51 protein-coding genes and 2 pseudogenes (1 of these 53 cut by a window edge) are annotated in these 56,407 nt (G+C 67.9%); 17 read left to right on the forward strand and 36 right to left on the reverse strand.

Annotation, left to right across the window (positions count from 1 at the left end; genetic code table 11):
* Positions 1-127: 127 nt before the first annotated feature.
* Positions 128-1,831 (forward strand): histidine kinase, encoded by a 1,704-nt coding sequence (locus SPK54_RS06905; protein WP_330947189.1) that lies wholly within the window; start codon positions 128-130, stop codon positions 1,829-1,831.
* A complete protein-coding gene (locus SPK54_RS06910; protein ID WP_330947190.1) occupies positions 1,819-2,520 on the forward strand; it encodes a LytTR family DNA-binding domain-containing protein in 702 nt (233 codons plus the stop codon). Before SPK54_RS06905 ends, SPK54_RS06910 begins: the two co-directional genes overlap by 13 nt.
* 496 nt (positions 2,521-3,016) lie before the next feature.
* Here SPK54_RS06910 and SPK54_RS06915 read toward each other — a convergent pair whose 3' ends face one another.
* A complete protein-coding gene (locus SPK54_RS06915; RefSeq protein WP_330947191.1) occupies positions 3,017-3,292 on the reverse strand; it encodes a helix-turn-helix transcriptional regulator in 276 nt (91 codons plus the stop codon).
* Between the two features lie 117 nt (positions 3,293-3,409).
* Between SPK54_RS06915 and SPK54_RS06920 the strand changes: the two genes are divergently transcribed.
* From SPK54_RS06920 to SPK54_RS06930, 3 genes and pseudogenes are all read left to right on the forward strand, one after another.
* Positions 3,410-3,838, forward strand: coding sequence for a hypothetical protein (locus SPK54_RS06920; protein WP_330947192.1), 429 nt, complete (start codon positions 3,410-3,412; stop codon positions 3,836-3,838).
* A 109-nt stretch (positions 3,839-3,947) separates the two neighbouring features.
* Positions 3,948-4,247, forward strand: a complete 300-nt coding sequence (locus SPK54_RS06925) for a BPSL0761 family protein (protein WP_330947193.1) — start codon at positions 3,948-3,950, stop codon at positions 4,245-4,247.
* 137 nt (positions 4,248-4,384) lie between these two features.
* Positions 4,385-4,507 (forward strand): annotated as a pseudogene (locus SPK54_RS06930) (leucine zipper domain-containing protein); the annotation flags it as partial.
* A gap of 119 nt (positions 4,508-4,626) precedes the next feature.
* Here the strand turns inward: SPK54_RS06930 and SPK54_RS06935 are convergent.
* From SPK54_RS06935 to SPK54_RS07005, 15 genes and pseudogenes are all read right to left on the reverse strand, one after another.
* Positions 4,627-5,082 (reverse strand): hypothetical protein, encoded by a 456-nt coding sequence (locus SPK54_RS06935; RefSeq protein ID WP_330947194.1) that lies wholly within the window; start codon positions 5,080-5,082, stop codon positions 4,627-4,629.
* Positions 5,063-7,069, reverse strand: a complete 2,007-nt coding sequence (locus SPK54_RS06940) for a hypothetical protein (protein ID WP_330947195.1) — start codon at positions 7,067-7,069, stop codon at positions 5,063-5,065. Before SPK54_RS06940 ends, SPK54_RS06935 begins: the two co-directional genes overlap by 20 nt.
* Positions 7,066-8,787: a hypothetical protein gene (locus SPK54_RS06945; RefSeq protein WP_330947196.1), complete on the reverse strand. Its 1,722-nt coding sequence runs from the start codon at positions 8,785-8,787 to the stop codon at positions 7,066-7,068. Before SPK54_RS06945 ends, SPK54_RS06940 begins: the two co-directional genes overlap by 4 nt.
* Positions 8,780-10,045 carry a site-specific integrase gene (locus SPK54_RS06950; RefSeq protein WP_330947197.1) on the reverse strand — a complete coding sequence of 422 codons (1,266 nt, stop codon included), beginning with the start codon at positions 10,043-10,045 and terminating at the stop codon, positions 8,780-8,782. Before SPK54_RS06950 ends, SPK54_RS06945 begins: the two co-directional genes overlap by 8 nt.
* 165 nt (positions 10,046-10,210) lie before the next feature.
* Positions 10,211-10,789 (reverse strand): annotated as a pseudogene (locus SPK54_RS06955) (DNA alkylation response protein); the annotation flags it as partial.
* A 32-nt stretch (positions 10,790-10,821) separates the two neighbouring features.
* A complete protein-coding gene (locus SPK54_RS06960; RefSeq protein WP_330947198.1) occupies positions 10,822-11,376 on the reverse strand; it encodes a YdeI/OmpD-associated family protein in 555 nt (184 codons plus the stop codon).
* Positions 11,377-11,380: 4 nt separating this feature from the next.
* Positions 11,381-11,641, reverse strand: a complete 261-nt coding sequence (locus tag SPK54_RS06965) for a DUF2789 domain-containing protein (protein WP_330947199.1) — start codon at positions 11,639-11,641, stop codon at positions 11,381-11,383.
* 85 nt (positions 11,642-11,726) lie between these two features.
* Positions 11,727-12,101, reverse strand: coding sequence for a Na+/H+ antiporter subunit G (locus SPK54_RS06970; protein ID WP_330947200.1), 375 nt, complete (start codon positions 12,099-12,101; stop codon positions 11,727-11,729).
* A complete protein-coding gene (locus SPK54_RS06975; protein ID WP_330947201.1) occupies positions 12,098-12,376 on the reverse strand; it encodes a K+/H+ antiporter subunit F in 279 nt (92 codons plus the stop codon). Before SPK54_RS06975 ends, SPK54_RS06970 begins: the two co-directional genes overlap by 4 nt.
* A complete protein-coding gene (locus SPK54_RS06980) occupies positions 12,373-12,870 on the reverse strand; it encodes a Na+/H+ antiporter subunit E (protein WP_330947202.1) in 498 nt (165 codons plus the stop codon). Before SPK54_RS06980 ends, SPK54_RS06975 begins: the two co-directional genes overlap by 4 nt.
* Entirely contained in the window at positions 12,867-14,504 is a 1,638-nt protein-coding gene (locus SPK54_RS06985; RefSeq protein ID WP_330947203.1) for a monovalent cation/H+ antiporter subunit D, read from the reverse strand. The genes SPK54_RS06980 and SPK54_RS06985 overlap by 4 nt, the downstream gene beginning before the upstream one ends.
* Positions 14,501-14,845 carry a Na+/H+ antiporter subunit C gene (locus tag SPK54_RS06990; RefSeq protein WP_330947204.1) on the reverse strand — a complete coding sequence of 115 codons (345 nt, stop codon included), beginning with the start codon at positions 14,843-14,845 and terminating at the stop codon, positions 14,501-14,503. The genes SPK54_RS06985 and SPK54_RS06990 overlap by 4 nt, the downstream gene beginning before the upstream one ends.
* Complete coding sequence (locus SPK54_RS06995) at positions 14,845-17,754, reverse strand: monovalent cation/H+ antiporter subunit A (protein ID WP_330947205.1); 2,910 nt, start codon at positions 17,752-17,754, stop codon at positions 14,845-14,847. Before SPK54_RS06995 ends, SPK54_RS06990 begins: the two co-directional genes overlap by 1 nt.
* Before the next feature lie 70 nt (positions 17,755-17,824).
* Complete coding sequence (locus SPK54_RS07000) at positions 17,825-18,712, reverse strand: universal stress protein (protein ID WP_330947206.1); 888 nt, start codon at positions 18,710-18,712, stop codon at positions 17,825-17,827.
* A gap of 244 nt (positions 18,713-18,956) precedes the next feature.
* Complete coding sequence (locus SPK54_RS07005) at positions 18,957-20,384, reverse strand: MATE family efflux transporter (RefSeq protein ID WP_330947207.1); 1,428 nt, start codon at positions 20,382-20,384, stop codon at positions 18,957-18,959.
* 166 nt (positions 20,385-20,550) lie between these two features.
* Between SPK54_RS07005 and SPK54_RS07010 the strand changes: the two genes are divergently transcribed.
* Positions 20,551-21,105, forward strand: coding sequence for a DUF2058 domain-containing protein (locus tag SPK54_RS07010; protein WP_330947288.1), 555 nt, complete (start codon positions 20,551-20,553; stop codon positions 21,103-21,105).
* Between the two features lie 22 nt (positions 21,106-21,127).
* Here the strand turns inward: SPK54_RS07010 and SPK54_RS07015 are convergent, their stop codons facing one another.
* On the reverse strand, positions 21,128-22,393 hold the full coding sequence (locus SPK54_RS07015) for a phospholipase D-like domain-containing protein (RefSeq protein WP_330947208.1): 1,266 nt from the start codon (positions 22,391-22,393) through the stop codon (positions 21,128-21,130).
* 328 nt (positions 22,394-22,721) lie between these two features.
* Here SPK54_RS07015 and SPK54_RS07020 point away from each other — a divergent pair, with 328 nt between their 5' ends.
* From SPK54_RS07020 to SPK54_RS07045, 6 genes are all read left to right on the forward strand, one after another.
* Positions 22,722-23,510, forward strand: a complete 789-nt coding sequence (locus SPK54_RS07020; RefSeq protein WP_330947209.1) for an ATP-binding cassette domain-containing protein — start codon at positions 22,722-22,724, stop codon at positions 23,508-23,510.
* Positions 23,510-24,259 carry an MlaE family lipid ABC transporter permease subunit gene (locus SPK54_RS07025; protein WP_028838603.1) on the forward strand — a complete coding sequence of 250 codons (750 nt, stop codon included), beginning with the start codon at positions 23,510-23,512 and terminating at the stop codon, positions 24,257-24,259. Before SPK54_RS07020 ends, SPK54_RS07025 begins: the two co-directional genes overlap by 1 nt.
* Before the next feature lie 90 nt (positions 24,260-24,349).
* Entirely contained in the window at positions 24,350-24,868 is a 519-nt protein-coding gene (gene mlaD / locus SPK54_RS07030; protein ID WP_330947210.1) for an outer membrane lipid asymmetry maintenance protein MlaD, read from the forward strand.
* Entirely contained in the window at positions 24,865-25,509 is a 645-nt protein-coding gene (locus SPK54_RS07035; RefSeq protein ID WP_330947211.1) for an ABC transporter substrate-binding protein, read from the forward strand. The genes mlaD and SPK54_RS07035 overlap by 4 nt, the downstream gene beginning before the upstream one ends.
* Entirely contained in the window at positions 25,496-25,798 is a 303-nt protein-coding gene (locus SPK54_RS07040; RefSeq protein ID WP_330947212.1) for an STAS domain-containing protein, read from the forward strand. Before SPK54_RS07035 ends, SPK54_RS07040 begins: the two co-directional genes overlap by 14 nt.
* Complete coding sequence (locus tag SPK54_RS07045) at positions 25,795-26,829, forward strand: MlaA family lipoprotein (protein WP_330947213.1); 1,035 nt, start codon at positions 25,795-25,797, stop codon at positions 26,827-26,829. Before SPK54_RS07040 ends, SPK54_RS07045 begins: the two co-directional genes overlap by 4 nt.
* Before the next feature lie 13 nt (positions 26,830-26,842).
* On the opposite strand, the gene SPK54_RS07050 is transcribed toward SPK54_RS07045, so the two are convergent.
* From SPK54_RS07050 to SPK54_RS07060, 3 genes are all read right to left on the reverse strand, one after another.
* Positions 26,843-27,589: a LytTR family DNA-binding domain-containing protein gene (locus SPK54_RS07050; RefSeq protein WP_330947214.1), complete on the reverse strand. Its 747-nt coding sequence runs from the start codon at positions 27,587-27,589 to the stop codon at positions 26,843-26,845.
* Between the two features lie 69 nt (positions 27,590-27,658).
* Complete coding sequence (locus SPK54_RS07055; RefSeq protein ID WP_330947215.1) at positions 27,659-28,330, reverse strand: alpha/beta hydrolase; 672 nt, start codon at positions 28,328-28,330, stop codon at positions 27,659-27,661.
* A gap of 79 nt (positions 28,331-28,409) precedes the next feature.
* The gene (locus tag SPK54_RS07060) at positions 28,410-30,377 is read right to left on the reverse strand and encodes an LTA synthase family protein (RefSeq protein WP_330947216.1); all 1,968 of its coding nucleotides are present in this window, start codon (positions 30,375-30,377) and stop codon (positions 28,410-28,412) included.
* A 93-nt stretch (positions 30,378-30,470) separates the two neighbouring features.
* Here SPK54_RS07060 and SPK54_RS07065 point away from each other — a divergent pair, with 93 nt between their 5' ends.
* Positions 30,471-31,178 (forward strand): response regulator transcription factor, encoded by a 708-nt coding sequence (locus SPK54_RS07065; RefSeq protein WP_330947217.1) that lies wholly within the window; start codon positions 30,471-30,473, stop codon positions 31,176-31,178.
* The gene (locus tag SPK54_RS07070) at positions 31,175-32,401 is read left to right on the forward strand and encodes a HAMP domain-containing sensor histidine kinase (RefSeq protein ID WP_330947218.1); all 1,227 of its coding nucleotides are present in this window, start codon (positions 31,175-31,177) and stop codon (positions 32,399-32,401) included. The genes SPK54_RS07065 and SPK54_RS07070 overlap by 4 nt, the downstream gene beginning before the upstream one ends.
* Before the next feature lie 335 nt (positions 32,402-32,736).
* On the opposite strand, the gene SPK54_RS07075 is transcribed toward SPK54_RS07070, so the two are convergent.
* From SPK54_RS07075 to SPK54_RS07110, 8 genes are all read right to left on the reverse strand, one after another.
* Positions 32,737-33,834 carry a toxic anion resistance protein gene (locus SPK54_RS07075; RefSeq protein ID WP_330947219.1) on the reverse strand — a complete coding sequence of 366 codons (1,098 nt, stop codon included), beginning with the start codon at positions 33,832-33,834 and terminating at the stop codon, positions 32,737-32,739.
* A 19-nt stretch (positions 33,835-33,853) separates the two neighbouring features.
* Positions 33,854-34,537, reverse strand: coding sequence for a hypothetical protein (locus SPK54_RS07080; protein WP_330947220.1), 684 nt, complete (start codon positions 34,535-34,537; stop codon positions 33,854-33,856).
* Positions 34,534-39,846, reverse strand: a complete 5,313-nt coding sequence (locus tag SPK54_RS07085) for a DNA repair ATPase (RefSeq protein ID WP_330947221.1) — start codon at positions 39,844-39,846, stop codon at positions 34,534-34,536. Before SPK54_RS07085 ends, SPK54_RS07080 begins: the two co-directional genes overlap by 4 nt.
* 65 nt (positions 39,847-39,911) lie before the next feature.
* A complete protein-coding gene (locus SPK54_RS07090; RefSeq protein WP_330947222.1) occupies positions 39,912-41,849 on the reverse strand; it encodes a hypothetical protein in 1,938 nt (645 codons plus the stop codon).
* Positions 41,850-41,878: 29 nt separating this feature from the next.
* A complete protein-coding gene (locus SPK54_RS07095) occupies positions 41,879-42,526 on the reverse strand; it encodes an NfeD family protein (RefSeq protein WP_330947223.1) in 648 nt (215 codons plus the stop codon).
* Positions 42,523-43,212: a PspA/IM30 family protein gene (locus SPK54_RS07100; protein ID WP_330947224.1), complete on the reverse strand. Its 690-nt coding sequence runs from the start codon at positions 43,210-43,212 to the stop codon at positions 42,523-42,525. The genes SPK54_RS07095 and SPK54_RS07100 overlap by 4 nt, the downstream gene beginning before the upstream one ends.
* A complete protein-coding gene (locus tag SPK54_RS07105; RefSeq protein ID WP_298853498.1) occupies positions 43,209-43,841 on the reverse strand; it encodes a YjfI family protein in 633 nt (210 codons plus the stop codon). The genes SPK54_RS07100 and SPK54_RS07105 overlap by 4 nt, the downstream gene beginning before the upstream one ends.
* 156 nt (positions 43,842-43,997) lie before the next feature.
* Positions 43,998-44,120, reverse strand: a complete 123-nt coding sequence (locus tag SPK54_RS07110; protein ID WP_330947225.1) for a hypothetical protein — start codon at positions 44,118-44,120, stop codon at positions 43,998-44,000.
* A gap of 1,161 nt (positions 44,121-45,281) precedes the next feature.
* Here SPK54_RS07110 and SPK54_RS07115 point away from each other — a divergent pair.
* Positions 45,282-45,569 (forward strand): hypothetical protein, encoded by a 288-nt coding sequence (locus SPK54_RS07115; protein WP_330947226.1) that lies wholly within the window; start codon positions 45,282-45,284, stop codon positions 45,567-45,569.
* Between the two features lie 51 nt (positions 45,570-45,620).
* On the opposite strand, the gene rpoD is transcribed toward SPK54_RS07115, so the two are convergent.
* Together rpoD and dtd are read right to left on the reverse strand one after the other, a co-directional pair.
* A complete protein-coding gene (gene rpoD / locus SPK54_RS07120) occupies positions 45,621-47,483 on the reverse strand; it encodes an RNA polymerase sigma factor RpoD (RefSeq protein WP_330947227.1) in 1,863 nt (620 codons plus the stop codon).
* A gap of 104 nt (positions 47,484-47,587) precedes the next feature.
* Positions 47,588-48,028: a D-aminoacyl-tRNA deacylase gene (gene dtd, locus SPK54_RS07125; protein WP_330947228.1), complete on the reverse strand. Its 441-nt coding sequence runs from the start codon at positions 48,026-48,028 to the stop codon at positions 47,588-47,590.
* 64 nt (positions 48,029-48,092) lie between these two features.
* Here dtd and SPK54_RS07130 point away from each other — a divergent pair, with 64 nt between their 5' ends.
* Together SPK54_RS07130 and galE are read left to right on the forward strand one after the other, a co-directional pair.
* Positions 48,093-49,013 (forward strand): lauroyl acyltransferase, encoded by a 921-nt coding sequence (locus SPK54_RS07130; RefSeq protein WP_330947229.1) that lies wholly within the window; start codon positions 48,093-48,095, stop codon positions 49,011-49,013.
* Positions 49,014-49,066: 53 nt separating this feature from the next.
* Entirely contained in the window at positions 49,067-50,053 is a 987-nt protein-coding gene (gene galE, locus SPK54_RS07135; protein ID WP_330947230.1) for a UDP-glucose 4-epimerase GalE, read from the forward strand.
* Positions 50,054-50,163: 110 nt separating this feature from the next.
* Here the strand turns inward: galE and SPK54_RS07140 are convergent, their stop codons facing one another.
* The 6 genes in view from SPK54_RS07140 to def are tightly spaced (at most 23 nt apart) and all read right to left on the reverse strand, a layout consistent with a single transcriptional unit that may run on beyond the window.
* A complete protein-coding gene (locus tag SPK54_RS07140; protein WP_330947231.1) occupies positions 50,164-51,279 on the reverse strand; it encodes a glycosyltransferase in 1,116 nt (371 codons plus the stop codon).
* Between the two features lie 4 nt (positions 51,280-51,283).
* On the reverse strand, positions 51,284-52,291 hold the full coding sequence (locus tag SPK54_RS07145; RefSeq protein WP_330947232.1) for a glycosyltransferase family A protein: 1,008 nt from the start codon (positions 52,289-52,291) through the stop codon (positions 51,284-51,286).
* Complete coding sequence (locus tag SPK54_RS07150) at positions 52,278-53,930, reverse strand: glycosyltransferase family 39 protein (RefSeq protein WP_330947233.1); 1,653 nt, start codon at positions 53,928-53,930, stop codon at positions 52,278-52,280. Before SPK54_RS07150 ends, SPK54_RS07145 begins: the two co-directional genes overlap by 14 nt.
* Before the next feature lie 23 nt (positions 53,931-53,953).
* Positions 53,954-55,240 (reverse strand): 16S rRNA (cytosine(967)-C(5))-methyltransferase RsmB, encoded by a 1,287-nt coding sequence (gene rsmB / locus SPK54_RS07155; protein ID WP_330947234.1) that lies wholly within the window; start codon positions 55,238-55,240, stop codon positions 53,954-53,956.
* Positions 55,237-56,154, reverse strand: coding sequence for a methionyl-tRNA formyltransferase (gene fmt / locus SPK54_RS07160; protein ID WP_330947235.1), 918 nt, complete (start codon positions 56,152-56,154; stop codon positions 55,237-55,239). The genes rsmB and fmt overlap by 4 nt, the downstream gene beginning before the upstream one ends.
* A 4-nt stretch (positions 56,155-56,158) precedes the next feature.
* On the reverse strand, positions 56,159-56,407 hold the end of the coding sequence (def, locus tag SPK54_RS07165; RefSeq protein WP_330947236.1) for a peptide deformylase. The gene runs 261 nt beyond the window's last position; 249 of the gene's 510 nt are visible here — the last part of the coding sequence; its start codon lies beyond the right edge, outside the window; it ends in the stop codon at positions 56,159-56,161.

Consider the following 56,407-nt stretch of genomic DNA (forward strand, 5'->3'; position numbering starts at 1 on the left):
TCGGATGGGGATTGGACTCCAGATCGCGGTGCTACTCAAAGGTGGGGGGACGTCGAGGGCGTCCCCGTCCGCCGAACGGCTCCAGGCGGGGGACGAATGTCTCCATGCGGCCAGTACGATATGGCCCATGACGATCACAAGAGTCCTGGCCGCCCCTGCCGTGCTAGCACTGGCGGTCGCCGCCTGGCTGCTGGCGGCGTCGCCCGTTCCAGTGGCCGTGCAGGTGCTGTCCGCCGAGATGGCGCCCGCCCCGGTACCGATGTCGGGTCCCATGCCGGAACGCCCGCCGGACGATCTGGACTGGCAGCCGCTAGATCCCGGCGTGCTGGCCGGGTGGCAGGATCCCCATTGGCTGCGCTGGCGCTTGGCCGCCCCGGCGGACGATGCAGGCCGCCTGCTGCACCTCTCACTGCGTGCCGCCAGTCAACCCTATTGGAACGGGCAACCGCTGGCCCCCAACGGCATTGTCGGGCGCAGCAAGGACGAGGAACAAGCGGGACTGATCGATATCGTCCGCGTGCTGCCCCCATCCGGGCACCCCGGAGCCGATGAGCTGATCGTTCTCGCGTCGAGCCACCATCAGTGGCTGCGCATGGACACGACCGATGCTGGGCTCCGGATCGTGCCGGTCGGGGAGGCTCCTCTCCAACGTGCAGGGCCATGGCTGATCGTGGCCTTTGCTGCAGGTGCGCTCGGAGCCGCATGCCTGTACTTGCTCGCGGTTCAACGCGGGCAGCCACGTGCGCACGGCGCTCCGTTACTGCTCGCACTGGGCGCCGTCGGCTTGGCACTTCCGGTGCTGGAAGCCTGGCGGCCGCTGTTTGGATATCCCTATCCGTGGCACGGCCTGCGCATGTTCGCGCTGCTGGCGCTGCATGCAGCGGCGGCCGTGCTGTTGCCGGCCTATCTTGCGCGGCGCTTCGATGTAGGCGTGCCGGTGGCTGCACGCATTGCCTATCTGGCGACGCTGGCGGGGGTCGTGGCCTTCCTGCCCAGCTTCGATGGCCGCGGAGCGACTGTCCTGCTGCTGAGCCTGCTGGCCTCCGGATGGTTGCTGCTGCGTGCACAAGGCGAACACGAGGAACGCCGGCCGATCCTGGTCCTGATGGTGTTCGGAGCGCTGACGATGCCGATCGCCGGGGGCGCATTCCTCGACGGGCCGTACTTCCTGCTCCTGGCGGTCCTGATGGGGTTCCTGCTGTTGCGCCACGCGGAGCGACTGCGCACGCTGGACCGGCACAACGCGCGCCTGCGCGAGGAGCGTGCCCGGCTCTCGCTGCAGCTGTTGCAGCGTGGCATCCAGCCGCACTGGCTCATGAATACGCTGACCTGCCTGCAGGAACTGATCGAGCAGGCACCTCCGCGTGCCAGCCGTCTCGTCGAGTCGCTGGCAGAACAGTTCGACTGCCTGCGCGAGAGCAGTCGCCACGCGCTGGTTCCGCTGGAGGACGAGCTGGCGCTGTGCCGCAATCATCTGGACATCGTCAGCCTGGCACTGGGCCAGCCGATCGCCTTCGAGGTCGACGCCGACGACATCGATCTCCTGCTGCCGCCCGGGGTGCTCCAAGCCCAGGTCGAGAACGCACTCACCCACGCCGGCGCCCGCGCCTGCACGCAGCAGCGCTTCCGGCTGCGCGTGCAACGCGAAAGCGGGCGCGAGGTGCTTGAACTGCGCAGCCCCCTTGGGTCCGCGGCGCATCGCGGACAAGGCACCGGCACGCGCTACATCGAGGCCAGCCTGGACGCCGCCTTCCCCGGCGGGTGGCGCTTCGCCCAAGGCCCCGACGGCGCGGACTGGTGCGGTCGGATCGAGTTGGCATGCACATCCTGATCGTCGAGGACGAACCGCTCATCCGTGAGCGCCTGCTGCGCATGTGCGGTGAACTGGCGGGCGGACGGGCGCGTTTCGATGCCGTCGCAGACCTGGACCTGGCCGGCGACCGGCTGCAGCGCACCCTGTACGACGGCCTGCTGCTTGACCTGAACCTCGGCGGCGAGGACGGCTTCGAACTGCTGCGACAGGCGGTGGCCGGACGCTACCAGTGCGTGGTGGTATCGGCCCATCGCGAGCGCGCCTTGCAGGCATTCGAGTACGGGGTGCTGGATTTCGTCCCCAAGCCGTTCACGCGTGAGCGCCTCGGCCTGGCTCTCGATCGCCTGCTCGACGCCGCCCGCTATCGCCCGGGGCTCTCGCGATACCTTGGGATCTGGCGGGCAAATGGCACGGCTCTGATCGAGCTGGCCGACGTGCTCTGGATCCGTGCAGACGGCGACTACAGCGAGGTGCGTCTGATTGATGGCCGTAGCGAACTGCATGACAAGTCCTTGGCCGCGCTGACTGCCGTGCTACCGCCTGATTTCGTGCGCTGCCACCGCTCCTGCCTGGTCAATCTGCGCCATGTCCGCTCGCTGCATGCCGGCTCAGGCAGCCGCTACTGGCTGGTCATGGCGAATGGGAAGGAACTGCCGGTGGGCCGCGCTCATGTTTCCGGCCTGCGGCGGGAGCTTGGCATCGAATGATGCTTCCGGTGCCCTACCCGCGATAACGCGCCCTAATCGCTGCACGCTACTCGACAACTTCCCGTTTGGGAGCAATATCGACGGATCATTGCTGGGCTGCCCGCCGCGACCAGGATTTACCACTGGGGAGATATCGACGAAGGCGGCTTTCGCATTGCCGCCACGTTGGCGGCGGACGTGCTCGAGCAAGGGCGGAGTCTGCAACCTTGGCAGATGTCGCCCTCAAGTGTTCCGAAGCAGGCGCAAAAGACGGCGGCGCCAACCGCCGCACTCGCGCGGATGTCGTATTGGGCCGGCATGGCGGGCTGGAATGCGATCGCAGCGGACCCTAAAGATCACCCGTACCGGTTGGAACAGGAGGCGCTCGATCCTGTCCTACCCGGGTAGCCCCTCGGCACCTGTCCATGTCTGCAGCCGTCGATCAGTTCGCAGCAGCGGCCAACAGCGGGGCCGTATCGATCCAGCAGGCGCGTCCACCCAGCGCCAGCATTGGAGACTATCGCCCTACCGAGTCGCTGGTGTTCGAGGGCGCGCTCGCGTTGACCGCCATTCCGATCGCCTCTGCCGGGGTTAGGCCCAAGCGCGCTGTAAGGTGAAGGAATTCCATGACGTCGAGCCGGCGCGCCCCCGCTTCGATGGCTGACAAACGCTGTTGGGGCCACCCGAGCTCCAGAGACAGCGCAGTTTGAGTGAGCCCAAGCTCCTCCCGTCGAGCTCGGAGCTGCTGAACCAGCCGTCTGTATTTGGCTGAATAGATCGTCTTGGTAGCCATTGCCGCGCCAAAAAAGGGCGACTGGAGAAGCTATGGCACAGGTACCGATTACATGAAATTCATGTAAGATCGGCCCATCTGCCAGCCCCTTTACACCTCCGCCGCCAGCGATGCGACATGACCCTGTATCTGGTGAATACCGCTGTTGAGATGACGCTCGAGCTGTATGTCTCTCAGAACCTGGAGGAATCCCTGACCATCCAGTACGAGCGCATCAAAGATCGAAAGGTGCGGGACACTTTCGTGAGGCGCTTGGAAAAGCAGGTCGAGACCCTCCTGAAAGACAGTCTCGATTGGGACTTGAAGGAGCCGACCGAAGCCCAGCTCAACTACGCCACCCTGGTGGCCAAGCAACTCGGAATTTCCCTGCCGAGCGAGGCACGAAAGTTTCGCTTCCACACGGCGATGTTCCTGGAGACGTACGCGCCCCAGCTCCGGAAGGAATTCGAAGATGCCCGCGAACCGCCGGCCCCGTCATCAGCGCAAGCTGCGGAGCAGTTGGTCGCAGATAAGCTTCGGAAGGATGCGAGCGACCAGAGGTCGTGAGGCAGCGGTTCGCCTATCAGGCAGTAGCCGCTGAACCCTTCCACTTTCGATCTCAATGAGTGAGAGAGCCTGACTGGATACTAGTTATGACGACCTCAGGAGCGGCACCATGACAACGCCACACGAGCGCAGTCGCGCATTGGTTTGGGCAGGCGGATTCCTAATTGAGCTGGCTCGGGATGAGCGTCTGCCGGTGGACGTTCGGCGGAAGGCAGTCAGGACTGCTCGTCACTTTCCAACGATCGAACAAGTCGGCCACTTGGCCGCGACCGTGGCGTCATCCCATTCGCCGTTCGGGCTTGATCTCGAAGATCCTAGAACCACCCCCGAATGGGCCCGAGAATGCGAGCACGGGCCGCTCACCAATGACACGCGACTAGGCTGGCCAGCCGCTTCTGGAGGTGAGTGATCGTCTTGCCAAGACCGTTCTGGATCGCCCCCTACCCTCGATAATGGTCCCTAGCTGTGATCTCTCAGTAGGTTGTTCATCCGGGGTGATCCCGGAACACTGGAGGTGCGACCCATCAAGCACCCCAGGAGCCCCGGATGAACCTGCATAAACATGCCCGTCTTACGCCTCGCGGTTGAGCCCTTCTTGTTGAACGGGTGATCGACCACGGCCTGCGGGTCGAGGAAGCCGCCCACGCCGCGGGAGTGAGCGTCAGAACGGGGTGAACCCCTTCTGTCCATGCACCCAACTCCGCGGACAATCCACTCTCCAATTGCGGCCCACCTTCCGAACAAGTTCGTAGCCAACGCCGCATGACAATTTCCCTCCCTTCGCTCTACTACTGTTCGACCAGACGGGACCCAAGACTGACGACATTCTGATTGACCATCTGGCGCAACGAAACGACCTCCCTCCAGAGTTCAAGCAGCTCCCTTTCGGCTGACATCAGTTTGCTTTGGGCAAGATCCCTATCGCGCTTGAGCTCCTCTATCCGATCCCTCATGCTCTGATTTCTACGACGGGCAGCCCTTAGCTCCTCACGCGGAGTTCGTGAGCTCTTCAGTGGCGCCCCACTCGTCGCGATCCATCCCTGAATTTCCCTGACCAACGCAGGGAACCGTTCCTTCTTCAATGCACTTGGATCCTTACCGGCTTCGCGAGCGACATTATTCTGCGTGACCGGCGTCCCCTTAGGCAGAGTTTCCGGTTTGCCCAGCTTGAGCCGGAGAAACGCAGCACGAAAGGCTGCCTCGGCCTTACCCATAACAGGGGGATCAATCCGCATCGATAACATTCAATGCCTCCTTCACCGCCACTTCCTGCGCATCGAAGCACTCACGCAACAACGAATCTACGCTATCCACGTCGACGATGGCTTGGGCAATCAATCGACCTACTCTCTCGATCTGGCCTCGCTTGGCCTTGCTGATCAGAGCCTTGTCGCAACGCGTGCACTCCGAAAGATGATCGATGCCGCCATAGGGGCAATAGTCCCGGTTCAAGCAGACGCCCAATACGGTTTCACGAATAGAAATTTGTCCTTTCTTGGCCATGGACAAGAGCTGATTCGCGGTGCGCTGGCTGATGAACTCAACCATACGGGATTTGTGCTTCTCGCCGAGAGGCGAGGCGAACTCATCCCCGAGCAACGACGAGGCCCGTGTCGCCAATGCCTGAAACATCGTCTCGATGAACTCGGTGGTCATGGCCCGGTTCAGCCGGAGCCGCGAGAACCCCTGTCCGTAGTACAAGGACATCGTCGGGGTCTGGTGCTTCATCTCATACTGCAGGCTCGGCAGCGACACAATCCCGCTATGCGTGGCGTTCACGTTCAAGGTACGCCGCAACTGGTGGAATGTGAAATTCCACGGCTTCCCGACCGCGTACCGATCCATATCCAGCGAAGGCGTAACCAGCCTCGCCGCCTGTAGATCCTCTTCCGTGATCAGAATTTCCTTTGGGTCGAACAAGCGGGGACAACGCATACGCCATTCACGGAACGACAACGCCTTTCGCACCTCCTCGCCCAACCCGATATCGTTTACCCTCAAGACGCCCCACGGCTCGTACGTACGGGTGATAAGGTACGGGTTCTCGACCAACGCCTGAGCCACCTCGAAGCGAGGATCTTCGAGGGCAGTGGTCATCCGCATCCTGGCAACCGACGACATCGCCTCCACCGCAATTTTCGCGGTAGGGCTCGTGATCCAGATCGCATTGTCGTCGTCGACTGTCTTGCGTGTATCGCCCTGCAGTAGATAGACATCGCCCACCCGCTCATCGTGGTCGACGACCAGACAGTCCGATCGGAGACGTGCAACCTCAGACGCACGCATGCCACTGAAACTGGCTAGGTAAACGCTACCCACGAACTGCACTGCACCGAAGTACTTCGACAGCAACCTGACTCCCGATCCTTCATCGAGAGTCGACCCTACATCAACGACCCACTTCTCGATAACCTCCGCCACACCGAATGCCCTCGCGGTGTCGGCAAAAGAGCCGAGCCCAGCGGCGGCGTTGGTTTGGAACGCACTCATGCGCGGTCCAGGCGGCAACTCGTAGAACGCCGCGAGCGACCCGTGTTTCCGTTGATACACATCGAGGCAGTGATGGTAGATCGCCTCGAAATCGTCACACCGTCGATTGAACTCCTCCAGCATCTCACGGCACCTCTTCATCTGGTACAGCCACAGCCGCGGCGGAATGTAGGGATGCTGCCGCTTGGTGGTCTCCGGTGCAGACTTGATGATCATCTGGAGACGTTCCGGCGGCAAAATCTCGAACTGCAGGAACTCCCGCGCGTTGTACAACTCAAACAGCATAGACATCACGACGCCCAGCTTGGACTTGTGCACAACGCCACTGACCTTCGCAACCACCTTTGGGTATCGAGCCAGATCGGACACGAGGATACCGTTGTCGTTACAGAGCTTGAACAAGGGGCGCAACGAGGCGATATAGAAGCTCAGCGTGTCAGCCGTGACCAGGTTCCGTTCGCCGTACATGTAGTAGATCATCACCTGCTTCAACAACTCGCTGTTTCCTGAACTCAGGCGCAAACTATCGCGGCGCCTGGGAGCCACGCCAAAATCCAGTCGCACGGGCTTGCCAGCTAGCCAAGACAGATTCCAACTAGGGTCGGCGTAACGGCAGACCACTGCTCCCGCCATATCCACCGCTATCGGAAAATCCGGCGGGGGCGGAAACGAAGGCAACAGGTAGTTGGCGATGCCAGGGACAGCATAGGGACTGTCCAGCTTTAACACGAATTCATTCACGCCATGACCTCCGACAGCAGAATGAAACCCGCCCACCGCGGGTGATAATCTTCTTCCAGGCAACGTGTTTCCGCTTCCCGGACCCAATCAGCATGCACGCCGCTACGCGATCCGAAGTCAGTCAGGATGTCGTTGATCCTCTCGACCACCATCAGCGGCGCATTCGTTTTCAGGTCGGCGTCGACGCGCTTGTATTTGGCCAGTTCCAGCCGCTTTAGCATCCTGAAACTGGCCATCGACCACGCGTAATCAAGACTTTCGATCCCGCGGTACAGGTCACAGAAGAAGCAACCGGCAGGGTTCCGACAATCAGGCTCTGGTGCACGTTCGCTCACGCCCGCCGCCCGCGCGGGCGTCTGCGATGCGCATCCGCCTGGAGCAGGTGCTGCTTGCAGCGAATCTTCGACCCCTTGGAAGTACTTGGTCCACTCGATCGCGGCCACCTGATGATTTGGTTTGAGGTAGATCCGCTCGAGGGTCGCCACGTCGTGCTGCGCCATCTCTGCCACCACGGCGTTGTCACCCGCGGCCCGGGCGAGCCAGTTGATCCGCGTACCGCGCAGCATCTGCGGCGCGATGAACGGCCTGCCCAGCTTCGCCAGAAATCGCCGTACGTTCTCGATATTGAAGACGGCCCCAGGAGGCGCACCCTTCCGCGAAAAAACCGGAAACAAGAGTTCCGAGTATCCCCCGGGAATCGCCCGGAGGCGGAAATCGAGATACCGTTCGAAGTAAGGGCGATACTCGCTGTAGATCTCGAACTCTACATCTCCCTTCTTCCGGCCCTTGTACTTGCGCACTGCATATCCGTCCATGAAGCTCTCATACCGATAATCGCCCAGCGTCAGTGCCATTGCCTGCGCTTTGTTCATGCCCGTCTGCGCCACGAAGATCAAGAACTCGGCGCAGATCCGCAGGTTGATGACCATGAGCCGCTCCTCCAGCTTTGGCTCGGTCGATCGCCTGTTGCGACGGGCACGTATGACCTTTGGCGAACCAAACGGTCGGTTCTCGGCGTCAGTCTCTGCCAGAACCCGGCTTGTGGGCTGCAGACCGCACCACAATTCATGGGATTTCCCGGTGGATCGCAACTTGACATGCACGGGCAACGGCCCCAGACAATCGTCGAAACTCAAGCTCTCGACGATGTCCAGCAAGTCGATGCCGAAGGACTGCGTTCCGGCGAGGTTTTGCTTGTCCGCCTCAGTACCGAGAGCCTGATTCGACTTGCGAGGCTTCTTGAGCCTCGTTCCTTTCGACATCGATACGTAAGGAACATCCATGGCTCGCGAGAACAATCTAGCAACCGTTTTCCCCTGGTGATACACCACTCTCTCTTTCAGTTCACGCAAGCGAACGCGTTGGTACAGATACTCCACCCACGCTTTGAACCACTCCCTGACGTTCGACAGATTGACGTCACCGGACTGCTTATCCACGAACGCGTAGAAGGAACGGAGATGGCTGTAGAAATTTCGGACGGTTTGATCCCTGTCACCCTGCGCGGCCTCAGCTTCCAGGAATTCGAAGACAAGCTCGATTGTGTCTAGGCGCTTCTCAATTGGACGCCCGAACTCACCACAGGCAATCCTCTCGACAACATTTGATGCATTGGCTCCGCCAGCGCCACGCCACAACAGCGTATCTACATACAATCGCACTTGGCGCTCGGTATAACTCACGGGCAGCAACATCCTTGGCGGCGCGAACTCACGCATCGACCGGCTCTTCCTGCCCAGCAAGCCTGCTTCCGAAAAGGAACTTCGTGAACTCATTGGCCCAGTACGCCTTGACCTTTTGTTGCTTGACGAAGGTGATGTAACGCGCCGCCGTTGCTTCGTCCTTATGCAGAAGCAGATCACGAATCAAGGAAATGATGTCGCCCCACCCAACGGATGCACCAGGCATCCGAGTAGCCGCTTCCGCCAGAGAAGTGGCAAACGTTGCGCGCGATCGGTGGAACTTGAACCCCTTGAGATTGAGACCTTCGATGGCTGCCGCCTTGCGCAGGCGCAACATATCGACATTCACCGAGGGGCTCTTGCCATTATCCCGTGTCGCGTACGGCTTGCCATACCGATTAAGGAAGACCAGATTCTTGTGCTCCGGCGCTGCCAGCGCCTCCCGCCGAAGTCGCCGTTCGGAATTTACGTATGCACGCATTTCCAATAGGAGTTCCGTTGGAATGATCACCCGCCCGGTCACACCGAACTTTGTCCTGACTGGCGCGCCGCGCACACTTGGCCCGATGTTCAGGTAGTGAAGCAATGGAGTTTCCGCGAGACGCACCGCATTCGTCAACGTAGCCAGCTTGAGATCGCATATCGATCCCAATCGCATTCCTGTGAGGAATCCGAGACGCAGCATCAAGTTGAATTCCAAGCTGCTATGCCTGGCCGACAACTCGAGGATGCTGTCGCGCTCTTCCAGGCTAACGGGAAGCAGCCCATCCTCGAGTTTGACAGCATTGCGATTCTTGTTCGGAATGCTGAGTTCAGAACTCGCAACTGCGATTGTCCGATTGAATCCGTGTTCGTCGCTAACCGTGATCGGAACAATCCGATCCTTCCAGAGCGGCCAGTCTGCCGAAATCAACCTCTCACTCCTAACCCACCGATACCACTTGATCACTCCCGCCATGTGCGCTGTTGCGACCGAGGCAGCGATACGATCCTTCTTTCGCAACATGACGAGGTGGCCGCGGAAACGGGTCGTCGGCCGATCTGCTTTCTTTTTGGGGAACTGGCTCCAATGTAGCTCCGGCTGGGACTCAAGAAACTTCATGTAAGCCAAGAGCGCTTGCCCCGTCGCCTCCAGCGTCGCGACAGACAACTGCTCACTGAGCACCAAGTCCGCGCGTGCGGCGAAATACAGGTTCGCTTCTGTCCACGGCTCCCCTGACCCCCAGTAGAGAACAGGCACTCCATTGACTGCCTGCAATTCGGATCGGCCATCCACATCGTGAGCCTTCGCCACCCACCGAATCCCGGCTCCTTCCGCCAGAAGAAACTCGTGAGGCGTGAAACAAATCCTGTCTAGGCGCGCCATCCCCTTCCTCGGACGCCGTCATTCGATGCAGGGAAGGGTATCGACAATCACTCATGATGTCCATGGTCTTCTATGTCATATATGTGCGTCCATAGCTTTCATGACACCCTTACCCTGCTTCTCGGTCATGCCCATGCCGAGGGTGACGCCGCGCTTGCGCACCATCGGCACATCGCGGCCGTCGTACTCGAACGCGCAGGCCTTGTCGGCCCATTCGCGCAGGGCCGGCGCCTGCCGCAGCACCGGAATCGCCGCGTGGGTCATGGTCAGCGGGCAACTGCTGCCGGGCTCGGCCTGGTAGTGCAGGTAACTCAGCGCCGCGCGCGCGACGTGCGCGCCGGGCTGCGGCTGCGCCCACGACAGCCCGGCCACGCCATGCGCGATCGCGGTGCCCATGACCTCGTGGTACGCGGCATTGAAGGCCACGCGGTCGATGCGGCGGCCATGGGCGTCGAAGGTCTGCAGGCGCGGCCGGTCGCGGTGGGCCTCGTCGGCCAGCCGCAGCAGGGTGTCGCCGGCCAATGCACCGTAGTCGGCAAGGCGGGCCACGAAACTGGCGCCGCTCTCGCGCAGCACCGCTTCGCGCAGGCCGGGATCGTCGGCCCACAGGTCGAACGGCCCGGGCGGGGGCGGCTGGTTGAGCGGGTCCGGGGTGGCAAGCATGGTCTGCATGCGGCAGCTCCAAGGCATGTGTCCGGCCGAGGCTACGCCTTCGCCGCGGGCTCGGGCGCGGCCATGCCCTTGCCATAGATCCCGGAGCGGTCGAAGCAGCAGATCCGCCGCTTGCCCGCGGCCAGCATGTCGCAGGCATTGCGGATCCGTCGCTCGCGCGTCTCGGCCTGCTTGGCGGTGCCCAGCCACCGGATGAAATCGCGGCGCGCCGCCGGGGTGATGCTTTTCCACTGCGCCAGCGCTTCCGGTGCGCCGGCCAATGCCTTGCGCAGGTCGGGCGGCAGCCGCGGCTCGGGTTCTTTTTTCGCCGGTGCCAGCGTCAGCTGCACTTCGGCACCGTCCGCCACGCCGGCCGCTTCATGCAGCGCGCGCGGCAGCTTCAGCCAGTGCCCGCCTTCGCCATCCGGTTGCAGGGTCGCGGTGAAGGCGTGGCCGGCCAGGGTGCTGTCCACCGCCACCATCCCGCGTGACGGCAACTTCGCGCTGGCCGCCGGGGGCAACCGCAGGAACCGCCAGCTCGCATTCTTCGGGCTGGCCGGGCGCAGCAGCGTGGCCTTGCAGCGGATGGCGAAGCCGGGCGCAGCCATCACCTCAGTCTGCCGCCGTGCGCGCGGCCACCGCGTCGGCGTGCAGGGCCTCGTTCAACTCATCCACCACGATCGCCCAGTCGGCGTCCTCCCGCCATTCCTCGCGGATGAACTGGCGCTGGCCGTCGTTCCAGAACGGTGCCTCGGAGATCAGCAGGTCTTCCGGCAGCTGGTGTTCGCGGATGAAACGGGCGATGTCGTCCTTGCCCGCCGGCAGCCCCAGCTGCAGGAACAGGTTGGTCATGCAGGATTCGGTGGTGTCCATGGGCAGTTCCTTGGCGTGGATGACCGCAGTGTGGACGGGGCGATGTCAACGCGGCATCGCGGAGCAATTGCCGCTGGTGATGGCTTCACGCCGAAGGCGGCGCGCCTTCGGGCGGATCGGCGCAGGTGGTCAGCGACGGCGGCGTGCCCGCGGCCCCGCCGAGGCGATCGCGGAACAGCGACACCCGCGCCAGCAGGACGGTGGTGACGGGTACCGTGACCGCCAGCACCGCCGGGATCAGCAGCGGATGCAGCACCAGCCTGCCCTGCAGCTGCGAGAAATACAGCACCCCGGCCAGTGCCACGCACCAGCTGCCCAGGGTGTAGGCCAACGCCGGTGGATGCATGCGCAGGAAGAAGCTGCGCAGCCGCAGGAAGCCGAACGCCGACAGCAGCACGAACAGGCCGCTGAGCGCCAGCAACGCGGCCACCACGGCCTCGGGCCAGGACGTCATGGTCATTCGATCACCTCGCCGCGCAGGATGAACTTCGCCATCGCCGCCGAGCTGACGAAGCCGAACAGCGCGATCAGCAACGCGATTTCGAAGTAGCGGTCGCTGCCGTGCAGGATGCCAGTGACCAGCACCACCAGCATTGCGTGCAGGTACAGCAGGTCGAGCGCGAACACGCGGTCCTGCGCGCGCGGGCCGCGCACCAGCCGCACCAGCACCATCAGCGAGGCCACCGCGTAGCAGCCGAGGGTGAACGCGATCGCGTGCTGCAGCAGTGGGCTCATTCGAAGATCTCGCACAGGGGCTGTTCGTAGCGGGCCTTGTAGCGCGCCACGAACGCGGTTTCGTCGGGCACGTCCCAGACATGCAACAGCAGCGTGCTACGGTCCAGCGCGAGTTCCGACCACACCGTGCCGGGCACGATGGTGGTGACCATAGCCAACACCGCCAGCCCGACCGGGTCGCGCAGGTCCAGCGGGATCACCACGAACGACGGCTTCGGCGCGCGCGCCCCGCCGCGGAACAGGCCGATGCCGACCTTGATGTTGGAGGCCACCACGTCGCCGGCCACCACCCGCATGTAGCCCAGCACGCGACGCGGGTTGCGCAGCCGCACCGGCGGCATGCGCAGCAGCGGCAACAGCCTCGGCACCACCAGTGCCAGCGCCAGCCCGAGCAGCAGCTGCGCCGCGCTGGGCGGACGCGCCAGCAGCAGCCACAAGGCCAGCACCAGCGCCGACAGGCCGGGCGCGGGCAACAGCGCGCGCAGCGCCCTCATGGCGCGTCCCCGCCGGCTGCAGGCGTTGCCGGGCCCGGGCGCGGGCGGGCGCCGAGCACCGCCTCGATGTAGGCGCGCGGCGCATGCAGGTCGCGGGCGGTCGCCCGCGCATAGCGCAGTGCCGGCTCGGCGGACACCGTCAGCCACACGCAGGCCAGCAGCAGCACCAGCAGCGCACCGCCTTCGCCCGGCTTCAGCCGCAGCGGCAGGCGTCCGCCCTTCGACCAGAAATGGCGGATGCCGGCGCGCGCCAGCGACACCGTGGCGAACAGGCCGGAGACCACGATCAGGCCGACCAGCCCGGCCGACCACGCGAAACCGCTTGCACCCGGCGCCGCCATGTCGTGCAGCAGCGCGACCAGCAGCGCCGCCTTCGCCACGAACCCCGCCAGCGGCGGGAGGCCCGCCACCACCAGTGCACAGGCGAAGTAGGCGAACGCCAGCGCCGCGACCGACACCGGGTAGGCGCGGCCGACCAGCGGCAGCGCATCGTCGTCGAGGTTGTCGTCCTCGTCGGGAATGTCCTCGATCTCGGGGGCCTGGCCCTGCGCGCTGGTGCGCTTGGCCAGCTCGCCCAGCATGAACAGCGCGCTGGCCGCCAGGGTGGCGCCCACCAGGTAGTACAGCGCGGCCGCGGCAACGCCGGGCGATCCGGTGGCGAACGCCGCCAGCAGGGTGCCGGAGGAGACGATGACCGAGAACGCGGCGACGCGGTCGAGCCGGATCGATGCCAGCACGCCCATGGTGCCGAAGGCAATGGTGGCGAAGCCGCCAACCAGCAACGCGCCGCCGCCGAACTGCGCGCTGGCCGCGGCGTCGGCCGGGAACAGCAGGGTCCACAGGCGCAGGATCGCGTACAGCCCGACCTTGGTCATCACCACGAACAGCGCCGCCACCGGGATGCTGGTCGCGGTATAGGCAGGCACCAGCCAGGCGTTGAGCGGCCATACCGCGGCCTTGACCAGGAACGCCATCGCCAGCATCACCACGCCCACGTGCAGCAGGCCGCGGTCGGCGTCCGCCACCAGCGGCGCCTTGGCGGCGACGTCCGCCATCGACAGGCTGCCGAGCACGCCGTACAGCGCCGCCAGTCCGATCAGGAACAACGACGAGGCCAGCAGGTTGACCGCGATGTAGTGCATCCCCGCGCGCACCCGCACCCGGCCGGAGCCATGCAGCTGCAGGCCGTAGGAGGCGGCCAGCATCACCTCGAAGAACACGAACAGATTGAACAGGTCGCCGGTGAGGAAGGCGCCGTTGACGCCCATCAGCAGGATCTGGAACAGCGGGTAGAAATACGTCCCCACCCGGTACCAGCCGGCCGAGGCATACAGCGCCGCACCCAGCGCGACCACGCCCACCACCACGAGCATCAGCGCGGACAGGCGGTCGGCGACCAGGGGGATGCCGTAGGGCGCGGCCCAGTTGGAAGTGAGATGGACCGCGATGGTCCCCGACCCGCCATCGTCCACCCGCAGCAGCAGTGCAACCGCCACCAGCAGCCCGGCCAGCGTCGCCAGGATGTTCAGCAGCGAGCCGAGCCGCCGCTGCGCGTCGGTGGCCAGCAGCAGCGCGGCCGCCGACAGCAGCGGCAGCACCACCGGCACCACGGCGAGGGGCAGGACTGCGCTCACGGGTCGCCACGCTCCCCGTCGACATGGTCGGTGCCGCTGAAGCCGCGTGAGGCCAGCAGCACCACCAGGAACAGCGCGGTGGTGGCGAAGCCGATCACGATGGCGGTCAGCACCAGCGCCTGCGGCATCGGGTCGCTGTAATGGGCCAGCGTGGCCTCGCGCCCGGCGGCGACGATCGGCGGCTGGTCCACCGTCAGGCTGCCCATGCTGAAGATGAACAGGTTGACCGCATACGACAGCAGGGTCAGGCCCATCACCACCTGGAAAGTGCGCGGGCGCAGCAGCAGCCACACCCCGGCCCCGCCGAGCACGCCGATCACCAGCGCCAGCACCACTTCCATCAGCTGTTCTCCCGGGTAGGCGCCGCCGGCGGCGTCGAAGGCCGGTGTGCGCGTATCGACTGGTGCGCCAGCGCGGTCAGGATCAGCAACGTCGCGCCCAGCACCACCGCCGCCACCGCGAGGTCGAAGAAGGTCGCGCTGGGCAGGTGCAGTTCGCCCAGCAGCGGCACGCTGACGTGTGCGGTATGGCTGGTCAGGAACGGATAACCGAACACCAGCGCGCCGAGCCCGGTGGTCGCGGCCAGCAGCAGGCCGAGCGCGATCCAGCGCGCCGGCCGCACGCTGGCATGCGCTTCGACCCAGCGCGTGCCGGAGGCCAGGTATTGCATCAGCAGTGCGATCGCCACCACCAGGCCGGCGACGAAGCCGCCGCCCGGTTCGTTGTGCCCGCGCAGGAAGAAATGCATGGCCACCACCAGCGCCACCGGCAGCAGCAGCCGGGCGATGACGGCGGGCACCAGCAGGTAGCCGCGCGCGACCGGGTCCGCGCGCCCGGTCTTCACCAGGTCGGTGCCGTGCTCGATCGAGGTTGCCCGCTGCTGGCGCGGCTCGGCCACGCTCTCGGCCGGCGGGCGGAAGCGGCGCAGCAGCGCGAACACGCACAGCGCGACCGCCGCGAGCACGGTGATTTCGCCGAGGGTGTCGAAGGCGCGGAAATCCACCAGCATCACGTTCACCACGTTGGCGCCACCGCCGCCGGGCAGCGCGTTCTGCAGGAAGAACGGCGAGATGCTGTTGGGCGCCGGCCGGGTGAGGAAGGCGAACGACAGCACCGCCAGGCCGCCGCCCGCGGCCACCGCCAGCAGCAGGTCGCGCCCGCGCCGCGCGCGGTCGCGCCAGTCCTGCCGCTCGGCCAGGTCCTCGCGCCGCATCGGCAGCCAGCGCAGGCCGAGCAGGAACAGGGTGGTGGTCACCACCTCCACCACCATCTGGGTCAGCGCCAGGTCCGGCGCCGAGAACCAGGCGAAGGTCAGGCAGGTCACCAGCCCGGCGCCGCCCATCAGGCTGACCGCGACCAGCCGGTGGTACTTCGCCAGCGCGGCCGCGCCCAGCGCGCAGACGATGCCGACCGCCCACAGCAGCACGAACACCTGGGTCGCCGGCAGCCGCGGGCGATCGCCCCAGGCCAGCGGGAAGCCGCGCGCGCCCAGCGACGCCAGCACGATGGCGATCGCGATCACCATGAACAGCTGCGGCTGCAGCCGACGCGTGCCCGCCAGCGCCAGCACCCGCCGCGCGCCGCGGGTGACGCCCAGCAGCACCGATTCGAACACCTGGCGGCCGCTCCAGCGCGCCAGCAGCGGCGGGTTCTGCAATCCCCCCGCTGCCCGCCGCGTCCGCAGCCAGCGGTACAGCGCGATGCCGCCGCCGACCGCCACGACACTCATCAGCAGCGGCTGGTTGAACCCGTGCCAGACCGCCAGGCTGTAGTCCGGCAGCACCCCGCCCACCACCGGCCGCGCCGCCGCCGCCAGCACCGGTCCCACCACCAGCGCCGGCGCGATGCCGACCGCCAGGCAGACCAGCACCAGGAACAGGATCGGCGTGCGCATCCAGCGTGGCGCTTCCTCCGGCACCCGCGGCAGTCCGGTCGCCACCGGGCCGAAGAAGATGCCGTAGCCGAAGCGCAGCGAGTACACCACCGCGAACGCCGAGGCCACCATCGCCAGCACCGGCAATCCCCATTCCACCAGCGGATGCGCGGACAGGAACACGGTTTCGGCGAAGAACATCTCCTTCGACAGGAAGCCGTTCAGCAGCGGCACACCGGCCATCGCCGCGCTCGCCACCAGCGCCAGGATCCCGGTGCGCGGCATGCGGTGGATCAACCCGCTGAGGCGGCGGGTGTCGCGGGTCCCGGTTTCGTGGTCGACGATGCCGGCGGCCATGAACAGCGAGGCCTTGAAGGTCGCGTGGTTCATGATGTGGAACACGCCCGCCACCGCCGCCAGCGGGCTGTTCAGGCCCAGCAGCAGGGTGATCAGGCCGAGGTGGCTGATGGTCGAATAGGCCAGCACCCGCTTGAGGTCGTGCTGGAACATCGCCACGTAGGCGCCCAGCAGCAGGGTGATGGCGCCGGCGCCGCCGACCAGCCAGAACCACCATTCGGTGCCCGACAGCACCGGCCAGAAGCGCGCCAGCAGGAACACGCCGGCCTTCACCATCGTCGCCGAATGCAGGTAGGCGGACACCGGCGTCGGCGCCACCATCGCCCGCGGCAGCCAGAAGTGGAACGGGAACTGCGCGCTCTTGGTCAGCGCGCCGACCAGCACCAGGCACAGCATCGCCGGATACCAGGGATGGGCGCGGATGCGGTCGCCGGCGGCGAGCACCGCGTCGATGTCGTGGCTGCCGACGATCTGTCCCAGCAGCAGCGCGCCGACGAACAGGCCCAGCCCGCCGGCGCCGGTCACCACCAGCGCCATGCGCGCGCCGCGCTGGGCGTCGGTGCGGTGGTGCCAGTAGCCGATGAGCAGGAACGAGACCAGGCTGGTCAGCTCCCAGAACACCACCAGCTGCAGCAGGTTGCCGGACACCACCACCCCGAGCATCGCGCCCATGAACGCCAGGAACAGGCCGTAGAAGCGCGCCGCGGGATCGTCCGGCGACATGTAGTAGCGCGCGTACAGCGAGACCAGCGCGCCGATCACGGTGACGGTGACCGCGAACATCCACGCGAAGCCGTCGATGCGGATCGCGAGGTCCAGCCCGAGCGACGGCACCCACGGGATGGTTTCGCGGATCACGCCGCCGTCGCGGATCTCCGGGAACAGGCCCAGCAGCCAGACCGCGGCGATGGTCGACACCGCCCCGGCCACGCCCGCCTGCGCGTTGCGCGCACCGGTCGGCAGCAGCAGGGTCAGCAGGCTGCCGAGGAAGGGCAGGCACAGCAGCAGGCTCAACGACACGGCGTCGGCCTTCCCGCCGTCGCGCGCGGCAGCCCACGCACGCCTCGCTGCTTTCGGACCGCCGCCGCCATCAGCCTGCGCTGCGGCGCACGCCGCGCACGACCAGGATGTCGCCCGGGATCCCACCCAGGATCGGCCGGGAGACGCCGACCACCGCATCGAACAGCAGCCCGCGCGGATGCGCGCCGATCACGGTCAGGTCGATGTCGTGTTCCTCGACGTGGCGGCGCATCGCCACCGCCGCCACCCCGGATGCCACCAGCAACCGGACCGCCTGCCGGCGCGGCTCCGGCAGGTCGGCCGCGTCCAGTTCCGCGCGCAGCCGCGCCATGTGCTCCGCGGCCCAGGCCTCGCTCGCGCCGGAGTCCTCCAGCAGGCCGGCATACGGCATCACCCACGCATGCATCAGTGCGATCGTCGCCTGCGGGAACAGGTGGGCGCCCACCACCAGCGCCTGCCGCGCCTCCTCGGTGAAATCGGTGCCAACCAGCAGCGAGCAGTAGGGACCAAGCGGGCGCTCGCGCACCACCAGCACCGAGGCCGGCGATTTGCGCACCACGCGCTCCAGCGTGCTCTCCACCAGGCTGAATGCGCTGCGGCCCTCGCCCAGGACCACCAGGTCGCAGTCCTCGCGCTCCGCCACCGCCAGGATCGCGGCCGCCGCGGTACCTGCCTCGACGTGGGCCCGGGCAGGCAGGTCGATATGTTCCGCAAGCGCGCGCAATCGCCGCGCCGCAGTCGCCTCGAGATCGGGGTACTGGCTGAGGTAGCGCCGCTCGTCGACACCTGCCGGCACCACCGGCGGCGGGGTCTCCACCGCGTGCACCAGATGCAGTTCTGCGTCCCACGTGCGCGCCAGCTGCGCGGCGCGATCCAGCGCGCGGTCGCCGCGACTGCTGAGATCCGTTGCCAGCAACAGACGCCGCGGTGGCGCACCGGACAGCAAGCGTTCGGTCATGCGTCCTCCGGAACGACGGGGTCATGCCCGCCATCGCCATCATCGGCGCAAACGCCGGCGATGGCCATATCCACCGGCGTCGCAGGAGCGTTCCATCGGTGGGTCCGGCTGCAAAAACCGGCCAGTCAAGCAGGCGTCCGGCGATGCGATGTCACCATCGCATCGCCGGACGCCGCCGGCCAGACAATGCCATGCCGGCGCCCCGCCATTGCGGCAATGCGAAGGCGACCGGGGCGTCAGCGCGCTACACCTGCACCGTCTTCCAGCGCCCGCGGCTGAACAGCCACAGGGTGAACAGGCCCACCGAGGTCTCGGACACGAACACCGCCCAGAACACGCCGGTGGAGCCGTGCTGCAGGTGCAGCGCCAGCAGCCAGGCCAGCGGGATCTGGACCAGCCAGAAGAACACCACGTTGATCCAGGTGGGCGTGGCGGTGTCGCCGGCGCCGTTGAAGGCCTGCACGCTGACCATCCACCAGCCGTACACGAACAGCGAATACGACAGGATGCGCAGCCACTCGCCGCCGATCGCCACCACCTGCGCATCGCCGCTGAAGAAGCCGACCAGCTCGCGCGGCAGCAGGAAGAACAGCAGCGCGATGCACAGCAGGTAGCCCATGTTGTAGCGGCCGATCTGCCACACCGCGGCTTCGGCGCGCTCCGGCCGGGTGGCGCCCAGGTTCTGCCCCACCAGCGTGGCGGCGGCGTTGGACATGCCCCAGGCCGGCATCATGGTGAACATCATCACCCGGATGGCAATCGTGGCGCCGGCCACCGCCTCGCTGCCGATGCTCGCGAGGATGCGCATCAGGAAGATCCACGAGGTCATCGACACGAGCATCTGGCCCACGCCGCCCAGCGAGGTGCGCACGATCTGCCAGACCACGCCGGCGCGCCAGGCCAGCTGCGCCGCCTGCAGGCGGATGTGCTTGCCGCCGTGGAACAGGATCCACAGCTGCAGCAGCACGCCCGTGCCGCGTCCGATGGTGGTGGCGATGGCCGCGCCCTCCACGCCGAACGCAGGCACCGGGCCCCAGCCGAAGATCAGCAGCGGGTCCAGCAGGATGTTCAACCCGTTGGCCACCCACAGCACGCGCATGGCGATGGCGGCGTCGCCGGCGCCGCGGAAGATCGCGTTGATCACGAACAGCAGCAGGATCACCACGTTGCCGCCCAGCATCCACTGCATGTAGCCAACGCCGTGCTGCAGCGTCCACGCGTCCGCGCCCATCAGCGCCAGCAGCTCCCGCGCCCACACGACGCCGGCGATGGCGAAGGGCACCGAAGCCAGTACCGCGATCCACAGCGCCTGGGCCGCGGTGACCGAGGCCTCCTCCGACGCGCCTTCGCCCACCCGCCGCGCCACCAGCGCGGTGATGCCCATCGCCAGGCCCATCGCGATGGAATAGAGCAGGAACAGGTAGCTCTCGGTCAGCCCTACCGTGGCCACCGCCGAAGGCCCCAGCTTGGCCACGAAGAAGATGTCCACCACCGCGAAGGTGGACTCCAGCACCAGCTCCAGCACCATCGGCACCGCCAGCAGGAACACCGCACGCCGCAGCGGGATGCGCGTGTAGTCGGCGCTGGTGCCGCGGATGGCATCGCGCAGGCCGGCCCACAGCGATTCGGGCGGGGCGGCGGCGAGGCTGTCGGGCGTCGGCGTCGGCTGCATAGGGGGCTCCCGTGGTGTGGCGATCCTACCTGCGACGGATGACGGCGCGGCGAATCGACACGGGCTAGATCCGTGCCCTGTGGGTAGGGCGCTGCAGCCTCCGCACGGAATGGTGGTTGGCGGGCGCCGTATCATGGACGGGCAACCCCCGGACAAGACATGCGCGATGGCCAAGGCGAATCCCCTGCAGGAACAGCTGCTCAAGGCAGGACTGGTGAAGAAGTCGAAGGTGGCCGCGGTGGCGCGCGAGCAGCACGTGGCCCGGCACGCCAAGGCGCAGGCCGCGCCCAGCGCAGCCACGCTGGAAGCCGAACGCGCGCGTGCCGAAAAGGCGGAGCGCGACCGCGCGCTGGAGCGCGAGCGCAAGACGCAGGCGCAGGCGGCGGAGCTGCGCGCGCAGGCGCGACAGATCATCCACGACCGCAAGCTGGCCGCGGCCGGCGAGATCGAATACCGCTTCACCGTCGATGCCGCCATCCGCACCGTGCTGGTCAACGACGACCAGCGCAAAAAACTGGCGGCCGGGGCGCTGGTCATCGTCCGAGTGGGCGAGGGTTTCGCCCTGCTGCCGCGCGCCGCCGCCGACAAGGTGCGCGAACGCGACGCCGGCATGATCGTGCTGGACCACGGCCTGTCCGCGGACGCCGAACCCGCCACCGCCAGTTCCGAGGACGACGCCTACTACGCGCAGTTCCAGGTGCCCGACGACCTGGTCTGGTAGCGCCGGGCGCCGCTCGCGCCGATCAGAGCTGCGAGCGCAGCGGCCGGATGAACTTCTCCACCAGCTTTTCCTTCAGCGGCCGGCGCTCCCACATCTCGTGGGTGTAGAGCACGGTGTGCTTCAGGTCGTCCTCGAACACTTTCGTCATGCGCGCGGCGAAACCGGCGTCGTAGACGTTGAGGCTGGCTTCGTCGTTGAGACGGAAGCTGCGCACGTCGAAGTTGGTGGAACCCACCGACACCATCAGCCCGTCCACGATCAGCAGCTTGTTGTGCATCATCGTCGGCTGGTACTCGTGGATCTCCACGCCCGCCAGCAGCAAGTCGCCCCATTGCGCGCGTGACGCCAGCCGCACGGTGTCGGAATCGATGAACTTGCCTGGCACCACCACCCGCACGCGCACGCCGCGCTGCCGCGCCGCCAGCAGCGCCTTCATGATCAGCGGGTCGGGCACGAAGTAGGCGGCCTGCAGGTCGATGCTGCGCTCCGACGCGGCAATCGCCATCAGGTACATCAGGTGCATGGATTCGCTGCCGCCGGCGGGCGAGGCCACGAACACGTGCGCATCGGTGTCGCCCACCCGCTGCTGCGGCGGGAAGTAGCCCTCGCCGTTCAGCACCACCCCGGTGGTCTTGATCCAGTTGTCGTTGAACGCCGCCTGCATCTGCGCCACCACCGGGCCTTCGATGCGGAAGTGCAGGTCGCGCCAGTGCTTCGGGTCCTGCGCGTGGCCGGACCACAGGTCGGCGATGCCCACGCCGCCGGTAAACCCGATCTTGCCGTCCACCACCAGCAGCTTGCGGTGGGTGCGGTTGTTGAGGCGGGTGATGTTGTACCAGTGCAGCGGCCGGTACTGGTGCAGCTCCACGCCGGCATCGCGCATCCGCTGGATCAGCGCATCCTCCATCTTGATGCTGCCGGCCCAGTCCACCATCACCTTCACCGCCACCCCGCTGCGGGCGCGCTCCGACAGCGCCTCGGCGAACTGGCGGCCAACCTCGCCCGACCAGTAGATGTAGGTTTCCAGGGTGATGGTGCGCTGCGCCGCGCGGATGGCGGCCAGCATCGCGGGGAAGATCTCGTCGCCGTTCTGCAGGTCGTCGATGTGGTTGCCCGGCACGATGCCCGGCCCCAGCATCACCCCCATCTCGCGGCGGAACTGCGGGTCGGCCACCGCATAGCGGTGCTCCAGCTTGCGCTCCAACGCCTTCTCAGGGGTCTTGAAGTTGGCGGCCAGCACGATCGCCAGCACGGTCAGCAGCACGGTGGTGATGACGGCCCAGATCATGGACTTGCGGCTCCAGCGTCGCGGCATTGGCTCGATTCGCTATGCACGAATGCGGCGCACAGCATCGCGGGGGCCGGTTCAGGATCGTGTGAACGCCCCTTCGCCCGACCCCGGCGTGAGGAAGAACGGCAGCGGAACCAGCTCCACCGCCCAGCCGCCGGCCTCGCCGATCTGCGCGGCCGCCTGCACGCGCGGCGCCGGATCGGCGATAATTCCTGTACCCGCGGGTTCAATCGCTTCGCTCCCCGTTCAGCCTGCGCCCCGCAACCTGTGCCGCCCCGCGCCTGCGCGGATCGCATTGCCGTCCGCCCCGAATCCGGTTTCCCCCATGACCGAACCGTCCGCCACCGCCGTGCGCCTGTCGTCCGTTCGCCTTGATCGCGGCGGGCGGACCATCCTGCACGGGCTGGACTTGGCCATCCCGCAGGGCAGCATGACCGCGGTGCTGGGCCCGTCCGGCACCGGCAAGTCCACCCTGCTGGCGGCGATCACCGGCGAACTGGTGCCCACCGCCGGCCGCGTGGAGGTGTTCGGCGCGGAGGTGCCGCGCGCGCCGCGCGCGCTGCTGGACATGCGCAAGGGCCTGGGCGTGCTGCTGCAGGGCAATGGCCTGCTCACCGACTTGAGCGTGGCCGAGAACGTGGCGCTGCCGCTGCGCGCGCATGCGCGCCTGCCGGAACCGGTGTTGCAGCGGCTGGTGGAGATGAAGCTGGACGCGGTGGGCCTGCGCGCCGCCGCCAATCTGTTCCCGCGCGAGCTGTCCGGCGGCATGGCCCGCCGCGCCGCGCTGGCGCGCGCGCTGGCGCTGGACCCGCCGCTGCTGCTCTGCGACGAGCCGCTGACCGGGCTGGACCCGATCGCCAGCGGCGTGATCATGAGCCTGCTGCGGCGCCTCAACCAGACCTTGGGGCTGACCTGCATCGTGGTCAGCCACCACGTGCGCGAAACCCTGCCGGTCTGCGACCAGGCGGTGGTCATCGCCAACGGCACCATCATGTTCGACGGCGCCCCGGATGCACTGCAGGCCAGCACAGATCCGCTGCTGCGGCAGTTCCTGGACGGCGCGCCCGACGGCCCGATCGCGTTCGAAAGCGCGCCGCGGCAGGAGGCTGCCTGATGCCCGTGGTCGCCTCGATGCGTTCGCTCGGCCGTGCCGGGCTGTTCTCGCTGTCGGTGCTGCGCGCCTCGCGCCCCAGCGCCGACTTCCTGGCCGAGCTGGTCAAGGAGATCTACAAGGTCGGCGCGCGCTCGCTGCCGATCATCGCCGTGGGCGGCGCCTTCGTCGGCCTGGTGCTGACCCTGCAGGGCTACCGCACGCTGCAGACCTTCGGCGCTTCGGACGCGCTGTCCACCCTGTTGGGGCTGTCGCTGTACCGCGAGCTGGGCCCGGTGCTGACCGCGCTGCTGTTCATCGGCCGCGCCGGCAGTTCGATCTCGGCCGAGCTGGGGCTGATGCGCGCCACCGACCAGATCAAGGCGCTGGAGCTGATGGCGATCGATCCGCTGGCCAAGGCGGTGGCGCCGCGCTTCTGGGCGGCGGTGCTGTGCGTGCCGCTGCTGACCGGCTTCTTCTGCTCGCTGGCGATCGCCGCCAGCTGGTTCGAGGCGGTGCGCATCCTCGGCCTGGACAACGGCACCTTCTGGTCGGCCCTGCAGAACAGCGTGGATGCGTGGGACGACTTCGGCGTGGCCCTGCTGAAATCGGCCGTGTTCGGCGGCACCGCGGCGCTGGTGGCCTCGCACTCGGGCTTCCACGCCGAACCCACCATCGAGGGCACCTCGGTGGCCACCACCCGCGCGGTGGTGAACGCCTCGCTGCTGGTGCTGATGCTGAATTTCGTGATGTCCGCGCTGCTGTTCCAGTAATCCATTCCCATGCCCCCCGCACATCGCGCGGGGTTCAACGCAACACCGGGGCGCTGCCGAGGCCCCGCACGTTTGGACAGAGGTAGATCAATGGCAATCCGTGGCCCCAGGCTCGAATTCGCGGTCGGTGCGTTCCTGCTGCTGGCGCTGGCATCGCTGCTGGTACTGGCCTTCGCCTCGACCAACCGCCAGTTCGGCGGCGGTGGCGACACCTACCCGCTGACCGCGCGCTTCTCCACCCTCGGCCAGCTGCGCCTGCAGGCGCCGGTGCGGATCGGCGGCGTGGCGGTGGGGCGGGTGGCGAAGATCGACCTCGACCCCAAGCGTTTCGACGCGGTGGTGACGCTGGACATCGACCGCCGCTACCAGCTGCCCGCCGACACCTCCGCCGGCATCTTCACCAGCGGCCTGCTGGGCGAAAGCTACGTCGGCCTGCAGCCGGGCGGCGACCCGGAGAACCTCAAGTCCGGCGAGGAAATCGCCTACACCCAGCCGGCGGTGGATCTGATCCAGCTTGCCGGCAAGTACATGTTCGGCGGCGGCAGCGCGTCCGCGCCCGCCGACGCCAACAGCACCACCACCCCGTCCCCCACGGAAGCCACTCCATGAAGTCCCTGATCCTGTCCCTGTCGATCGCCCTGGCCGCCCCGCTGCTGGTCACCGCGCCGCTGCCCGCCCAGGCGCAGCAGGCCGCCGCCACCCCGGGCCAGCAGGTGGTCGCCAACGGCGCCCGCATCCTCACCACCCTGCAGCAGCGCCGCGCCGAGTTCCGCAAGAACCCGGCCGCCCTGCGCAGCTTCATCGATGCCGAACTGCGCGGCAGCTTCGACAGCCTGTACGCCGCCCGGCTGGTGCTGGGCGCGCACGGCCGCGGCGCCAGCGAGGCCGACATCAAGCTGTTCGCCGACGCCATGGTGGACAACCTGATGCAGCGCTACGGCACCGCCCTGCTCGACTTCGAAGGCAAGCCGCGGCTGCGCCTGAAGGGCGAGACCGCGCTGCCGGGCGGGCGCGGCGTGAAGGTCTCCACCGAGCTGCTGCGCGACAACGGCGCGCCGGTGCCGGTGGACTACCTGGTCCGCAACAACGGCGGCTGGAAGATCTTCGACGTGATGATCGAGGGCGTGTCCTACGTGCAGACCTTCCGCGGCCAGTTCGACAGCCCGCTGCGGCAGAAGGGCATCGCCCAGGTCGCCGCCGACCTGCGCAGCGGCAGCCTCAAGGCCAGCAGCGGCAATGGCAGCCGCTGAGCCCGCCGCGGAGCGTGCGGGCCCGTTGCTGCGCCTGCGCGGCCGGCTGGACCGCGCCAGCGTGGCCGGCCTGTGGCCGCAGGCGCTGCGCATGCTCGATGGCGCGCAGGGCCTCGACCTTCATGCGGTCGAGGCGCTCGACAGCGCCGGCCTGGCCCTGCTGGCGGAGTTGGTGGACCGCCTGCCGCGCGAAACGCGGCGCATCGAAGGCCAACCGCCCGGGCTGGCCGGCCTGTGCGCCGCCTACCGTATGAACGCGGAGCTGATCCGCTCGGAAGGAACCGTATGAAACCCCTGCTTGCCGGCGCCACCGTTGGCCTGCTGCTTGCCACCGCCGGCTGCGCCACCCACTCCCCGCCCGCAGCCGACGCCATGCCGGCGGAGGCCATCGTCGGCGGAGAGGTTGCGCCGCTGCCGGCTGGCGAGGTCGCGCCGCCACAGGCGGCGACTGAACCCGCGACCACCGAACCCGCGACCACCGAACCCGCGCCCGAAGCAAGCGACGCCGCCGCCGCGCCAGTGGCGTCGACCGATGCGGCTGCGGCCTCCACCGACACCGGCGGGACCACCGCGAGTGACGAAGATTTCGCCGCGATCTACGGCGAGGACGCCAGCACCGGCACCGAGGGCGGCGACCGGTTCGCCGCACTCGACCCGTGGGAACCGATGAACCGCCGCGTGCACGCGTTCAACAGCGCCATCGACCAGGGCTTCATGCGCCCGCTGGCGCGCGGCTACGTGAGGGTCGTGCCTGCGCCGGTGCGCACCGGGGTCAGCAACTTCTTCGACAACCTCAGTGCCCCGCTGGCATTCGGCAACCTGCTGCTGCAGGGCCGCCCGCGCGAGTCGGTGGAAACGCTGGGGCGGTTCCTGGTGAATACCGTCGCTGGCCTCGGCGGGTTGTTCGACCCGGCCACCAAGGCGCTGAAAATGCACCGCCACGGCGCCGACTTCGGCCGCACGCTGGCGCGCTGGGGCTGGCGCGAGTCGCGCTACCTGGAGCTGCCCTTCCTCGGCCCGCGCACGTTGCGCGATGCGGTGGGTGCGTTCGGCGATACCTCGATGGCGCCGATGACCTATGTCGAGCACGACCGCACCCGGGTGTCGCTGGAGGCGCTGTGGCTGGTGGACGTGCGCTCCGCCCTGCTGTCGCTGGACGAACTGCGTGATGCCGCGCCGGATGAGTACGTGCTGACCCGCGATGCCTGGCTGGCGCGCCGCCGCTATCTGGTGGAGGCCGATCGCAGCGAGCGCGACGAAGGCAACGAATCGCTGCCCGCCTACCTGATGGAAGCCGAGCCCGCGCCGTCGCGTCCCTGAGCGGTGTGCGCCGTTACAGGTGGCGCAGCGTGTCGCGCAGCTGCGACAGGCAGCGCCGGCTGACCTCCAGCGGTGTCGCCACGTTGCGCAGCACGGCATGCACCTGGCCGTCTGGCGCGCGCTGCAACTCGACGATCTCGTCGCGGGCCACCAGGCAGTTGCGGTGGATGCGGATGAAGCGGGTGGGGAACTCCGCCTCCAGCGACTTCAGCGATTCCTCGATCAGGTCCTCGCCGCGGGCGTGGTGCACCACCACGTACTTCTCATCGGCCTGCAGGTAGCGGATGTCCTCGATCGCGATCAGCCGCAGGCTGCCGCGCAGGCGCGCGCACAGGTGACTGCGCGGCGGGCCCGCCGGTGCCCCGTCCTGCTGGCGCGCGCGCCCGGCGAGGAAGGTGCGCACCTTGTCCAGCGCCGCGGCCAGGCGTTCGCCGCGCACCGGCTTGACCAGGTAGTCCAGCGCCTGCGCTTCGAACGCCGACAGTGCATGCGCGTCGAACGCGGTACAGAACACGATGGCCGGCCGCGACTGCAGCGCACCCAGCCGGCGCGCGGTCTCCAATCCGTCGATACCGGGCATGGTGATGTCCAGCAACACCAGCTCCGGGGCCTCGGCGTCACAGGCCGCCAGCGCCGTCTCGCCGTCGCCGGCCTCGCCGATCACCTGCACGCCCGGTTGCGCCTCCAGCAGCGCGCGCAGCCGCGCCCGTGCCAGCGGCTCGTCATCGACGATCAGCACGCGCAACGTGGTTGCGGTCATGGCGTGTCTCTCCCCGGCAGCGCCCGGCCCTGCCGGCGATGGTAGCCGCGCCGCGCGGGGCGCGTCACCTCAGCCGGCGGCCAGGCGCGCCCCCATCCAGTCGGCCAGGTCGGCGATCTCTTCGGCGCAGACCTGGTGCTGCATCGGGTAACGCCGCCAGTGCGCGTCGAAGCCGAAGCCGCGCAGCGCCTGCATCCCGGCTTCGCCGGCCGCCACCGCCACCACCGGGTCGAAGCTGCCGTGCGCCATGAACAGCGGCTGCGTGGCGGCCCGTGGCTGCAGCCGCTGCTGCGCCAGCGCCAGCGGCATCGGCAGGTAGGTGGACAGCGCGATCAGCCCGGCCAGCGGCTGCGTGCGCGCCAGACCGGCCGCCAGCGTGATCGCGCCACCCTGCGAGAAGCCGGCCAGCAGCAACCGCTGCGGCGGGATGCCGCGCTCGGCTTCGCGCGCGATCAGCGCGTCCACCTGCGCCACCGATTCGTCCACGCCCTGCAGGTCGGCGCGGTTGGCCAGGTCGAAGTCGCGGATGTCGTACCAGGCCCGCATCCGCGCGCCGCCGTTGATGGTGACCGCGCGCACCGGCGCATGCGGGAACACGAAGCGCAGCGCCGGCCAGTCGCGGCGCACCAGTTCGGGCACGATCGGTGAGAAGTCGTGGCCGTCGGCGCCGAGGCCGTGCAGCCACAGCACGCTCCACTGCGGGTTCGGGCCGGTTTCGTGTTCGACGGTGTCCAGCAGCATGCGCGGCTCCAGCGAAGGGTGGCCGCGCATTATGCCGGCCGCGCCCGCCGGGCCCACGGTCGCGCCCGCCGGTGCGGCGTTAGCGGGAGCCGGCGCCCGCCACCGTGGCCGCGCGCGCTTCGCGCTCCAGCGCCGCCTGCGTCATCGAGCCGTCGGCGAACGCGGCGGCGGCGGTCTGGTAGTCGCTGATCGCCTGCAGGGTCAGGGCGGGGTCTTCCGGCAGCGCCGGCTGCGCGACGTCGCGGGCATAGGCGGGGCGCAGCGTGTCCACCCTGCGATGCGGCGAGAGCTGCACCAGCCTGTCGCCGCGCAGGTAGCCCAGCAGCTGGTAGGTGCCGATGAAGGCGCGCTCGCGACCGGAGGGTTGCTGCAAGACATCCACGCCGTAGAAGCGGCTGTCGTAGTCCATGCCCAGCAGGCCCAGGAGGGTCGGCGCGATGTCGATCTGGCTGACCCTGCGATCCACCCGGCCCGGGGCCACCCGCCCGCCGGGCGCGTAGAACCATAGCGGGATCCGGTACCGGAAGGCCGGCAGCGCGGCGATGCCAGCACTGGAGGCGCAGTGGTCGGCGGTGATCACGAACAGCGTGTTGCGGAACCACGGCTTGCGGCTGGCGCGCCGCAGGAAATCACCGATTGCCCAGTCGGTGTAGGCCACCGCGCTGTCGCGCTTGCCCTGCGGCCACGGCCCGCGACCGGCCGGGAAGGTATACGGGCGGTGGTTGGAGGTGGTCATCAGGTGGGCGAAGAACGGCTTGCCGGCCTTGAAGTCGGCATCGAAATGCTGCATCGCCATGCTGTAGAGGTCTTCGTCGGCCACGCCCCAGACGTTCTCGTGGTGGATGTCCTGGTCGGGAATCTCGGTCCGGTCGTGGACGTCGTAGCCGTTGTGGCCGAAGAAGCGGTTCATGTCGTCGAACGCGCCGTAGCCGCCGTACAGGAACATCGCGTGGTAGCCCTTGCCGCGGAACACCTCCCCCAGCGTGGCCAGGCCCTCGTTGTGCTCGCGGCGGACGATGGATTCGCCCGGGGTGGGCGGGACCGACAGCGACAGCGCCTCCAGCCCGCGCACGGTGCGGGTGCCGGTGGCCCACAGGTCGGCGAGCAGCAGGCTGCGCGGGGTGAGCGCGTCCAGGTTCGGGGTCAATGAATCCTTGCGGCCATAGCTGCCGGAGTACTCCGCGGACAGGCTCTCCACGCTGATCAGCACCACGTTCATGCGCTGCTCGGGTGCGGCGTTGTGGATGCGGCGGGCAATGCCGGTGGGTCCGAAGAAGGTGGCATCGGGCGTGGCGACCTGCGCGCGCACCTGCGTCCAGGCTTCGTCGATCGGCACGGTGCGGTAGTAGCGCGGGTAGTCCAGCGAGGCGCTGCGGTACGCGGCGAAGAACTGGTAGATCCCGTTGCCCGCCAGCTCGTTGACGTAGGCGTTATCGCTGCGATCCTTCATTTCGCCGCTGACCAGCCCGGTGGCCAGCAGGCTGGCCGCCAGCCAGGCCGCCGCCACCACGCTGCGGGCCGCGAACCCGGCGCTGTCGTGGATCACCCGCCGCCAGCGGCTGGTGGCGGCGAAGGCGCCAAGGGCCAGCGCCGCCACCGCGGTCAGGATCCAGCCCACCGGGTAGGACTGGCGGATGTTGCCGATCACCTCGGTCGTGTACACGAGGTAGTCCACCGCAATGAAGTTGAAGCGGGCCTGGAACTCGTCCCAGAACGTCCATTCGGCCACCGCCACGAACAGCAGCACGAACAGCAGCAGCAAGCACAGCGCCCCTACCGCCAGCCGGCCGTGCCGGCGCAGCAGCCAGCCTGCGGGCAGCAGCCATAGCAGCAGCACCAGCGGCCAGGCGAAATACACGAAGGCCAGCAGGTCGTAGCCCAGCCCGACGCCAAATGCGTACAGCCAGGCGCCGGGTGCCGCCGGCACCCCGCTGCCGGTGGCCACCAGCAGGGCCAGCCGGGTCAAAGCGGAAATCGACAGGAAGCAGGCGGCCAGCCAGGCCAGCGGGCGGAAGCGCCCGGGGCGCGCGTCGGGGAGCGAGGTCATGCGGCCAGCCTGCGGGGGTGCCGGTAAGCGCGCCTCAGGCGAATCTCAGCCAGCCGTTAACACCCGCGGCGCCGGTGGTGGCAGGCTAATGCGATGTCCACCCCACGCCCGCCCGGCCCGCCTGCTGGCGGCTTGCGCGTCCTGCTGATCGAAGACCAGCACGATATCGCCGCCAACATCTGGGATTTCCTCGAACGCCGGGGCCACGAAGTGGACCATTGCGCCGACGGGGTTGCCGGCCTGGCGCGCGCGCTGCGCGGCGGCTTCGACGTGATCGTGCTCGACCTGGGCCTGCCGCGGCTGGACGGGCTGGCGCTGTGCCGGCGCCTGCGCGAAGCCGGCCACGGCGTGCCGGTGCTGATGCTGACGGCGCGCGACACCCTCGACGACCGCCTGCGTGGTTTCGCCGAGGGCGCGGACGATTACCTGGTCAAGCCGTTCGCGCTGCCGGAACTGGAGGCACGCATCCGCGCGGTGCAGCGGCGCGGCCGTCCGGCCGCCGGCGAAGTGGCGTATGCCGCGCTGGCCTACGATCCGCGCACGCTGACCGCGCGACGCGAGGGCCGCGCCATCCCGCTGACCCGCCTGCAGGGCGCGCTGCTGGACATGCTGCTGCGGGAAGCACCGCGAATCGTCCCGCATGCGCGCCTGATCGAAGGTGCCTGGGGCGCGGATGGCGCCGACACGGCGGCGCTGCAGACCCAGGTGTACGAACTGCGCGCGCTGGTCGACCGGCCGTTCGCGCAGCCGCTGCTGCAGTCGGTGCGTGGCGTGGGCTACCGCATCGTGGCGCCGCCGTGAGCGCGCCGCGCCCGCGCCGGCCGCTGTCGCTGCGGCAGCGGTTCGCCCTGCTGGCGACCCTGCTGGGGCTGCTGCTCGGCGGGTTGGCGTCGGTCGCCCTGCTGGCGGTCGCCGAGGACTACGAATACGTACTGGCCAACGAGATCCTGCACGGTCAGGCCGAAGACTATGGCCTGAGGCTGGCCAATCGCCTGCCGGCGCAGCTGCCGCGCACCCAGCGGCTGCGCGGCTATCGCATCGGCGATCCCGCGCTGCCGCCTGGCTACGCCGGCTTCCCGCCCGGCGTGCACGAGGATCCGCACAACGAAGAGGCGCACGTCGGCGTGTTCGATACCGCGGCAGGACGGCTGGTCTTCGTCATCGACCTCGGCGACATCGAGGCGATGGAGCGCCGCCTGCACCTGCTGGTGGCGGCCATGCTGCTGTCCTGCACCGCGCTGGCCGGCTGGCTGGGCTGGTGGCTGGCGGGGATCGCGCTGAAGCCGGTGCGCTCATTGGCCGAAGGCGTGGAGTCGCTGCCGGTGCAACCGCAGCCCACCCGGCTTGCCGCCGCGGTCAGCGATGACGACCTCGGCCGGCTGGCGCGCGCCATCGATGGCTACCAGGCGCGCCTGGTCGATGCCGACGCCCGTGAGCAGGCATTCCTGGCCGATGCCAGCCACGAACTGCGCACCCCGCTGGCGGTGATCCAGGGCGTGGCCGAGGTGCTGCTGGACGACGATGGCGCATCGCCGGCCCAGCGCGCCCGCCATGCGCGCCTGGCGCGCGGCGTAGGCGATATGCACCGTCTGCTGGAAGCCATGCTAGCCGCGGCGCGGCGGCGGCCGCTGCAGCTCGAAACCATCGCGGCCGCACCGTTGTTGCGGGAGGCGGCTGCCATCGCGCTGGCCGGCAAACCCGGCATCACCGCAAGCATCGACGCCGATGGCGATCTGCACACCGCGCCGCGTGAAGCCGTGCTGCTCGTTGCCGGGCTTGCGCGCAAACTCGCGCAGCCGCGCACCGAAGCCAGCCTGGAGCTGGTGCTGGAATCTGGCCAAATCGTCCTGCGCATGACGCCGGAAGACGCCGACGCCAATGCTGCGACGGCGCTGCGTGCGGACACCGGCACCGGCTCAGCCCTGCTCGACCGGCTGGCGCAGCGGCTGGGCTGGCAGGTGGCGTTCGACGGAAGTGCGCGAGTGTGCGTGGAACTAAACTCTGACCCTGCGGTTAAAGCATAGCTTGGCCGCAATTCAGCCAGTCACATCTCGGTGCGCTGCAAGAGACGACATGTTTTCCGCAACGGGGAGTGACATGCCTGGCGTCCCTATCCGTATGCCTTCCGTGCTGGCCAAGGCCAGAGACGATCATGCCGCCACGCTTGCATTTGACAACGTCCCTGAAGACTTTGACGTCGACACGCGGCTTCAAGGGTGGCTGCGCCTTCCACCCCCGCCCTTGGCGGCGTCCGTCCGATGGATTTGCTCGGGCCACGGAGTGGAATTGAACTTATTCCAAGACTCTTGGGGAGCTTTATGAGCAGTTCGTATCAGTGACTGCAGGGTGTCCTTTGGAATCAAACGGCCGACGATTCGCTGGTGGGCGCTGCGATGCGCGATGCGAGGTCATCCCGCATGAGCACCAGTTCCTTGTCGAGTTCGGCGCGGCGCGTAATGCCGTCGCGGTGGATCTGTCGGACTTCCTCGATGGTCTTGACCAGTTCGTCGTTGACGTGGCGGAGGGTTTCAATGTCGATCACGGAGCGCTGGTTGGCCTTGGCAGTCTCCACGGACGTGGCATGCACGAGTTCCGCATTGCGCCGCATGATCTCGTTGGTCGCATCGTCGATCGAAGTGGCCAGCTCGGCGGCGCGCTTCTGATCCGCCAGCGACAGCTGGATCGCGAACTGGTTGCGCCACATCGGGATGGTGACGTCACGCACCGCGCTGAACTTCTCGATCAGCTGGATGGCATTGGCCTGGATGAGCCGGATCATCGGCAACGTCTGGACCGCGGCATGCTGCAGGACGTGCAGGTCGGACACCCGCTTGTCGATCAGCCGGATCGCGGTGTCCAAGGTGGCGCGCTGCTCGCGTCCCTCCGGGTCCTCGCGCCCGGCGAGGGCGGCAAGCTGCTCCTGAAGCTCGGCCAGCCGGATGCGGCCGGCGGCGATGTGCACGCCGAGATCGTGGCGCTCTTGGAGCACGAGGTCGTACATGCGGTCGTATTCGCCGACACGCTGCTGCTGCATGGCCTGGGTCTTGCCGACCTCCGCGAGCAACTGGTCGATCTGGGCGTTGCTGCTGCTGTAGCGCTGGACGAGCTCACCCTTGGCGCGCTTCATGCGGTCGATCAGGGGCCCAAGGACAGGGACCTTCGACTTTTCCTTGAACCCGTCCAGGTTGAGGCTGCGGGCGATGCGAACGATCTCGCCCAGCTTGGCACCACTGGCTTCGAGATCGGTGTTGCGCACCTTGTCGAGCAGCTGGGTCGAATACTGGCTGGTCCTGGACGCAGCCGACTTGCCGTACTGGTGGAGATTGCCCGGCTTGAGATCCTGCAGTGCCTTGGCTGCCTCGAGGATGCCGTCGGTGTCCTCCGGCTTGAGGCCCAGGTCGACCAGCATCTGGTCGGTCAAGGTCGCCGGGACGAGGTTGGATTCGGTCGAGGTCATGGCGCTGCTCCTGTTGGCGTTACGGTGCCGGCTTTGCGGCGTGGCCAGGGGGGTCGATTGCGGCAATGGCGGCTTGCGCCATCGTTCTAGCGTTTGCGAGCGTCTTCTCCAGCGCGGCGGCGTTGCGCACGCCGGCTTGCTGGTCGATCACGAGTTTGCAGTGCGTCGCCAGATCATTGATGAGGCCGGCGGCGACCTGTTGGCCCTGCCGGGTCGACTCCATCTGCTGACGCCCGAGTTGACCGATCATCGCAATTTTCACCAGGTGCGCCTTGCGGGCGTCAATGGCGGCGGCAAGCGGCGGCGCGATGCCTGTCTGTTTGCCGAGGCCATCGAGCTGCTGCACCGCAGCTTCCAGCTGGTGGTGGGCGGCAATGAGGCGCGGCAAGGCACCTTCCAGTGCCTTGGCGAAGGCCAATCCGGACTGGACGGCCCTGTGCGCCTGGTGCACCAACGGGATCATCTGTTCGCGCAGGGCGGCGGCGTGGGCGGAGAACGTGATGTCCCTGCCCAGCAGGCGCCCGATGAAGCCCGTCCGGCGGGCGATTGCCTTCTGGTCGTGGGCGATCATGGCCGTCTGCAGGGCCTCCAGCGCCGCGACCTGCTCCTCGGACGGGTTGGCTTGCAGCGCGGACAGGGCGTCGTGGACGCTGGCCACGGCGCCTTCCCCGATTGCCTGGACGTGTTCGATGGTGAGGATCATTCCGGCGAGGTGCCCGGCGGGGTCTCATGCCGGAACCGCAGGTTCGCGAGCATCCGGTCGAACTCGCGCTCGCGCTTGGTCCGGACCCGGAGAGGACGACGAGGTTCACCCGTATCGTCCTCGACCGGAGCGCCTTCCTCCGGATGACCAGCAGGCGCGGCAATCTGGCCCGGGGTCGCGTCCAGCAGGTCCAGCACGGCGGCGTGGAGCATGTCCTGTCTCACCAGGGTGGCCCGCAGCACGTCGAACAGATCACTGACGAGCGCAGGGTGCGGTTCGTCGTTGCCTTCCGCGGAGGCGGTGGCTGGCGCCGGCGGTGGGGTGGCGTTGGAGATCCGGGAAAGCTCGGCCAGCAATTCCTTCCACGGCGGCGCTTGTTCCTGACCCGGTGCCGGTGCGGCGTCCGGGGTGGACAGGCCCTGCACGCCCGAGGCGATGTCTGCCAGCTGGGCGACCATGCGCTGCCCGACATCAGCATCGTCGCCACCCATCGCCTTGTTGCGGACGAAATCCGCCTTGATCTGCGCCCAGCGGGCAGCCTCGTCGGCAGTCAGGGTTCCACGCAGCTCGCCGAGCTTGAGCAGGTTTTCCTCCGCGCCGGTGGTCAGCAGCTGCGATTCGCCGCGGTAGTGGTCGGTGATCAGCTGCTGCAGCTCCGCATCATTCATCACCGGCGAGATCTTCTCCGCCAGCTTGTTCATGTTGCGGTAGCTGCCCTGGAGCTTGAAGGGGGGTTCGGTGCGGTATTTGTCCGCCTGCGCCGCGCTCAGGATGTACTGCTGGTTGACCCTGTAGACCACATCCCTTACCTGCACGAGCCGCTGCAGGACGGCAGTGATCTCGTTGATCTCTGCGGCGCTGTATGCGTGGGACAGGTTGTTCGTGGAGACGTCCTTGCCGAGCGACTTGTCGGCCAGCAGGTACAGGTCGGCCATGTCCCGGGTGGCCAGCGGGGCGAGCACGGGGTTGGAGGTCAGGCAGTTCTCGATGTAGCTGAGGAGGAACGTGGCTTCCATCCCGCCCAGCACGTCGCCCAGGTTGTAGATATCGGCACGGTTGGCCAGCATGTCCGGGATCTTGAAGACCTCGCCCGACTCCGTGTACGGATTGCCGGCCATGATCACGGCGAACTTCTTGCCGCGCATGTCGTAGGTCTTGGTCTGTCCGCGCCAGACGCCCTCGATGCGGCGTGTACCGTCGCACAGGGAGATGAATTTCTGCAGGAACTCGGGATGGGTGTGCTGGATGTCATCCACGTACAGCATCACGTTGCTGCCCATCTCCAGCGCCAGGTTGAGCTTCTCCAGCTCGCGCCGCGATGTGGCGTCCGGGGCCTGCGCGGGATCCAGCGAGCGAACACCGTGCCCGAGCGCCGGCCCATTGACCTTCATGAAGATCAGGCCCAGCCGGTTCGCCACGTACTCCATCAGGGTCGTCTTGCCGTAGCCTGGCGGGCTGATGAGCATCAACAGGCCCATGAGGTCGCTGCGCTTGCCCTCACCCACCGTGCCGATCTGCTTGGCGAGGTTGTCGCCGATCAGCGCAAGGTAGACATCGTTGATGAGCCGGTTGCGGACGAAGCTGGTCAGCGGCTTGGGCTTGAACTCCTCAAGGCGCATGGCCTCGCGCTCGCGTGCGATCACCTTGGACCGAAGCGCCTGGTAATCGCGGAATCCGGGCACGAACGTCTCGGCGTGGTGCCGGTAGCGGACATTGAAATCGTCCACGGCGACCCGCAGGCGCCCCTGCTCGATGCTCGGGTGTTGCCCCAAGAGGCCCTCGACCACGGTCGAGACCGGGGCGCTGGAGGACTCGAACTTCAGCACGTCGCGGCCGAGGAACATGGCGACTGCTTCCGGCACGAACCGGCCATCAGCATCGCCGGCCGGCAGCAGCGAGGTGATCGCCTGCGTCGCCAGCGACCACGCAGCCGCAGGGTGCTGTTCGAGGTGCTTCAGTGCACCGGTGAAGGACGTCCAGAAGGCCTTGTCAGCGCGTTTGCCCTCCAGCCTGTCGACCAGTCCGGCCGCCACGCTGCTGACGGGGAGGGCAGCGTCAGTCGCCGTGACGGACATGAGCAGGTAGTCGGCCGCTTCGTTCAGGTGCGCGCCGCCGAGGTCGTGGCTGCCGAGGGATTCATTGAGCCTGGCGATCAGGTCTGGCCGCAGGGCGGCCCGTGCCGTCGCGCCGCCGCCAAGGGCATCGATGGCGTTGGCTGCATTGATGCGGGCGGCCCAAGTCTCGCGCTCTGCTGCCGCCCAGAACGCCACGGCGAGGGCGCGGGCCTGCGGGAGGTAAACAAGGGCGCCGGCGCCCTGCTGCAGGCGAACCAGGGCCTTCAGGATCTGCGTGGCATCGGCGTCGTGGATGCCCTTTTCGTAGCCATCGCGGTAGCGGGGGGCCGCGTAGTCACGCACCAGCTTGGCCAACGCCGCCTCATCGGTCAGCGACCGCTGCAGCACCTGGGTGGTGAGACCTTCCTCGCCGCGGCGGGCGGCATCGAGCACCTGGCCGGCCAGGTACTCGCCGCGATAGAGCTGGGGCGACTCCGATTCCAGCGCGACCGGCCAGTAGTGCCGGTAGCCGTCCAGGCCTTCGTCCTGCAGCGGTTCCATGAAATCCGTGCCGGTCAGGTGCACCGTCATCGCGTCGCCGCGCTGCAGCAGGGTCAGGTCCAGGGCCTGCGTGTTGACACTGAACCGATGCCGCGGTCCCAGCTTGATGACGTTGCCGCCTTCATCGAAGAGTTCCGTGCGATCACGCATGCCCCGCACGGCCTGGTCGCGGGCGGCCTTGATCCGTGCCTCGATGTCGTCGGCCTTCACCGTGTCCCTGAGATCGCGCAACCGGGCGCAGAGGTCGCGCAGCTTCTGGATCAGCGGGTCGCCGGCGAAGAAGGCATTGAGGTCGTCGGCATTGTCGAAACGCTCCGTCCGCCGGCCCAGGCCATCCAGAATCCGGTTGGCGGCATCCAGCAACGACGCGGCCTTGCGCTGGCGTTCGTCGAGCAGCGCCTGCTTGTGGCTCTCGAAGGCCTCCAGCAACTCCTCGCGCTTGGTGAGGATGTCGCCGAGGAACTGTTCGTGTTCCCCGAACTGGCCTTCCAGCTCTTCCAGCTGGACCATGAGGCGGGACAGCTGCTCATCCGCTTTTTCCGGCGTCGTGGCGATGCCGAGCGAATTCGCAACGGACTGCGAGAACAGGGCGAACTGGGCGCCGAACTGCGCCACCGCCTCCGATGAACCCAGGGTCTTGCGGCGCTGGTCGGTCCTGGCCTTGGCCTGGTTGAGGCGGGCGTACAGGGCGGCGATGGCATCCACCACCTGCGTGCGCTTGGTGGCATCGTCCACCTTGAGGCCGGCCATCAGCTCCGACAGCATGTCCAGGTCTGCCGCGACGGCGTGCATGCCGCGGAGCACTTCGGCGAGCTGATTGGCGGTAGCAGCCTTGCCGGATGCGGCCTCCAGTTCGTCCAGGCGCGTTTCGAACGGCGCCAGCGCCTTCGGATTGAGCAGGAACGCGGCCGTGGCTGCCCCAACCTGGTCGTGGGCGGCGTCGAGGGAGGTGACCATCGCATCGATCGCGGCGACGTCGATGTAGCGCATGTCACGGATCGTCAGCAGGTGACCGCGCAGGCGCGAGACCTCGTGCAGCGCTTCAACGAACTGCTCGAGGCGGGCCCATCCCTCGGGCTGCAGCCGCCCCATCAGGCTGCGATGCCCAGCGCTCGCATTCACCACTGCGACTTCCGACTGCTGGCGGATCTCCTGCACCTTCTGGAACTCGTCGAGTACGGACTCGGCGGTTTCGGTGATGTCGTGGAGCAGGCCGGCCAGGCCGTCCGCCACTGCATCAGTGATCCAGGGGTGGATGTCGAACAGGCGCCGGGTGGCATGCGCTAGCGCCTCGTAGCGCTGGACGGTTACATCCTCCTGCTCGATGTCGCGTGCGATGTCGAACAGGTCGGAGATCGTGCGCACCAGTTCGGGATTGCCGATGCGTCCGAACGCTGAGTTGGCGGCCGGCGCCGCAGCGGCGTACTCGTCACTGAAGAAGGGCGTATCCCAGACCTGCATCTGGTGGACGCGGGTCGGCTGGCTCGTTTCGTCGTGGAACAGGACCATCCGACCGTCGGGCAGGCGGGCATGCCCGTGGGCGAGGATGGGCGGCATCACGCGCCGCTGGATCATGTTGTAGACCAGCAGCGCCGATTGGCCGGCGTCCGGCTCATAGAAGATGTAGAGGACGTCTTCCCCATTGGGAGACAGGACGGTGCGCTTGTAGCGCATTTGGGTGATGGCGCCATCGAACGCCTTCTGCTCGCCGTTCTGGAGGACGTAGCCGCCGGGGAAAATGATCCCGTGGTCTTCCGGCAGCTGTACGCAGGCCTCGACGATGGCGTCCAGACGGGTGACCTGCTGGGTCATGGTGTTGAACACCAGGCCGCGCCATGCAGTTTCCCGGTAGGGCAGGATCTTGAGCAGGATCAGGCTGCCGAGCCGGGCGTAGTAGAACTGCGCGTCGTCGAGCGACTGGGTTCGGTCCTCAACGGGCTCCGAGTAGATGCCGGCGCCGGTGTCGGTGCTGTTCTCGACCTTGATCGTGAGATCGCCGCCCGTGGTCTCCACGAAGACGGTGTCGAGGATGTTCAGGTGTGGGAAGCGGCCACTGACCTCGCGGTCCTTGCCTGCCTTGATCCACTCGAAATCGTGGGTGGGTGGCAGGGCGATGTCACGGTCGCCTCGGGCGTCGAGATAGGACAGCTCCCCGGTGCTGGCAATGCTCCAGCGGAAGACCCGCAGATCCTGCGGGCCGCCGATCCGGAAGGCCGCGAGGAGCTTGCTGTCCTTCACGGACAGCTGCACCAGCGTGGCGTCCTTGTAGTAGGTGTAAAGCTCGTCGAAATCCCGCACGAACAGGGGGTCGGCGAGGAAGGTGCCGGCCGCGTCCACGGGGGTTGCGTCGTAGCCGTCGGTGACCGGGACGAGTTTGTGCAGCGCGAACACGTCAGCGACGGACGTGGTCGACTTCAGGCCCAGGAACACGTTGTAGCCGAACAAGAGCAGGTCAGGGCCGACCTGGACGACATCGCGACCGATCGCGTTCTGTTCACTGCGAATCCGGAAGCGACCAGCCTGGGCCATCTTGCTGTCGCCGAACTCGGAGACACGTCGGCTATTGAGGTCGCCGGCAAGGGTCGCAAGCCGGGAGCCCTGCTGTGTCAGCCTGCTACGAAGGACCTCATAGGCACCGCCTTGCGCGACAGCGGCGTCGAGGGTGTCCGGGGCCGAGCTCGTGTTGTCCGTCATTTGAATCGGGATCCTTTCCGGTGTGGCGAGCCGGCCGGAGCGTTAGCCCAGGCCGGCCATGGACATCAGGCGTCCGTGCTGTCCGTCGAGAGGGACTTGGGGGCAGCAACGCCACCGAGGCGCTTGAGCATATCGGCAACGATGGGGCTCTCCGCGGTGATGCCCTCGATGGCCTTGCCGATGGACACGCCCTTGGTCAGGGCGTCGAACACACCACCATCGCCGCCGATGAGCTCGATCTTGGCGGATTCCAGCGCCTTGGCCAGCACCGCAGCGTTCTCGCGCGACACTTCCTTGCCCGCCTCGATCGAGGTGAGCAGCTGGCGCAGGTTCGTCTCCAGCGCCATGCGGAACTCTTCGTGCGCCCGTGCCTCGGGCGACATCTTGCCCATCGCCTCGAACTTGCCGGTGAGCCCTTCCGCTTCGGCGGACATGCGCTGCCCGATCGCCTTGGCTTCCGCTTCGCCCATGAACGCGGTGGCATCCGCCTTGGCGCGGCCCATTTCCGTCGCGGCCTTGGCCTCGGCGCTGCCTTGCTTGTAGGAGGCTTCCGCCTTTGCCTCCAACACCTGAGCTTCGGCCAGACCCTCGGACTTGATCGCTTCCGCCTGTGCAAGGCGCACCTGCGCCTCGGCCAAGCCGGGGGCCGCCACTTCGGCCTTCACGCCTTCCGCCAGCGCACGCTTGGCCTCGGCATGCTTGCCCGCCGCGACCAGCTCAGCTTCGGCGAGGGTGGTCTTTTCGGCGGCGAGGTGACGCGCTGCAGTCTCGGCCGCCTCCGCTGCCTTGACGTCCTTGACCAGGTGCTGCTGGGCCTCGGCTTCCGCCGCGAGGACGCGAACCTGCTTTTCACGGTCGGCGGCGGAGACTTCGCGGGTTTCCTTGATCTTCTCTTCCTGCACGGCCACGGTCTGCTCGATCGCGGTGCGCTCGCGGATGACGTTCGCCACCTCCATGCGGCCCTGCTCGACCACCTTGTCGCGGTCCACAGCCTTCAGCTGCACTTCCTGGTCCGTGGTCACCTTCTCAAGCTCGGCGGCGCGGTTGACGCGCTCCTGCTCGATCGCCACGACCCGCAGGCGGCCCTGCTCGGCAACCTCGACAGCGCGAAGCTGCTCCTGCTCCTGCACCTTGATGGCCTCGTCGGCGCGCAGGCGTGCGGCCTCCGAAGCGGCGCGGCTTTCCTCGAGCACCTTGTCCGCTTCGGCCTTCTCGCGCGCCTGGATCTCGGCGATCTGGCGGGCCTGCCTGGCGCGGGCCTCCTCTTCCTGGCGCTGCATTTCCAGCATGGCCTGGGTCGTGGTGGTGTTCTTCTTGGTGATCTGCAGCTTCTCGTCCTGCTCGAGCTCGTTCGTGCGGATCGCCTGCTGTGCGGTCAGCTCGGTGATCTTCTTGATGCCCTCGGCATCCATGATGTTGGTCGGATCCATGTCCGACTTCTTGGTCTGCTCGAGGTAGTCGATGGCGACGTCTTCCAGCACATACCCGTTCAGGTCCTTGCCGATGACCTCGATGATGGCATCGCGGAACGCCTGGCGGTTGTCGAACAGATCGACGAAATCGAAGCGCTTGCCGACGGTCTTGAGCGCTTCGGAGAACTTGGCGTTGAACAGCTCATCGACGGCGTTGCGGTCGGAAGCACGTTCGGCGCCAACGGTCTTGGCAACCTTCAGGACATCAGCCGGCTGCTCGTTCACCCGCAGGTAGAAGCTGACCTTGATGTCGGCACGCATGTTGTCCTTGCAGATCAGGCCCTCCTTGCCGCGACGGTCGACGTCGAGGTTGATGAGCTTGATCTGCATCTGCTCGGCCTTGTACAGCACCGGGATGACCAGGGCGCCGGTGAAATGCACCTTCGGGGTGCTGCTCAAGTCATTGACGATGAGCGCGGTTCCCTGCGGAACCTTGACGTAGAACGCCTTGACGACGCCAATCAGGCCGAGCGCCAGCACCAGCAGGACGCCGATGGCGATGATGAAGGGAAAGTAGAGAGAGAGGTTCATTGAGAGCTGCTCCTTGCGATCTCGTGTGCTCAGCGGGCCTGGAACTCGGTTGCGGGAATGACCTCGTAGAGGTCGCGTGTGGTGTCGTGGTGAATGAGTACAACGCGGGAACCACGAGCTAATGCGTGGGGTGAATTGGTCCGAACCTGCAGGATCAGGCCGGCGGCGCCGTCATCGATCTCGACGCGGCCGCCTGCCTCGTCCACCAGCGGCGAGATGACCGTGCCTTCGCGGCCGAGGATGGATGGCGGTGTGGGAGGGCGCAGGCGGTTGATCAGCTTGGCGACCGGGCGCAGGGCGAAAGAGGTCAGGAGTACGCCGGGAATCAGGGCGCCGACGGCCACCAGCGTCCCGACCAGGAGGCGCATTGGTGCCGGCAGATGGAGAAGGACGAGCAAATGGGTGAAATACGTGGCCACCCATCCGAAGAAGGAGAGGGTCGTCAGCACGAGCATGATGGGGACGCCAGACAGGCCGAGCCTGGACAGGATGCCGGCAAGGCCGATCCCGTCGCCGTCGTGTCCATCCACGTGATGGTGGTGGCTGAGCAGGCTATCGACCGCATCGGTGTCGACGATGCCGGTGGCGGCGATCAACCAGTAGATCACGCAGAAGGCCAGCAGCACGCTGTAGACCAGGGTGGGGTAGGTCATGCTGACGAGGATGGCGTCGCTCATTTCCCTTCCTTGCGGGGCTTGGGAGTGGGGGCCGTGCGCCGCGGCTTGGCCGGGCGTGCTGGTGTTCGCTTGTCCACGCGGGACAACACGTCTTCAATCGTGGGGACCGAGGGTGGGGGCTGGGGCGTGGGGCGGGCGGCCTGGGGGGCCGCAGCCTTCTTCCGGCGCACCGATGCCTGGGCGGGCTCGGGATAGGGCGCGGATCCAGGTTGGCGCATGGCCACGGAGGCCTGGGCGAGCTTGAGGCTTTCGGCGGCCTTGAGTGTGTCGCTCTGGTGCCGCAACCGGCGCAGCTGCTGTTCAAGCTGCTCGATCGCGTGGTTGAACTGTTGTTCTGTCCGCTGGCACTCGGTCAGGATCCGACGGGCTTCGCGCAGCGCTGCCTCGATCTCCACGACCTTCTGTGCCGCCCTCCGCGCCAGTCCAGGCTTCCCGTCGGTCAGATGCGTGGCGACAACGGCCTCCTGCTCGCGCAGCTTCGCCTGGCCCTTGCTGGCCACATCCTCCGCATGGATGCGGCGCGCCTTGGCGGCGTCGGCTTCCAGCCGGGTACGGTGGAGCGCCAGGTCGGTCTGGCGGATATCTTCGTCGAGCAGTCGAAGCGCCTTGTTCCCCAGGACCGCGTTGCCGATCTCCTCGACATTGCCGCGCAGGGTCGACAGCAGTTTCTTCAGGGGATGGTTCATGCGGCGCCCGCTTCGGGGTGGCGCAGGAACGGCGCGTAGATTTCGGTGGCCAGCGCGACGTTGTCGGCCAGCGTCTCGATCTCGAACATGAGGCTCGCCAGCGTCGCATGGGTGTCGAGCGCGCCGAACATGGTGTACCCCGGCACGCCACCAATGCTGTCCAGGCTGATCGTGGAGAGCGGCAGCAGCTTGTGGGTGCGCAGGACGTGGGCATTGAACTCGGCCGGGTCGCGGACGAGCGAAAGGGGCCACAGGAAGCTTTCCACGATGATCTGGCTGCCGCCGACGGCAAGGAAGACCGACAGGTCGCCGTGCTCGTGCATGACCAGATGCAAGGCGGGGTCGGTGCCCTCGATCAACTCCAGTGACACGCGCCGATCATGCACAGCGCTGCTCTGGGACAGCGCGAGCCGAATCGACTCGATGGACCAGCCCGGCTCGTTTCCTTCCAAGGACGGGGCAAGGCCGGCAGGTCCTTCCTGTGTGCGGAGTCGTTGCTCAATGGCGGCAAGCTCGGCGGCGAACACCGGGCGGATCCAGACATCCTTCTTCACCAGCCCCTGGTCGCGCATGCGTTGCCGGAAGGCGCGAACCGCGAGCGTGCCGGAACGGGGTTGTGCGGATTTCATGTAATTAGCTTGCGGCATTACATGAAACATTGCAAATGCCATCCATGGCTGCTGTTCCAGGGGGGCTTTCGGTATGTCGCCCATGAAATCAGGCGGCCCGCGGTGTGCCAGTGGACATGGCAACGGTGGTAGGAAATTCGCGGGCTTCCTCGAACTTCAGACGAGCCTCGTGTTGAGGCGTACAGGCAGGCGGTCGGACACGGCGTTGGCTTCTGCATTCGTGAATGCTGTGAAGGGTGTGCAGAGCGTCCAGACGAAGATCTTCGGCAGAAGCGTCATGCGGAAGCGGTCCAGATCGAAGTCGCGGGTGAGGAGGCCTCCCTGTCGGGGGGGGGGGCTGCACCTGCGCCTTAAGGCGGCGGACCCTGGCTGAGGCGACTTCACCGGCAATCACGTTGAGCGTGAGCTAAGTCGCCGCGACGGCATTCTTGGTATCAGCTGGGAGTTCTGCCCGCAGGCCCCATGCGGTGCCGTAGCGGGCTGCGCTTGCTATCAGGAAATCGCGTGAGCTGCACGGATCTCGGCAATGCGGCGCGCCACAGTTGGGTCCAGCTTCGTCTGCTCAGCTTGGGCAAAATCTCGCCCAGCCCCCGCTTCTCGTCCTCATCGACGGCGCCGTCGCGTTCGGCGAGCTGCAGCAGCTTGTCCAGCTCTGCTGCGTCGAGCAGGCGGTCGTTGCTGAAGATATTGATGGAGGCGATTGTAAAATCCAGATGGCTGCGGGAGCCGCTCGCAAAGACTCCTTTCGAATGGCTGTGCGTGGCAGCCTATCCCCGAAGCATCAAGCTGGACAACTGGTTACGCCAACTCTGGGATCGACTATGGATCCCTCGGCTTCTCACGGACTTCGCGGTGCGACCCGGTGGGGACCGCCTTTCCTTTCGGAAAATGAAAAATTGGCCATCTAGGACAGTCGATGCTTTATGGCGCACAAGCCACGATCCGCCTGCGCTGACATGGGCCCACCAGGACTCGAACCTGGAACCAAAGGATTCACGCTGCCCGATGCTTTCGCACCGGCGTGGACTATCTCATCACCCTCAGCCTGCGCTGGTGGGGTGCGGGAGGCTCTGGCCTGTTATCAAGGGCACTTCAGCCCCCAGGTAGTCTCTGCACCTTCCGGCGGTGTACCGCCGGCTTGGCTCAGGATTGCCCTCGGCCGAACCGCTAGGGTTTCCCTGAATTCATCCCGTTTTTCCGCCGGCCCTTCCGGTGCCGGGGTCACCTTTCGATGAGTCCTCTGCTCTAACCATTGAGCTATAGGCCCGAGCGCGCATCGTAGCAACCGGGGGACATCCCTCCAACCCTTAAATGGATTATGTTTAAAAGGTGAAATCCATCCAGTGCTCGGTTTGCCATGCGCCGCTGTCAGGGAGACAGAGGCGATTCTGCTCGCTGAAATGCAAGAACGCGGACACCAATCATCGGCACCAAAGCTACATGCGCCAGCAGGAACGGGGGCTCGCCCGTAAGCGCGAGCTGGTGGCGCTTGCGGGGGGCTGCTGCACGCGCTGTGGCTACCAGCGCAATCTTGCAGCGTTGACATGGCATCACTGCGCTCCCGGGGAGAAGAGATTCCATCTCGACGTGCGTTCGCTCTCCAATCGCAGCATCGCGGAAATCCGGGCCGAGCTTGCGAAATGCATTCTGCTCTGCGCTAACTGCCATGCAGAGGAGCACTTCCCCGAGTTGGCGATGGTGCAGATCGAATGGCAGTCCAGATCATGAAACAACAAAGCCCGCCGGGTGGCGGGCTTTTGGGATGCCACGCGGTGCGTGTCACTCCACGTCGAGGAAACTGCGCAGCGTCTCCGAACGCGACGGGTGGCGCAGCTTGCGCAGCGCCTTGGCTTCGATCTGGCGGATGCGCTCGCGGGTGACGTCGAACTGCTTGCCCACTTCTTCCAGCGTGTGGTCGGTGTTCATGTCGATGCCGAAGCGCATGCGCAGCACCTTGGCTTCGCGCGGGGTCAGCCCGGCCAGCACGTTGCGCACGGTCTCGATCAGGTTGATGTCGGTGGTGGCGTCGATCGGGGACATCACGTTGGTGTCCTCGATGAAATCGCCGAGGTGGGAATCCTCGTCGTCGCCGATCGGCGTCTCCATCGAGATCGGCTCCTTGGCGATCTTCATGACCTTGCGGATCTTGTCCTCGGGCATGTCCATTTCCTTCGCCAGCTCCTCCGGCGTGGCCTCGCGGCCGTACTGCTGGAGCATCTGGCGGGAAATGCGGTTGAGCTTGTTGATCGTCTCGATCATGTGCACCGGGATGCGGATGGTGCGCGCCTGGTCGGCGATCGAGCGGGTGATCGCCTGGCGGATCCACCAGGTGGCGTAGGTCGAGAACTTGAAGCCGCGGCGGTGCTCGAACTTGTCCACCGCCTTCATCAGGCCGATGTTGCCTTCCTGGATCAGGTCGAGGAACTGCAGGCCGCGGTTGGTGTACTTCTTGGCGATGGAGATGACCAGGCGCAGGTTGGCCTCGACCATCTCCTTCTTGGCCTTGCGCGCCTTGGTCTCGCCGATGGCCATCGCACGGTTGATTTCCTTCAGGTCGGCCAGCGACACCTGCATCGCCTTCTCCAGCGCGATGGTGGCTTCCTGTTCGGCGATGATCTGCTCGCGCACGTCGCGCAGGGCGCTGCCCCACTTCTGCTTGCGCTTGAGCAGCTCGTCGACCCACTCGAGGTTGGTCTGGTTGCCGTCCCAGGCCTTGATGAAGTCCTTGCGCGGCATCTTGGCCACGCGGGTGGACAGGTCGAGGATGCGGCGCTCGTGCTCCTTCACCTGGTTGATCGCTTCGCGCAGCTTCTTCACCAGCGCGTCGGTCAGCGGCAGCGGCAGCTTCAGGGTGACGAAGGTCGCGGCGATTTCCTCGCGCGCCTTCAGCGCGGCCTTGGCGGCTGGGCCGCCCTTGGCATAGGCCTTCTCGAAGCGGGCGTACGCAGCGGCCATCGCCTCCATGCGGGCGGCGACTTCGGCCGGATCCGGGCCGGTCGGCGCCGGCTCATCGGCGTCGCCGTCGGTGTCCTCGTCCTCGTCCTCGTCTTCCTCGACCTCGGCATCGGGGTCGACTTCGGCGACCACCGGCGCGGGTTCCGGTTCCGGCTCCTCGTCGTTGAAGCCGACCACGATCTCGGCCAGGCGCTTCTTGCCGGCCTTGTGCAGCTCCCAGTCCTCCAGCAGCATCTGGGCGGACCAGGGGAAGCTGGCCAGCGCGGCGTTCATCTGCGCCAGGCCTTCCTCGATGCGCTTGGCGATGGCGATCTCGCCCTCGCGGGTCAGCAGGTCCACGGTGCCCATCTCGCGCATGTACATGCGCACCGGGTCGGTGGTGCGGCCGCCCTCGGTGTCGACCGAGGTCAGCGCCGCCGCGGCTTCCTCGGCCGCGGTTTCGTCGACCTCGCGGCCACCGGCCTGCTGGCCGGCCAGCAGCAGGGTCTCCACATCGGGCGCAACCTCGTGCACCTCGATGCCCATGCCGTTGATCATGCCGATGATGTCTTCCAGCTGCTCCGGATCGACCATGTCGTCGGGCAGGTGGTCGTTGACCTCGGCGTAGGTCAGATAGCCTTGCTCCAGACCCTTGGAGATCAGGAGCTTGATGTCGGATTGCGGGGCTGTCTGCCGTTCGTTGGCCATTGGGGTGCTACCGTGAGTCGTGGGGATCTGCGGACGACGCAGAAAGAGAACCAAGCATTATACCGTGCGTGGGCAGGTGCCGGCCGCCGGGTGTTGCGGGAGGGTCAGGGGCGAAGCAGGAACGTCACCGGCCCGTCGTTGACCAGGCTGACGACCATATGGGCACCGAAACGTCCGGTTTCCACCCCCGGCGCGTGCATTTCCCGGCAGATCGCCACCAGCCGGTCGAACCCGCGTTCAGCTTCCGCAGGCGGCGCCGCGGTGGTGAAGCTGGGGCGCATCCCGCTGCGGGTATCCGCGGCCAGGGTGAACTGGCTCACCAGCAGCAGGCCGCCACCAATGTCCGTCAATGAGCGGTTCATCTTGCCGTCATCGTCGCCGAAAACCCGGTAACCCAGCAGGCGTTGGGACATCCGGCGGAATTGCGCTTCGGTGTCGCCCGGCTCAACCGCGACCAGCGCCAGCAGGCCAGGGCCGATGGCACCCACGACGGCATCGTCGACGGTCACCCGGGCTTCGGTCACGCGCTGGATCAGGGCAAGCATCGGCACATTGTAGGCGCGGCGCCGCGGTTTCATCGCCGCCGTGCGTGCCTCCTACAATAGGCCGATGACCGACTTCGCCGCCGCCCTGCTGTACGCCCTGGCCTGGGCCGTGGCCCGCCTGCCCTGGCCGCTGCTGCGTGCGCTGGCGGATGGCGTAGCGTGGCTGTGGGTTGCCCTCGATGCCCGCGAGGCCCGTGTCACGCGCCGCAATCTGGAGCTGATACGCGCCGATCTGGATGCCAACGCGCGGGAATCATTGCTTCGAGAGATCCTCCGCACCACTGCCCGCCAGACCTTCGAGACGCTGCGGCTGTGGACGCGTCCGGCCGCGCGCAACCTGGCCGACATCGTGGAAGTCCACGGCGAGGCGCTGTTCGACGAGGCCCTGCGCAGCGGCGAGGGGCTGATCGTGGCCGCCCCGCACATGGGCAACTGGGAGTTGCTGAACCAGTGGCTGGCCAGCAAGACGCCGCTGGCGATCCTGTACCGGCCGCCGGAGTCCGCGGTGGGCGAGGCGTTCCTGCGCCGCGTCCGCGCCAATGCCGGCGGGCAGGTGGAGCAGGTCCGCGCCGAGGCCGCGGGTGTGCGCGCCCTGCTGAAGCGCCTGCAGAAGGGCGGCGTGGTCGGCATCCTGCCCGACCAGCAGCCCAAGGCCGGCGAAGGCGAGTTCGCGCCGTTCTTCGGCAAGCAGGCGCTGACCATGACCCTGCTGGGTCGGCTGGCCAACCGCAGTGGCGCGCGGGTGCTGCTGTGCTGGTGCGAGCGGCTGCCGGGCCCCGGCGCCCCGCGCTTCGCCCTGCACGTGCAGGGCGCGCCAGCCGAGGTCTCCGCGGCCGACCCGGCGCAGGCGGTGGCCGCGCTGAACGCCGGCGTGGAGGCGGTGGCGCGGCGCGACTTCGCCCAGTACCAGTGGACCTACAAGCGCTACACGCTGCGGCCGCCCGGCAGCGGCGAGGAAAACCCGTACCTCGACCTGTACCGCTGACGCCCAGCGCTGCAGGCGACCTTCCCATCATCCGCACAGGAGCCGGCCACGCCATGTCCGCCCCCATCCTCGTCGTCGGCGGCGCCGGCTACATCGGTTCGCACATGGTCAAGCGGCTGCGCCGCGAAGGCTTCCACGCGGTGGTGGCCGACGATCTTTCCGCCGGTCATCGCGAAGCGGTGCTGGGCGCGCCGCTGCATGTGGGCGACATCGGCGATGCCGGCTTCGTCGATGCCGTGCTGGGCGAGGTCCGGCCGGCGGCGGTGATGCACTTCGCCAGCTGCATCCAGGTGGGCGAATCGGTGGCCGATCCGGCCAAGTACTACCGCAACAACGTCACCGCCACGCAGGTGCTGTTGGACGGGATGCGCGCGCACGGCGTGTCCCGCTTCATCTTCTCCTCCACCGCGGCGATCTTCGGCGACCCGGACTACGTGCCGATCGACGAGGCGCACCCGAAGGCGCCGATCAATCCCTACGGCCGCAGCAAGTGGTTCGTCGAGCAGATGCTCGAGGATTTCGACCGCGCCTACGGGCTGAAGTCGGTCTGCCTGCGCTATTTCAACGCCGCCGGCGCCGATGCCGAAGGCGAGCTGGGCGAATGCCACGAGCCGGAGACGCACCTGATTCCCCTGATCCTGCAGGTGGCGTCCGGGCGCCGCCCGCACATCACCGCCCATGGCGAGGACTACGCCACCGCCGATGGCACCTGCATCCGCGACTACATCCACGTCGAGGACCTGGCCGATGCCCACCTGCTGGCGCTGCGGCAACTCCTCGCGGGCGGTGCCAGCGCGCGCTACAACCTCGGCAACGGCAACGGCTATTCGGTGCGCGAGGTGATCGAGGCGGCGCGCCGCGTTACCGGCCATCCCATCCCCGCGGTCATGGGCGCGCGCCGTGCGGGCGACCCGCCGGTGCTGGTGGCCGACGCCGGCGCTGCGCGCGCGGCGCTGGGCTGGCAGCCGCGCCATGCGGCGCTGGACGTGATCGTGGCGCATGCCTGGGCGTGGGAGCAGCGGCGCGCGTCGACCTTATAGGAGCCGGTTCCGCCCGCGAACGGCCGCGGCATCGCGCACCGGCGGGTGGGCAGCGTGGCGGCCCTTTCCGGTCTGCGCGGCGCACTCCAGCCGAGCCCCGATGCGAAGCCTCAGCGCGTGCGATCCGAAGCGGCCAGCGCCAGGAACAGGTCTTCGTAGCGCTGGTTCATCAGCTCGCGGCCATGCCGGTCCAGCGCCGCCGCGCGGGCGTTCGACGCCATCCGCGCGGCATCGTCAGGATCGCGCAGCAGGCGCTCCAGCGCATCCGCCAGCGCAACCGGATCCGCTTCGGGCACCAGCAATCCGTCCTCCCCATCGCGGAGGACTTCGCGCACGCCCGGCACCGCGCTGCCCACCACCGCGCAGCCGGCGGCCATGCCCTCCAGCAGCGCCAGCGGCATGCCCTCGTAGTGGGTGCTGAGTACGCAGACCTGGTGCGCCATCAGCCGCTGCGGCACGTCGCGCACCACGCCCGGGAACTGCACCCGGTCGGCGATGCCCAGCTGGGCGGCCAGTGTTTCCAGCGGTTTGCGGTGCAATGCCTTGCCGCCGCCGGGCAGCTGCAGCGGCACGTACAGGCCGCGCTGGCCCAGCAGCGCCACCGCGCGCAGCAGGGTGGCGTGGTCCTTCTGCCTGGAGAAGCGCGCCACCATCACGATGCCGGGCGTGCGCTGCTCGAAGGGATGCGCATCGGCGTCGGCGAACGACGCCAGCTGGATGCCGTTGGGAATGGCCATGGTGCGTTCGGACGGCATGCCCAGCGCCAGAAGTGCTTCGCGCACGCCTTCGGAGCAGCCGACGATGCGGTCGGTGCGGCGCGCCAGCCAGCGCGTCTGCGCCAGCCGCCAGCGGGAGTAGCGCTCGCGGGTGTTGTGCTCGACGTGGACCAGGTGCGGCACCTTCGCCAGCAGGCCCGCGTAGCGGCCCCACAGGTGTTCGGAGAAGCCGTGCGCCACCAGCACGTCGGGGCGGAACTCGCGGCACAGCCTGACCAGCGCGACGATGGTCGCCAGGTGCGACCAGCCCGGCACCAGCCGCAGCGGCACGCCTTGCTCTTGCAGTTCGGCGATGCGCGCCGGCGGCGTGCGGCGCTTGCGCCGCAGCACCAGCAGCGGTTCGATGCGGGCGCTGTCGCGGGCCGCGTTGACCAGCTGCAGCGCGACTTGGGTGGCCCCGCCGGAGAACCCGCCGGTGACGAAATGGAGGACGCGGACGCGCTTGCTCATCGCGCTAGCGTCCGGTCGCGCGCAGCGCGCGCTGGGTGCGCAACGCGCGCAGCCACCAGCCGCGGCGCAGCCAGGCGCGCAGCACCGGTGCGGTGCCGTGCGGGAACAGCCGCGCCCGCGCCTCCGCCAGCGTGGCTTGCGCCGCAGTCCGCTGTGCAGCCGGCAGGCGCGCAGCGCGCCGCAGCGCGGAGGCAAGGTTGCGCAGGCGGAAGTCCGCCAGCGCCTGCGCCGCGGCGGGATCGGCGGCGACTTCGGGATCCGCCTGCAGCAGCTGCATGCCGTCCAGCGCCGCCATCCATTCGTCCAGGCGCGCATGCGTCAGCGTCGCCATGATGCTGTGCGGATGCTGCCGGTAACCCAGCCACGGGCGGTGCACGTGGACCCAGCGGCGCACCTGCACCAGCAGCTGGCAGGTACCGGCAATGTCCTCGAAGTGCCGGCCGACCGGGAACGTCACCTGCTGCCAGAGCTCCCGCCGCGCGATCTTCGACCACACGTGCAGTTCGCCGGCCGAAAGCGTGGCCGCCACCAGCCGCGCGCGGCTGTCCGAAGGCGTACCCGCCGGCGCATGGCAGGTGCAGCGCGGGCGCGACAGGCCACGCTCGCGCAGGTACTGGAAATCGCACAGCACCAGGTCCGGGTCGTGCCGGCCAAGCACGTCGCGCAGGCCGGCGATCGCGCCGGACAGCAGCACGTCGTCGGCGTCGACGAACCACAGATGGCGCGCCGTCGCTTCGGCCAGCAGCCGGTTGCGCGCGGCGGAGATGCCGCCGTTGCGCGGCGCCCGCAGCACCCGCAGCTGGCCCGGATGCGCCGCCGCCAGCCGCTCGAGGATCGCGCCGGTGTCGTCGCTGGACGCATCGTCCAGCACCAGCACTTCGATGCCCGGATCGCCCACCGCCTGGTCCAGCAGCGAGCGCAGGCAGGTTTCGATGTGCCGCGCGGCGTTGTGCGCCGGCACCAGCAGGCCCAGCCAGGGCGCCGCCGCGGACGCGGCCTCAGCGGCAGCCACGGGTGGCCTCCGCATCCAGCAGCCACCAGCGCCGCCCGTTGGCCACGTCCATGTCGCGCGCGCGCGCGCTGTCGATGCAGGCGGGCAGGCCCTGGCCTTCCTCCACCAGCAGCCAGCGCGCGTGTGGGCGCGCGCGCTGCCAGCGCACGCCATCGGCGAATTGCAGGGCGACATCGCGCTTGAAGCCGAAATCGGCGGCCGGACGGTCCGCCATCAGCAGCTGCTGTTCGCGCCAGCCGACCAGGCCCAGTTCGGCTGCGGGGCCGATCGCCGCGCCGACGTTGCGCATCAGCCCGCGCGAGGAGCTGCCGTCGTTGAGCAGCGGCGCGCCGACCAGCGAGTACAGCAGCCACAGCGCGGTCAGCATCGCCACCAGCGCGGCGTGGGCGCGGCGGCGGCCGAACCACAGCGCGCTGCCCAGGCCGAAGCCGCCGATGGCCGCGAACATCCACGCCAGCCCGTCGGCGACGTGCGCATCGCGGCCCTCCATGAACTTGCGCTCGAAACCCGGCTCGCCCAGCAGCATCGCCAGGCCCGCGCCCAGCGCGGCCAGCGAGAACGCCAGCACGAAGCCCAGCAGCAGGCGCTGCGCGTTCGGCCGCCGCAGGATGCCGGGCAGCAGCGGCGCCAGCGCCAGCGCGAGCACCGGCAGCGCGGGCAGGATGTACATGTCGCGCTTGCCGGACGGGATGCTGAAGAACACGAACACCAGCAGCACCCAGCCCAGCGGGATCAGGAAGCGTGCGTCGCGACGGCGCAGCCGCCGCCGCCACGCCGGGATCGCCCACGGCAGCGCCAGCGCGGTCGGCAGCCACGCGGTCAGCAACACTTCGATGAAGTACCACCACGGCTGGCCGTGGTGCCAGGAGTTGGCGTAGCGGGTGACGGTCTGGCGCAGCAGGATGTCGTCGACGTAGGCGCGATAGTCGCCACCGCCGTGGCCCAGCGCGGCGACCAGCATCGGCACCAGCCACACCCCGCAGGCGGCGACGAAGGCCAGTGGGCCGAGCCAGAAGCGCGGATCGCGCGCATGGATGCGCACCCCGGCCCAGCCGCGCAGCGACGCGACGGCGGCGGGAAGCAAGAGCAGCAAGGCGATGACGCCGACGCCCTTGGTGATCGTGCCCAGCCCGGCCGCGGCCCAGCCCAGCATCCACAGCCGGAAGGAAGGGCCCTGCAGCACGTGCCGCAACAGCGCATAGCAGGACAGCGTGATCCAGAACACCACCACCGGGTCGATCTGCGCCTTCTTCGCCTGCCAGGTGAATTGGATGGTCAGCAGCGTGATCCAGCCGGCATACAGGCCGATCCGGCGCGTCCACAGCCGTGCGCCGAGGTCGGTCACGCACCACAGCGTGCCAAGCGCCGCCAGCAGCGAAGGCAGCAGGAAGGCGATGCGCAGGTTGCCGGTCAGCCACAGCAGCGCCGCCTGCATCCACATGAACAGCGGCGGCTTGTCGGAATACAGCTCGCTGCCGCGATGCGGGAACAGCCAGTCGCCGCTTTCGACCATCTGCCTGGCCACCAGCGCGAAGCGCGGCTCGTCGGCCGGCCACGGATCGCGCAGGCCCAGGCCGGTGGCCAGGATCAGCAGCGCGAACAGCCAGAACAGCCAGGTTTCACGGCGGGTTTGGGTCATCGCCGAATGATAGTGGCGAAGGCTCAGGACTTTTGCAGGCGCGCGCAGAAAAAACCGTCCATGCCGCCTTCGCCTGGTAGGCGCTGGCGGCCGGCGCCGGTGGCGTGGCCGAAGCACGCGTCCAGCGGCACCAGCCTGGCGTCGGGCGTGCGGGCGAGGAAGGCTTCGACCTGCGCGGCGTTCTCCGCCTGCAGGATCGAGCAGGTGGCATAGACCAGCGCGCCGCCGCGGGCGAGCAGCGGCCACAGCGCGTCGAGCAGCTGCGCCTGGGTGCCGCACAGGGCGGCAATGTCGGTTTCGCGCCGGTGCAACAGCACGTCTGGCTGGCGGCGCACGATGCCGGTGGCGCTGCAGGGGGCGTCGATCAGGATGGCGTCGAAGGCCGCGCCGTCCCACCACGCTTCGGGCTGCATGGCATCGGCCGCAAGCACGTCGATGTCTTCCAGCCGCAGCCGCGCGAAGGTCTCCTGCATCCGCCGTGCGCGGCGCGCGTCCACGTCCAGTGCGGTGATGCGCAGGGAGGCGTCGCGTTCGGACAGATGCGCGGCCTTGCCGCCGGGTGCGGCGCAGGCGTCGAGCACGCGGGCGCCGGGGGGCGGGGCGAGCGCATCGGCCACGGCCTGCGCTGCGCCGTCCTGCACCGACACCAGCCCGGCGTCGAAGCCGGGCAGTTGCTGGACCGGCAGCGCGGCGTTCAGCCGCAGCGCATCGGCCAGGGTGGGCCCGGGTACGGCGTCGATACCGGTCTCGCGCAGCAGCGCCAGATAGTCGTCGCGGCTGATCCATCGGCGGTTGACGCGCAGCCACATCGGCGCGATCTGCACGCTGGCCTCGAAGATCGCATCGGCCTGCCGTGGCCAGTCCGCCCGCACCTGCCGCGCCAGCCATCGCGGCCACGCCTGTGCGGGGTCCGCCGGCGGCAGGCCGTCGCGCTGCGCGCGGCGCAGCAGGGCGTTGACCATCCCGGCCTGGTGGGCGCGACCGAGGGTGCGCGCGGCATCTACGGTGGCCGCCAGCGCGGCGTGCGCCGGCAGGCCCAGTTCAAGTTGGGCGAAGCCGGCCAGCAGCAGCGCGCGCAGCAGGCCGTCGCGCTGGCCCAGCGGCCGCGGCGTCCAGCCGTCCAGCGCGGCGTTGTAGCGCACCCGCTGGCGCAGCGCGGCCAGCACCATCGCTTCCACCAATGCGCGGTCGCGCGGGTCGGCGAGGGTGGGCAGGCTGGCGCCCAGCGCCGCCTTCAGCGAACGGCCGCGGTGCAGCACCTCGTCGAGGGTGCGCGCCGCGGCGACGCGGGTGGCGACGCCATCGCTCACGCGAACGCGTCGCCGCGGGCGTTGCGGTAATCCTGTGCGCTGATCGGCTTGCCGCCGTCGCGCTGCAGGGTCTGCAGGCGCAGCACGCCGTGGCCGCAGGCGATGTCGATGCCGTCGCGCCCGGCGCGCAGCACGGTGCCGGGCGCAGCGGTGTGCGCTTCGTCCAGCGCGCTTGCGGCATGGATGCGCACGCGCTCGCCGGCCAGCTGCGCCTCCGCGACCGGCCACGGGTTGAAGGCGCGCACCTTGTTGGCCAGCACCATTGCCGGCTGCGCCCAGTCGAGTTTCGCTTCCGCCTTGTCCAGCTTGTGCGCGTAGGTCACGCCCTCGGCCGGCTGCGGGTGCGGCGGCAGCTGGATGGTGGCGCGCAGCAGGCCCAATGCGTCGGCCAGCACGCGTGCGCCCAGCTCGGACAGGCGGTCATGCAGCTGCCCGCCGGTTTCCTCCGGGCCGATGTCCAGCGCCTGCGCCAGCAGCACCGGGCCGGTGTCCAGGCCCCTTTCCATCTGCATCAGGCAGACGCCGGTGCGGGTGTCGCCCGCTTCGATGGCGCGCTGGATCGGCGCCGCGCCGCGCCAGCGCGGCAGCAGCGAGGCGTGCACGTTCCAGCAGCCGTGTTCGGGGATGTCCAGCACCGACTGCGGCAGGATCAGCCCGTAGGCGACCACGATCATCACGTCGGGCTTCAGTGCGCGCAGCGCGGCTTTGGATTCCGCCGAGCGGAAGTTCTCCGGCTGGTGGACGGGGATGCCGCGTTGCACCGCTTCCAGCTTCACCGGGGAGGGTGTCAGCCCGCGGCCGCGGCCGGCGGGCCGGTCCGGCTGGGTGTAGACCGCCACCACTTCGCCCTTGGAGGCGGCGGCGCGCAGGCAGGGGACGGCGAACTCCGGCGTGCCGGCAAAGACGATGCGCATGGGCTCAGGCGGCCCGCTTCGCCTTCAGCAGCTTCTTGCGCACCATCTCGCGCTTGAGCGGGCTCAGGTAGTCGACGAACAGCTTGCCCAGCAGGTGGTCCATCTCGTGCTGGATGCACACCGCCAGCACGCCGTTGGCCTGCAGCGTGAACGGCTGGCCGTGGCGGTCCAGCGCTTCCACCGTGATGGTGTCGCTGCGGGTGACGTCGGCATAGATGCCGGGCACCGACAGGCAGCCCTCCTGGTAGACCTG

Source organism: Thermomonas sp. LB-4 (assembly GCF_036409385.1).
Classification (GTDB): domain Bacteria; phylum Pseudomonadota; class Gammaproteobacteria; order Xanthomonadales; family Xanthomonadaceae; genus Thermomonas.

Excerpts from the sequence above, each read along its gene's own strand:
- SPK54_RS07005 (WP_330947207.1), bottom strand. The coding sequence starts at position 20,384 with ATGCAGCCGACGCCGACGCCCGACAGCCTCGCCGCCGCCCCGCCCGAA.
- SPK54_RS07045 (WP_330947213.1), top strand. The coding sequence starts at position 25,795 with ATGAAACCCCTGCTTGCCGGCGCCACCGTTGGCCTGCTGCTTGCCACC.
- SPK54_RS07085 (WP_330947221.1), bottom strand. The coding sequence starts at position 39,846 with ATGACGGACAACACGAGCTCGGCCCCGGACACCCTCGACGCCGCTGTC.
- SPK54_RS06975 (WP_330947201.1), bottom strand. The coding sequence starts at position 12,376 with ATGAGCCCACTGCTGCAGCACGCGATCGCGTTCACCCTCGGCTGCTAC.
- SPK54_RS06905 (WP_330947189.1), top strand. The coding sequence starts at position 128 with ATGACGATCACAAGAGTCCTGGCCGCCCCTGCCGTGCTAGCACTGGCG.
- SPK54_RS06960 (WP_330947198.1), bottom strand. The coding sequence starts at position 11,376 with ATGGCTGCGCCCGGCTTCGCCATCCGCTGCAAGGCCACGCTGCTGCGC.
- SPK54_RS07025 (WP_028838603.1), top strand. The coding sequence starts at position 23,510 with ATGCCCGTGGTCGCCTCGATGCGTTCGCTCGGCCGTGCCGGGCTGTTC.
- galE (WP_330947230.1), top strand. The coding sequence starts at position 49,067 with ATGTCCGCCCCCATCCTCGTCGTCGGCGGCGCCGGCTACATCGGTTCG.
- SPK54_RS07020 (WP_330947209.1), top strand. The coding sequence starts at position 22,722 with ATGACCGAACCGTCCGCCACCGCCGTGCGCCTGTCGTCCGTTCGCCTT.
- SPK54_RS06965 (WP_330947199.1), bottom strand. The coding sequence starts at position 11,641 with ATGGACACCACCGAATCCTGCATGACCAACCTGTTCCTGCAGCTGGGG.
- SPK54_RS06920 (WP_330947192.1), top strand. The coding sequence starts at position 3,410 with ATGACCCTGTATCTGGTGAATACCGCTGTTGAGATGACGCTCGAGCTG.
- SPK54_RS07060 (WP_330947216.1), bottom strand. The coding sequence starts at position 30,377 with ATGACCTCGCTCCCCGACGCGCGCCCCGGGCGCTTCCGCCCGCTGGCC.
- SPK54_RS07090 (WP_330947222.1), bottom strand. The coding sequence starts at position 41,849 with ATGAACCTCTCTCTCTACTTTCCCTTCATCATCGCCATCGGCGTCCTG.
- mlaD (WP_330947210.1), top strand. The coding sequence starts at position 24,350 with ATGGCAATCCGTGGCCCCAGGCTCGAATTCGCGGTCGGTGCGTTCCTG.
- SPK54_RS07050 (WP_330947214.1), bottom strand. The coding sequence starts at position 27,589 with ATGACCGCAACCACGTTGCGCGTGCTGATCGTCGATGACGAGCCGCTG.
- SPK54_RS07110 (WP_330947225.1), bottom strand. The coding sequence starts at position 44,120 with ATGACGCTTCTGCCGAAGATCTTCGTCTGGACGCTCTGCACACCCTTC.
- SPK54_RS06990 (WP_330947204.1), bottom strand. The coding sequence starts at position 14,845 with ATGGAAGTGGTGCTGGCGCTGGTGATCGGCGTGCTCGGCGGGGCCGGG.
- SPK54_RS07040 (WP_330947212.1), top strand. The coding sequence starts at position 25,496 with ATGGCAGCCGCTGAGCCCGCCGCGGAGCGTGCGGGCCCGTTGCTGCGC.
- SPK54_RS07140 (WP_330947231.1), bottom strand. The coding sequence starts at position 51,279 with ATGAGCAAGCGCGTCCGCGTCCTCCATTTCGTCACCGGCGGGTTCTCC.
- SPK54_RS07080 (WP_330947220.1), bottom strand. The coding sequence starts at position 34,537 with ATGATCCTCACCATCGAACACGTCCAGGCAATCGGGGAAGGCGCCGTG.
- dtd (WP_330947228.1), bottom strand. The coding sequence starts at position 48,028 with ATGCTTGCCCTGATCCAGCGCGTGACCGAAGCCCGGGTGACCGTCGAC.
- SPK54_RS07000 (WP_330947206.1), bottom strand. The coding sequence starts at position 18,712 with ATGACCGAACGCTTGCTGTCCGGTGCGCCACCGCGGCGTCTGTTGCTG.
- SPK54_RS07115 (WP_330947226.1), top strand. The coding sequence starts at position 45,282 with ATGCGCCAGCAGGAACGGGGGCTCGCCCGTAAGCGCGAGCTGGTGGCG.
- SPK54_RS06980 (WP_330947202.1), bottom strand. The coding sequence starts at position 12,870 with ATGAGGGCGCTGCGCGCGCTGTTGCCCGCGCCCGGCCTGTCGGCGCTG.
- SPK54_RS07010 (WP_330947288.1), top strand. The coding sequence starts at position 20,551 with ATGGCCAAGGCGAATCCCCTGCAGGAACAGCTGCTCAAGGCAGGACTG.
- SPK54_RS06935 (WP_330947194.1), bottom strand. The coding sequence starts at position 5,082 with ATGTTATCGATGCGGATTGATCCCCCTGTTATGGGTAAGGCCGAGGCA.
- SPK54_RS07035 (WP_330947211.1), top strand. The coding sequence starts at position 24,865 with ATGAAGTCCCTGATCCTGTCCCTGTCGATCGCCCTGGCCGCCCCGCTG.
- SPK54_RS07100 (WP_330947224.1), bottom strand. The coding sequence starts at position 43,212 with ATGAACCATCCCCTGAAGAAACTGCTGTCGACCCTGCGCGGCAATGTC.
- SPK54_RS07075 (WP_330947219.1), bottom strand. The coding sequence starts at position 33,834 with ATGACCTCGACCGAATCCAACCTCGTCCCGGCGACCTTGACCGACCAG.
- SPK54_RS07055 (WP_330947215.1), bottom strand. The coding sequence starts at position 28,330 with ATGCTGCTGGACACCGTCGAACACGAAACCGGCCCGAACCCGCAGTGG.
- SPK54_RS07065 (WP_330947217.1), top strand. The coding sequence starts at position 30,471 with ATGTCCACCCCACGCCCGCCCGGCCCGCCTGCTGGCGGCTTGCGCGTC.
- SPK54_RS06970 (WP_330947200.1), bottom strand. The coding sequence starts at position 12,101 with ATGACCATGACGTCCTGGCCCGAGGCCGTGGTGGCCGCGTTGCTGGCG.
- SPK54_RS06945 (WP_330947196.1), bottom strand. The coding sequence starts at position 8,787 with ATGCGTGAGTTCGCGCCGCCAAGGATGTTGCTGCCCGTGAGTTATACC.
- SPK54_RS07130 (WP_330947229.1), top strand. The coding sequence starts at position 48,093 with ATGACCGACTTCGCCGCCGCCCTGCTGTACGCCCTGGCCTGGGCCGTG.
- SPK54_RS07105 (WP_298853498.1), bottom strand. The coding sequence starts at position 43,841 with ATGAAATCCGCACAACCCCGTTCCGGCACGCTCGCGGTTCGCGCCTTC.
- SPK54_RS06910 (WP_330947190.1), top strand. The coding sequence starts at position 1,819 with ATGCACATCCTGATCGTCGAGGACGAACCGCTCATCCGTGAGCGCCTG.
- rpoD (WP_330947227.1), bottom strand. The coding sequence starts at position 47,483 with ATGGCCAACGAACGGCAGACAGCCCCGCAATCCGACATCAAGCTCCTG.
- SPK54_RS07150 (WP_330947233.1), bottom strand. The coding sequence starts at position 53,930 with ATGACCCAAACCCGCCGTGAAACCTGGCTGTTCTGGCTGTTCGCGCTG.
- SPK54_RS07095 (WP_330947223.1), bottom strand. The coding sequence starts at position 42,526 with ATGAGCGACGCCATCCTCGTCAGCATGACCTACCCCACCCTGGTCTAC.
- SPK54_RS06915 (WP_330947191.1), bottom strand. The coding sequence starts at position 3,292 with ATGGCTACCAAGACGATCTATTCAGCCAAATACAGACGGCTGGTTCAG.
- fmt (WP_330947235.1), bottom strand. The coding sequence starts at position 56,154 with ATGCGCATCGTCTTTGCCGGCACGCCGGAGTTCGCCGTCCCCTGCCTG.
- SPK54_RS07015 (WP_330947208.1), bottom strand. The coding sequence starts at position 22,393 with ATGATCTGGGCCGTCATCACCACCGTGCTGCTGACCGTGCTGGCGATC.
- SPK54_RS06925 (WP_330947193.1), top strand. The coding sequence starts at position 3,948 with ATGACAACGCCACACGAGCGCAGTCGCGCATTGGTTTGGGCAGGCGGA.